The following is a 54,876-nucleotide window of genomic DNA, read 5'->3' as shown; positions in this document are numbered from 1 at the left end:
GTTGGTCGCGATCACCCAACCGAGCTCGCGCAAGTCCCGCACACGGCGATCAATTTGCGCGACATCAGGAAAAGCCGCCCTCAACTGGTCCTTGGTGTAGACATTCCCCTCGCCTACCTGAGTAGCAAGCCACAGGGCAGCGCGGACCATGCTCCCCATCTTCTTGTCGGTCCAGTCGGGCAGCTCAGATTCCGCCACGGAGTCACACCTCCTTCTGTCGCTCCACTGGAAGTAAACCACATCCGGCAGCGTTCGGCAGGATTCGGCGCAGTCCGGCTCAGTTCAGCGGGCAATTCGGCGCCATTCGGCAACGCGCTGGGGAAACAAGCAGCGGGCCCCGGCTGAATCATCCGGGGCCCGCTACGGGGATGCGTCGTCGCGCTCGGAGCTGCCCGAGTCACCACTCGTCGGTGTCGCCGTACTTTCCTGGGTTCTGGGCTCGGCCCACAGCCTGTGCACACACCTCGGCGAAGGCAGCCTCGACGGCCTCCTTATCCGTGCCTCGCACCTGGGCCTCGACCTCCTGGCCCGAACCGGGGCGGCGGGCTGTGCGCCAGGCCGAGGCGCGGTCGGTGTAACGGTCGGTCTCGAAGTCCCAGGCCGGCACCGACCACTGCTCCGGGGCCTCGGTCGCCGCGCGTTCCCCGCCAGGAAGGAACAGGGCTCGGGCGTGGAAGACCACGGCCCGCTCCGGTACACGGTCGCGGATCGCGCTCGCACCGCCCGGGCCGCTGTTCCCAGCGCCAGCGGTCCCATTCCTCGATCTCGGCAGAGTGGTCGGGCCAGTCCTCGCTCCACCGTGCGACGACCTCGTCGGCGTGGTCGCGGTGGAGGAAGGGAACACGCCGCTCGCCGAAGCGGGCGACGTGGACCACCAGCTCGGCGGGGACGGGGCTCTGGCCTGCCTCCGGCGCAGCGCTACGCGCAGGCTGGTCCGTGCCCCACAGGAGGCCGCCGACCTTGGCGGCGGTGTCCTTGAGGACGCGGCTGGTCAGGTGCTGGTAGCGGCGGCGCATCCGGGCGGACTTGCCAGGTTCCCAGCCCATGATGGAGTCGACGACCGCGTCGGAGACGCCGAGGATGAGCAGGACCGTCGCCGCGGTGTGGCGGGCGTCGTGGAGGCGGGCGTCGCGGACGCCGGCGGCCTTCAGGAGCTCCTTCCACTTGTGGTAGTCGGTGTTCGGGTTCAGGGGCTCGCCGGTGGGCGAGGTGAACACGTACCCCCTCTCCGTCCACAGGTCGCGGGCCCTGGCTCGCTCGCGGGCCTGGTCCTCCTTGTGCTGGCACAGGAGTTGGAGCAGCTCTTCGGGTACACCGATAGGCCGCTGGCCGGCGCGGGACTTGGCGTTCTTCGTCTCGCGCCGAGTGTTGATCTTCTGGGGGCAGAAGCCGGGCTTGCGTCCGCAGCGGTCGCCGCAGCCGTGCTTGTAGCGGGGCCGCAGCCGACCACGGCGTACGCGGATGACTCCGAGCTCGAAGTCGACGTCGTCCCACTGCATGCCAAGTAACCTCGCCCTGGCGCAGGCCGAGGGCGAGCGCGATGACCCAGCGGGCGGTGTTGCGGTGCTTGGCGGCCTCGGCGAGGAGGCACTGGACCTCTTCGACCGTGTACGGCTCGACCTCCTCCTCTTCGACCTTGGGGGCCTTGGCGATGGAGGCCGGGTTCGCGATCAGGTGCTGGCGGCGCACGGCTTCGTGGTGGGCAGCCAGATGCCCCTCATCGAGCAGATGTGTCGCGAAGCGTACGGTCCGCTGCGGCAGGAGGTCCTGCGTGTGGGGGCACGGTACGCGGAGTTCCTCGGCTGGCTTCACCAGGACACCGGTCGCACCGACGACGCCATGCGCTGGACCAGGCTGGCGATGGAGTATGCCCAAGAGCTGGGCGATCCGATGGTGATCGCGTACATGCTCCAACGCCGCAGCAACATCGCCACGGAGGCGGGCCACGCCGGCCACGGCGCCGGCCTCGCTCTCGCTGCCCTCCGGTACGTCTCCGAGCTCTCGCCTCGCGTCCACGCCGTCGTGCTCCGGCAGCTCGCGAACAGCAAGGCGAGCCTCGGAGAGGCCGTCGAATCCGAGCGGGCCATCGAGCAGGCCCTCGCCGCGGCAGACAGAGGTGACGATGACGACCTGGCCTTCTACTGCACGGTCTCGTACATCGAGATGGAGGCCGCCAACTGCCAGGTACGCCTGGAGCGCCCCGCGCAAGCCGTCGTGACCTACGAGAAGAGCCTGCGGCACTGGCCTGCCGTACAGGAGCGAGACCGAGGGCTGTGTCTTGCCCGGCTCGCCACGGCCAACGCCATCCTGGAGGACGTGGAAGGCGCGCACCGGGCCGCCGAACAAGCCCTCGGCATCGCCCACCGGACGGGCTCCACGCGGATCCTCGGCGAGTTGTACCGGCTTCAACCGTGCCTTGCGCGCTGGCGCAGACTGGTGGAAGTTTCAGAACTCAACAGGGAGTTAGACCTGACCAAGCAGGTCACCCCCTAGTCGACCGAGGGAGAGCCGTGAACTTGCTGCCGACCGCCACGAGCACCGATGTCCAGGAGCTGCAGCCCCGCGTCGCCGTGCTCCCAGTCGGTTCCTTCGAGCAGCACGGCACGTACCTCCCATTGATCACCGACACGGCGATCGCATGCGTCATCGCCCAGGAGATCGCCGACGCCTACCCTGTCCACCTTCTCCCTCCCCTCACCGTCTCGTGCAGCCACGAGCACTCAGCGTTCCCCGGCACCGTCAGCATCAGCGCCAGGACCCTGTACGCCGTGATCGATGACATCCGTGCATCCCTCGCCCGCTCCGGCATCGACAAGCTGGTGATCGTCAACGGCCACGGAGGGAACTACGTCCTGTCGAACGTGGTCCAGGAAGCCAACGTCGACGGCCCGGCGGTCTCCCTCTTCCCTCTCGGCCCCGACTGGGACCGTGCCCGCGAGTACGGCGGCCTGGAGTCCGACAGGCACGCGGACATGCACGCGGACATGCACGCCGGCGAGATCGAGACGTCGATCCTGCTCCACGCCGCTCCCGAGCTCGTCCGCGAAGGCTACGCCGACGCGGACCACGACAGCGGGCAGCGGCCCTTCCTCCTGGTCCAGGGAATGGCCGAGTACACACAGTCTGGGGTGATCGGCTTCCCCTCGCTGGCCACCGCTGAGAAAGGGAAGGCCGTCCTGGAAAGCCTGCGATCGAGCTTCTCAGCACACTTCGATTTGCTCCGCCGACTGAGCTGACCCGGGAGGCACGGGCACGCCCCGGCAGCGTGGCCGCAACCACGGGAGCGCCGGGCCGGCCCGTCCCTCCTGGAGACGCTCGGACAGCAGAATGCGGGAACATCACCATTCTGGTTGTAGGCGCTCGGCGGGACCGGTACGACGGTCACCATGTATCGATGGTCGCCGCTCAACGATCGACAGCTGGCCTTGCTCACTCGTATCGGAGAGGGAAAGGAACCCGTCACCTCGGCGGGCCCGGAACTCGCCCACACCGCCCGTGCTCTCAAGGGCCGGGGCCTCATCACCATGCCCAGGCATGGTGGGAAGTGGCAGGCGGAGATCACCGATGACGGTCGCTTCTACCTGGAACACGGCCACCACCCGGACCGGCCTGAACCGACCCCGCGCAAGCAACGACCGGCAGCCGCCGAGCCGAAGCCGGAAGCTGCGGTATCTCCCCGTCGGCGGGCGACGCCCCCGCCCGAGGCGAAGCCGGCGCCCCCTGCGAAGCCGCCTCGCCAGTCACCGGCGGAAGTCGGCGCGGCCTTGATCGCGGAGGTGCAGAAGGCCGGCCGCTTCCTTCGGATCCCCGATCCAAATGCCGAAGAACGGGCACGCTATCGCCGGGCGTTCGACGCCGCGCGGCAGTGTGCCCCGGACGGCTTCCACCTGAAGTACAGCGGTCGGGCAAAGGGAGACTTCTTCCTCGGACTGCTGCGGGTGACGGGCGAGGACGACACCGAGTGGAACCGGATCCGCCTGGCACGCAGCCGCGTGATCACCGACGTCGAGGACGTGATCGCTGCGGTCACGGCGGACCACAGCGCCTTCGAGATCTCGGACGAGGTACTCCCACGGGTGCTTACCCTCCTTCGACTCCTCGCCGAGCAGGCTCTGGCACGGCACGGCGACATCGCGGTGTCGAAGAAGCGCAGGCAGGTAAGGCCGCTGCTCACAGTCCACGGCAGGACGTACGAGATCAGCTTCAAGGAACGGCAGAAGCAGGTCCGGTACGTGCCCACGCAGCCGGGCCGGCGGACGTACGAATGGCAGCGGGTCACCCCGGCCCACCGGCTCGAACCGTCCGGCGAGCTGGATCTGCAGGTGGCCCAGCAATCGGGGTACAGCTACGGCTACCGCTACGGCTGGACGAAGGATGGTCCGACACCGCCAAGAAGCCGTTGGAGGACCAGATCGACGCCGTCCTCCGAGCGCTGAAGGCCCGCGCGGAGGAAGAGGAGCAGGCCCGGCTGGCGCGGGAGGCGGAACAACAGCGTCAGCGTGAGGAGCGGGAGCGGCAGGAGGAGGAACGCCGCCTGCGAGAGGCCCAGGAAGAAGAGGAGCACCGCCGGCGGAAGGCAGAGAAGAAGGAGCGCACGCGGCGGGAGTGGGAAGCGGCGGTCAGCGTCGCGACGATCAAGGCAGTGGACGCCGTACGGGTCGACCGGTTCGGCACCGCCCTGGCGCAGTGGCGGACCGCAGGGGAGATGCGGGCCTTCTGCGCCGCGCTCGACGAGGCCGCCTCCACCTCGAACGACGCCCACGAAGCCGAGCGGCTTCGCGAGTGGTCAGCGTGGGGGAAGGCGGAGGCTGACCGGCTCGACCCGACCGTGGCCGGCAGGACCCTGTCCGAGATCGTGGCAGAACCGCAGCGGGCCGCTGAGCTTGCCCGGCTACGAGAACAGGTCGGACACATCGCCGCCATCGCGGAGCAAGCTCTCCGAGGCCGGGATCCTCACTCACCCGACCGGCTCCGATCCTCTCGCAGTGACCACCGGCAGCCGGGACAGGATGGTCTCAGTTCTGGTCTCATTCGCCTCCGTCCGGGGCTGTCCGGACAGGGCCACACCCAACGCTCCGCCGCATGTCAGGACGCGTACGGTCCCCGCTGGACGGGCGTACGAACATTTGGAAAGCGTGTTGGGGGCAACCCCTCACGAGTTCGAATCTCGTATCCTCCGCAGCCGCCTGAACAGGCGAAACGAGAAGCCGAGCCGCAATCTGCGGCTCGGCTTCTCGTCACGCTCTGGTTGCATTTCCGGTTGCGTTCATATGCACCTAATTCGGGTGTTTCGGGTAACTGGGTAGCCCCACTCCCGCCGCCTCGCGGATGCCGGCGCCCACCAACGGGGAGTCCTGCCCCGTACGGCATCTGCGGATCACAGGGGTACGACATCCTTGAAACCCCGCAGCGGGTCTCCCCGCTGCCATGGTCCTGATCCCGCGAGGTGTCCCGGCATGAAGTCCCGATCGACGCTGGCGACTTGGCTGGACGGCCTTGACGGCTGTCTCCTGGCACGCGTGCTCGAGACGCGGAGAGACGCCGCGTCCCCTCCGGAGCCGCGATCGGTGGGGGAACTGGCCGACCGTCTTCAGCGCCCGGGATCGGTGGCGCTTGCCCTGCCGCAGCTCGCCCTGCCTCATCTCCAGGTCGCCGAAGCGCTGGCGGCGCTGGGTGCGCCCACGTCGCGCGATGCCCTGGCGGGGCTGCTGGAAGCGGCGGACGGTGAAGCCGCCCGCGAGCTGGACGCCGCACTGGAGGCTCTCGCCGATCATGCTTTGGTCTGGCCTGACGGCGCAGGGAAGCTCCGCATGGCCGGAGCGTTGCGCCAGGCGTGGGACGCACCACTGGGCCTGGATGCCCCGCTGGAGGAACTGCTCACGGGCACGACCTCCGACGAGCTACGCGGCATGCTGGCGGCGCTGGGCGTCAGCGTCAAACCGCCGGGCAGTAAGGCGCAGCGGCTGGCCGCGCTCGTGGAACACCACAGCGACCCGGAGCGCATCCTCTCCGCGGTCGCCAAGGCCCCTGCGGCGACCCGGAAGCTGCTGGAAGGCCGAGCGGGGGCTGGGCCCGCGAGGCCCGCGCGGTTCATCATGTTCGGGAGTCCGGGCCCCGATCTCGAACCGGGCGCTCGATGGGCACTGGAGCGGGGACTCCTGGTCCAGGACCGCCACCGCTTCGGCCCGGCCCGTATGCCCGCCGAGGTGGCACTCGCGCTGCGCGGGCCCGGCTGGCACGCCCCGTTCCAAGCCGTCCCGCCTTCCGTGGGATTGGCGCCCGTCACTCCGAGGGAGGTCGACCGCGAGGCGTCGGCCGTCGCCTCGACGTTCGCCGCCGGTGCTGCCTCGGTCCTGTCTGCCTGCTCGGCAACCGCGCCGGCCCGGCTGAAGTCCGGCGGGATCGGTGCGCGTGAACTGGCACGGATCGGCAAGGCCGCCCAGGCCGACGACACCGTCGTACGCCTCACCCTGGAGACCGCGTACGCCGCCGGGCTGCTGGCCCGGGACTGCGATCGAGTGGCCCCCACCGAGGCATACGACGCCTGGGCGGCACAGGAACCCCCGGAGCAGTTCGCCGCACTGCTCCAGGCATGGTGGAACCTGCCGCTCACCCCCACCCAGGCCCGCGACGAGGACAACAAGGCTCTCCCGGCACTCGGCGGCGCACCGCCCTGCAACGGCTGCGTGCAGGCCCGCCACGGTCTGCTGGCCTCAGCCGCGCGGCTCCCGACAGGGCAGGGCGTGCGGGTCGCGTCGGATCTGGGGCCGCTGGTCGCCTGGCACCGCCCCCTCGCCGACTCGTCGTCTGACGGAACGCCGTTCGCCACCGTGATCCAGGAGGCCGAACTCCTCGGCGTACTCGCACGCGGTGCTCTGTCCGCCTTCGGCATCCACCTGTGGACCGGCGACGCGGAGAGGCTGGGCATCGAATGCCGTCGGCTGCTGCCCTCGGCCGCCGCGACGGCCCGGATCGGCGCCGACCTCACCGCCGTCGTCACCGGCACCCCGTCCGCGCGGCTGGCCTCGCTCCTGGACTCCGTCGCCGACCGGGAGACCAACGGCACGGCATCGGTGTGGCGGTTCAGCCCCGGCAGCGTCCGCCGGGCCCTGGACGCCGGCCGTACCCCCGAGGACATCACGGCCGACCTAGCCGCCGTCGCCGCCGGGCCGCTGCCACAGCCGCTGTCGTACCTGATCACCGACACCGCACGAAGCCACGGGCGCGTGCGCATCGCCCCCGCCGCCTGCGTCCTCCACGGCGACGAGCCCGCGCTCCTGGCCGAACTCGCCGCCCACCGCAAGCTCGCCAAGCTTGGGCTGCGCCAGTTGGCTCCGACGGTGCTGATCAGCCGCAGCCCGCTCGACGCGACCCTCGCCGCTCTTCGGGCCGAGGGATACGCCCCCGTCGCCGAGACCAACGAGGGAACGGTGCGCATCGAGAAGACCCGGCCTCGGCGGGCCACGGCTGCCGTTCCGGCTCCGCGCGGCTCCAGGGCGAGGGGCGGCGGCCGGACCGCTGCCCCGAGCATGGCTAATGGATCCGCCGCCTTCGACCCGAGCGCGTTGGCGACCCGGCTGCTGGCCGCCCCGGCAACGGCTCCCGAACCAGCACCGTTCGAGGGCGGAGTGCCCTTCGCCACAGACACCGAGGAGATCGTCGCAGGGTGGGCGAAGCGCCTGCCGTACACCGACGTCCGCCAGCTCGCCCACGCCATCGACACAGGTCAGGCCATCACCGTTGAGTACGTCGCCGCCTCCGGCAACCGCACGGTGCGCACCCTCAGCCGCCTCGAACTCGACCCGCCCTACCTCGAAGCCTGGTGCCACCTGCGAGAAGACGAACGCGTCTTCACCCTCTCCCGCATCCACGGCGTCATGCCGACGTGAATCCATGACATCGATGAACCATGAGAGATATAGTTGTTTCCACAGTTGATATATGAGAGGTGCACATGAGCCGGACAGTGATTGACCTCGATGACGAGCTGGTGGCAGACGTAGCCAAAGCCCTGGGCACCAGTACCAAGAAGGAAACGGTCAACACAGCCTTGCGCGAGGTACTGGAGAACAGGCGGCGGGCGCTGGCCCTGACCCGCCTGCGCGCCGCGGCCGACGAAGGCGCGTTCGATCTGACGCTCTTCGAGGACAAGCGGAACTACCGACGGTGAATGCCGCGCTCTACCTGATCGACACCAGCGCCCTCGCCCGATTCATGCGGGGCGACGCGGAGCAGTACGGCTGGGACCAGGCAGCAGCAGCCGGCCTGATCGCCACGTGCCCCATCACGGAGCTGGAGTTCTTCTACAGCGCCCGATCGGCCGCCGACCGGGCACGCGGCATCGAGGACATACGGCTGATCTTCGGCTGGGTCCCGGTCGACGACCGCGCCTACGACCGCGCCTGGCAGGTCCAGGAAGCCCTCACCAAACAGGGCAAGCACCGCAGCGCCGGTGCGGTGGATCTCGTCGTCGCCGCGACCGCCGAGTTGCAGGGACTGACACTCCTGCACTGCGACCACGACTTCGAGTGCATCGCCGCAGTAACCGGTCAACCCCTCCAGTGGTACGGCCCCGAGGGGCGTAAGTAGTCGAACGGTGGTTGCAGTTCTGGTTGCATTCGCCCCCGTCCGGGGCCGTCCGCCAGGTAGCGCCCCAGTCACTCCACCCGAAGTCAGGACAAGTACGACCCCAGCCGGACACCCATACGAACATTTGGAAAGCGTGTTGGGGGCAACCCCTCACGAGTTCGAATCTCGTATCCTCCGCCAGCGCCCAGCAGGGCGTACGAAGGTCCCGACCGCTCAGCGGTCGGGACCTTCGTCGTTCATCGTCCCCCGACGCGAGCCAGGCGTCGTACGCCTCGATGCGGGTGACCAGCTCGGCCGGTTCGCCGCCGAGGGGCATCTGGCGTGCCCAGGCGAGGATCGGGCGGCGGCTGCATGTCGGTGGTTCCCTCCGCTCGTTCAGGACATGGATGACGGGCCGGTGCGGGGCCCGCTCCGCCGGGGAGGGCCTACAGGTCGAGCTGGTACTCGTGGGCCGTGTGCGTCGGCAGGTAACCGAGTGCGTCGTTGACGCGCCGCATGTACGGGTTGTTGTCGGCGGTGTCGGTCAGCAGACCGCCGAGGCGGGGGTGGCGTTCGCGGGCCTGGAGGATCGAGGCGGCCTTCATCCGGCGGGCGAGACCGCGGCCGCGGTGCTCGGGCAACACCGCCGTGCCGTAGTGCTGGGCGTCGCCCCTCCCGCTGCCGGGGACCACGAGTTCGGTGAAGCCGGCGATGGAGCCGTCCGAGCGGTCGATGACCGCCACGGTGTGGAGGATGTCCCCGCGTGCGGCGACGGCCGAGGCCGCTGCCTTCACCCGGTCCAGGTCCCAGACCACCGTGCCGTAGTCGACGGCGCCCATCGGCATGTCGTCCATGGCGCGGCGCGATGCCACGAAGGTGTCGGCGAGCTCGTCGGGCACCGTCCCCTCCCACGCGGCCAGCCGGTAGCCGGTCTGCGGCTGCTCCGCGACGGCGGTGAGCGCGGCGAGGTCCACGTCGGCCAGCGGCAGCCGGGCGTAGGTCAGGGCCAGCACTCCGCGGAATCCGGTGGCGACGAGGAAGCCGGCACCGGGAGAGCCGGCTTCGGCCTGGGAGATGACGGCACGTCGACCGTCCTGGCGGGCGGCGGCGACGGCCGCGTCGAGCAGGAGGGAGCCCACCCGCCGGCGCCGTTCGGCCGGGTGGACCTGAACGTCCAGTTCGGCGAGGTGGCGTTGCCCGTCCTTGGTGAACAGGCGCAGGAAGGCGGACCCGACGGGGTGGCCGTCAGGGTCGGCGGCCAGCCAGGCCAGGCGGCGGCCGGCGGGGGTCTCCTCAGGGTCGGTCAGGGCGGTGATGCGCACGGACAAGCTGTCTCCGTTACGGGAAGGATGTGCGGGAAGGAAGGACGTGCGGGAGGGACGTGCGGGGGGTGGGATTCGTCTTGGGCGCGGCCGCTACCGGGCCCAGGGCAGGATGCGGGTGCCCTCGGTGCCGGGCACGGAGGCCACGCCGTCCGAGCGCATCGCGACGTGGGCCTCGGCCGCCTGCGGGGCGTGGACCTGGCGGAGCACGTCCGGCGGGAGGACGAAGGTCTGCCCGGCCGTGATCTTCTCGGTGCGGCCGTCGCAGGTGACCTGGAGGACGCCGGCGGTGACCGTCCAGACCTGTTCGCGGCTGATGACGTGCTCGGGGCCGGTCTGACCGGCCTCCATCGCGACGGTCCAGGTGCTGAGTTCCGTGCTGCCGCGGCTGGGGGCGGCCAGGCCGGTCATGCGGGCGTTCGGGGACTCGGTGACGTTCTCGGCGGCGGGGGTGATCACGATCAGGGCGGGTTCCTCACTCCGGGTGGGCTCGTCGGGGGTGGCCGGGGCGGCCGGGGCGGCCCATTCGACGAGCTGGACGACGATTCCGTTCGGGTCGGTCAGCTGGAACAGCCGCTCGCCCCAGGGCTCCTCGCGCAGCGGCATGGTGATCGGGGCGCCCGCCTCGCGCAGGCGCCGCTCCTCGGCCTCGATGCCGGTGACGGTGAGCGCGAGGATCAGCCCCGTGGCCTGCTGGTCGCGCTGCTCGGGCGGGAGCACCTCGGTGCCGCGGCGCAGCAGCACCACATCGGCGGCGGCGTCGTCGCGGGTCAGCGACGCGAAGCCGTCGGCGGCCATGGCGACCTGGTAGCCGAGGTGGGTGCGGAAGAAGTCGAGGGAGGCGTCTACGTCGGCGACGGTGAGGGACAGGGTGGAGGTGGTGACGCGCAAGGCGGCTCCTGGCTGGTTCGGGTGGTGAACGGTGTACGGGGACCTGCGCGAGTGCGGTGCTAGTCGGAGGCCTTCGCGTAGGTGAGGACGAGGTTCCCGCGCTCGAACACGCGGGTGTCGGTGAGCGTGAACGTGCGCGGCGAGAAGTCGGCGCGGAAGAGCGGGATGCCCGAGCCGGCCACGATCGGGTACTGCTTGACGATCAGCTCGTCGATCTCGGGCAGGAGCTGGCCTGCCAGGTCGGCGCCGCCGCAGAGCCAGATGCCGAGCCCGTCCTCTTCCTTGAGCCGGCGGACCAGCTTCACCGGGTCCTCCGCCGTGATCTCGACGGCCGGGTCCGGGCTGGTGGTGAGCGAGCGGGAGAGAACGATCTGCCGCAGGTGGGCGTACGGGCTGGTGAGGCCGGCGGAGAGCCCCGGGGCGTAGGTGCCGCGGCCCATGAGCACGGTGTCGAAGCGGGTGTTGGGCGCGTCCGGGATGCCGAGGGCGGCGCGGCCCGGGGTCGGGAGGGTTTCCGCGTACTCGGCGATCAGGTGCGGCAGGTAGTCCTCGGTGACGTACGGCATGAAGAAGTCGAAGTCGCCGTCGGGGGCGGCGATGAAGCCGTCGATGGTGGTGCCGATGAAGTAGGTGAGCTTGCGCATCCCAGTCCGTTCGTCGGGGCTAATTTTGCAACGGACGTAACTTTACGCAGGCCCGTGATCGAACGTCAAGCATAATTTTGCGACGGGGGTAAGATTGCTCCATGACTACCGAGATCGGGCTCCGCGAGTCCAAGAAGCAGGAGACCAGGCAGCTGATCTCCGACTGCGCCACCAGGCTCTTCATCGAGCACGGCTTCGAGCAGACGACCATCGCCGAGATCGCCGCCGCGGCCCGCGTGGCCAAGAAGACGGTCACCAACTACTTCCCGCGCAAGGAGGACCTGGCCCTCGATCACCACGAGGCGTTCACCCAGGGCCTGGCCCAGGCCGTCGCCGAGCGCGAGCCCGGCGAAGAACCGCTCACCGCCCTGGGGCGGACGTTCCGCGCCGCCCTGCTGGAACACAGCCCCGTCGTCGGCTTCACCGGCCCCGCGTTCGCCCGCATGGTCACCGACAGCCCCACCCTCAGCGCCCGGCTGCGTGAACTGCACGATCAGCGAGAGGAGGCCCTCGCCGCGGCGCTGACCGCCGTCGCCCCGGATCCCGCCCCCGCCATCGCACCCCGGGCCGCCGCCGCCTTGATCGCCGCGGCAGACCGTCTGCTGTTCCGGCGCATCCAGGAACTCACCCTGGCCGGCCGCTCCGACGACGAGATCGAGGCCGCGCTGATTCCGGAGGCCGACCACCTCCGCACCCTCCTCGCCGCCGCCCTCGGCAACCACCCCACCGCCGCCCTCGGCAACCACCCCACCGCCGCGGCCTCGTGACCTTGCCGCACGTCCGGGCTCGCGCGACGGCGAAGACCAGCCGTGAGTCAGGCCGCGAGGACCTTGATGCTGTGGGCGAGGACCTCGAGGCCGCTGATGTACGACTTCACGGTGCCCGCGCCGAGGCCGAGGCGCTTGCTGATCCGTTGGTTGGTGAGGCCCTGGCCGAGCAGGACGACCGGGACCCGGGGCACCCCGGCGCATGCGCCTCGCCGCCCTTCGGCGCGGGCGTGTCTACGCGGGGCTGCTCGCCGTACTCGCGGCGGCGCTCACCTTCGTCGTACGCCACTCCCTCACCGCCACCCCCTCTCGGCGTACTGCTCCCCTGCTGTTCGTCGTCTCCGGTGCCCCGCGCCGCCAGGAGCGCTGAAGCCTTCGGACGGGCGGTCCGATCACACCGGGCAGGGCCGGTACTCCAGGCTCAGTTCGCGGTCGACGGCGTAGCTGGTGCGCATGGAGGCGTCGGTGACCTTCTCCCAGGAGCCGTACTTCGCGTACAGCTGGTCGGCCGTCGGGCCGAGCGGGTTGCCGTACTTCGCGATGTTGCGCTCCTCCAGGACCCGGACCTCCTCCGGCGTCATGCCGGCCCGGGTGATCTCCTTGGCCTGGTTGCGCATGTCGACGAGCTCGCGGGCGATCTCCTCCTCGGTGGCGCCCGCCGCGCGCATGTCGGCCTCCGTGCGGTGCATGTCCTCCAGGAGCTGGTGGTACCGGATGCGGGTGCGCTGGGCGTCGACCTTCTGGTCCATCGGCATCACGCGGATCCGGCACACGACCGGGTCGGTGCTGGGGCACGGGTCGTCGGCGGCGACGGGCGGGGCGAGCGGGGCCGTGATGATCGAACCGCAGGCCTCGGCCGCGCCCGCCGTGGCCGCGGCCCCGGTGGTGAGCAGGGCGACGGCGGTGACGAACGGTACGAGGACACGGCGCGGCAGAGTCGAGGAGAGGCGCATGGGCGCATCCTCGGCAGCCGCGCCGTGCCCGTTCACGCAGGCGCACCGCCGGGGCGCGGTGATCACACCGGTGATCACCCCGGCGAGTGACGACCGCTCGGGACGGAAACGGAACTCCGCTCAGTCGACGGGCCTCAGCCCGTGAGCTCGCGCTGGAACTCGTACGCCTCGTGCGTCGGCAGGTAGCCGAGGGCGTCGTTGACGCGGCGCATGTACGGGTTGTTGTCGGCCGTGTCCGTGACGAGGCCGCCGAGCTGCGGCTGCCGCTCGCGGGCACGCACGATCGACGCGGCCTTCATCCAGCGGGCAAGGCCGTGGCCGCGGTGCTCGGAGAGGACGGCGGTGCCGTAGTGCACCCCGTCGCCCACTCCGCCGGCGGGAGTCACGAGCTCGGTGAACCCGACCACCGAACCGTCCGCCTCCGCCACCGCCGCGACCGTGTGCAGCACCTCGCCGCGGCCCTCGACCGCGCCGGCCGCCGCCCGTACCCGCTCCAGGTCCCACACCACCGTGCCGTAGTCGATCGTCCCCATCGGCATGTCGTCCATCGCCCGCCGCGAGGCGACATAGCTCGCCGCCAGCGCATCCGGCACCATGCCCTCCCACTCCACGAGCCGATAGCCGGCCGGCGCCTTCGCGACCTCTGCGGCAAGCGCCGGGACATCGGCCTCGGCCAGGGGCAGCCGGGCGTACGTCAGCGTCATCGCGACGCGGAAGCCGCGGGCCGCGAGGAATGCGGCGCCCGGCGTCCCGGCCTCCGCCTGCGCGACAAGACTGCGCCGCCCGTCCTCCCGCGCCGCCGCCACCGCCGCGTCGAGCAGCGCCGTGGCGACGCCCTGCCGCCGCTCGGCCGGATGGATCCGCGCGTCGAACTCGGCGAGGTGCCGCTGCCCCTCCCTGGCGAAGAGCCGCAGGAACGCGGACCCGGCGGGCTCCCCTTCGGGCCCGTCGGCGAGCCAGGCGAGGCGGCGGCCGATGGAGTTCGGCTCGGGGTCGGCGAGGGCGGTGAGGCGTATGGACAAGTCAGCTCCGTAATGGTTGGGAGAGGGGGTGGGGTTGGGGGGTGGGGTTGGGGTTGGGGTTGGGGTTGGGGTTGGGGGGTGGGGTTGGGGTTGGGGGGTGGGGTTCGGGGGTGGGGTTCGGGGGTGGGGTTCGGGGTGGCGTCAGTCCTCGAAGTTGTCGCTGGCCAGGCGCAGCGCGAGCTCCTGGAGGATCGGCTCCGTAGCCGGTACGGCACCGGAGGCGTCATGCGCGTCGGCGACGGCCTCGAAGGCCAGGATGAACCCGTTGACGAGCGCGCTCAGCGGCTCGGACAACTGGGCCAGGACCGACAGCCCGACCTCCTCGGCACTCGCGTCGGCCGGCACCGCGAACTGCCCGGGAATGACCTCGCCCAACAGATCCGAGACCAGGCTCTCGTCGACGCCGCCACGGAGCGCTGTCAGTGCTGCGATGGCCTTGAGTTTGATCTCGTTCTCGGTCACGCGAGGAGCCTAGGAGCAACCCCGGGGCGGGACGGCGGAATTCGCGCGACACGCGCGCGGTACGCGGGGACGCCGGTGGTGTTGACGATCCGTTCGTCGGTTCACCAGATGGTGGGAAGGAAACGATCCCGCATTTCACTACGGCGAGTAGTCACCTCAATACTCATCGCGACAAGATCTCCTTGGTGCGTCGAGTGGAGGACACATGCGCAAGTGGGTGTCGGTGGCGATCGCCGCCGGGCTGTTCCTGGGCGGGGTGGGCGGGGCGGTGGCGGATTCATGGCACACCATTCCGAACGTGCACACCGACGGAGTCGAGTTCAAGGGTGGCTCCTACGTCTTCGAGCCGAAGAGCCGGAACCACGGCGGCTTCCACTTCAGGGGAAGCCTCAGGGACGTCTCGCCGAACGACGGCCACAACGTCTACGTCGAGGTGAAGGTCGAGGCCTACGACTGGAACCGGTTCAAGGGAACGCAGAAGAAGTACGTCGACCTTGACAAGGTCGTCTGGGACGGGGCAGCGCAGTTCACCTCGCAGGCCCGCCTTCGCGTGTGCCGCGACCGCGGCTCGCTGCGGCCCGACAACTGCGTTCCCACCTTCCACTACCTCCGACAGGGGAACGGCGAGTCGTGAGTGACCTTCTCCGCGCCGAGGGCGTGGATCTCTTCTACGGGGACCACCGGGCCGTCAGCGGCGTCGACTTCGCCTTACGGCGCGGAGAAGTGGCCGCCGTCATGGGGAGCAGCGGGTCCGGGAAGTCCTCGTTGCTGTACTGCCTGGCCGGGGTGCTGGCCCCGGGTGGGGGGCGGGTGGTGTTCGAGGGGGTGGACCTCGCCGGGCTGGGGGACGAGGAGCTGAGCGTGCTGCGGCGTGAGCGGTTCGGGTTCGTCTTCCAGTACGGGGAGTTGCTGCCGGAGCTGACCGTCGAGGAGAACGCCGCCCTGCCGCTGCGTCTCGCCGGGCAGCGCAAGGCTCCCGCGCACGCGGCGGCCGGGGAGGTCCTTGGGCGGCTCGGGATGACCGGACTGTTGCAGCGCAGGACCTCGCAGTTGTCCGGCGGGCAGAGCCAGCGGGTCGCCGTCGCGCGGGCGCTCGTGCACCGGCCGGCCGTCGTGTTCGCCGACGAGCCGACCGGCGCGCTCGACAGCGCCAACGCCACCGCCGTACTGGACGAGTTCCTGCGGCTCGCCCGCGACCAGGACACCGCCGTGGTGATCGTGACCCACGACCGTGACGTCGCCGCCCGCGCCGACGTCACGTACACGATGGTCGACGGCGTCCTGAGCCCCTGCGGCCCGGCGGTGACCGCGTGAACTCCTTCCTCCTCGGCCTGCGCCTGCTGTGGCGCGGCGGGAACCGGGCCCGCGCCCGGTTCCTCCTCATGACCGGCGGGTGCGCGCTCGGCGTGGCCTGTCTGGCCGCCGTCCTCACCATCCCGACGATCCTCGCCGCCAACGAGGCCCGGGACGCGGCCCGCAGCCTGCGGTTCGTCGACCCCTTGGCGGAGCCGAGGCAGGTCTCCACCGTCGCCGCCGCGGAACTCGAGGACGCTTACGGCTCCGAGCCGATGCACCGGGTCTTCGTCGCCCGCACGGCACCAGGCGCAGCCCCCGTGCCCGTACCCGTACCGCCCGGCCTCGACCGGCTGCCCGCCGCCGGCGAGACCGTCGTCTCACCCCGCCTCAAGCGGCTCCTCGCCGAACGGCCCGCCCTCGCCGGACTCGTACCCGGCCGGATCACCGGCGTCATCGGCCCCACCGGACTCGCCGGGCAGGACGACCTCTACGCGTACATCGGCCGCGCCCGCGCCCAACTGCCCGCTGACGCCCACCCCCTGGTCTCGTTCGGCAAGGCGTACCCCGACCACGAAGTCGTCGAGCCGTCCACCCTCGACATCCTGCGCTTCACCCTCTCCTGCATCGTCCTGCTCCCCCTCGCCGTCTTCCTCTCCGTCTGCGCCCGGCTCTCCGCCGAGACCCGGGCCCGCCGGCTCGCCGCGCTCCGTCTCGTCGGGCTGAGCGTGAAGGACACCCTGCGGGTCAACGCCGACGAGACCGTCGCGGCCGCCCTCCTCGGGGCGGTCCTCGGGATCGTCGGCTACCTCGGCTTCAACGAGGTCCTGGCACGGATCGGGCTGCCGGGGCTGCACTGGTTCCCGGCCGACGGTCGGCCCGAGGCGACGACGCTCGCCATCTGTCTCGTACTGTGCCCGGCGCTCGCCTGGTTCGTGGGCCGGCGGTCCGCGCGCGAGGCGGCGCTCCGACCGCTCAACGTCCGCCGTACCGCGCAGCGCAAGCCGCCACGGAAGTACGGAACGCTTCTCCTGCTTCCCGGCCTCGGCGTCATCGGCGGCTACTGCGTCCTCAGCATCATCGGCCGCGACCCGAGCGGCGGCACCGCCTCCAGCCTGCTGATCCCGGGAGCCGTACTCCTGACCGGCGCCGGTCTCGTGCTCGGACTCGCGCCCGTCACCGCCTGGCTCGCCCGGCAGCTCGCCGGCCGTGTGCAGTCGCTGCCGCTCGCCCTCGCGATGCGGCGCGCCGAGGTCGAACCGGGCAGCGCGCTGCGGGTCGTCACGGGGCTGGTGCTGCTGGTGTACGCGACCTCGCTGACGCAGGGCGTGCTGGTGGAACTGGACCAGGTGAGCCGGCGCACCGCGCCCGTACAGGAGTACCAGCTGTCGACCGACGAGCTGAGCGCGCAGCAACGCAGCCGACTGGCGCACGTGGCCGATCTGCGCGGCCATGCGCTCACCGTGCATTCGTGGGAACCGGAGGACGGTGAGATTCGGCCCGAGATCACCGTCATGGTGGCCACCTGCGCCCAACTCGCTGCTCTCGTCAGCTCGTCCAGCGGGTGCATGGACGGGAAGATGCTGCGCATTACGGATCCCGACCTCCTCCCCGACGCCGACGCGGCCCCGGGGCGCACCTATCCCTTCCGGTTCGGCGAGGGACGTGGCCTCGACATCACGGTGCCGAAGGACGCGACGATGGTGCGCGTCTACCAGCCGTCGGTGGTCGTCGGCGCCGACGTGCTCGTACCACCCTCGTTCTTCGCGCCGTACGGCACGGTCGACGGCACCCTCAGTCTCGCCACCTCCTCCGACCCCACCACCGTCCGCGCCACCCTCGACGCCATCGGCGCCATCGCCCCCACCGCGCACGTCGAGCCGGTCGGCATCGTCGTGACCGCGCTCCACCAGCTCACCGTCATCCGAAGCCTGCTCGTGTCCGGGATGGTGCTCGGGCTGGTCGTCGGGGTGGCGGCCTTCGTCGTGTCCGTGGCCGATCGGGCGATGGAGCGGCGGGGGCAGGTGGCCGCGCTGGCGTTGCTGGGGGCGCGGGGCGGGACGCTGCGGGTGGCGCAGTGTGCGCAGGTGGTGCTGCCGCTCGGGGTGGGGCTGGGGGCGGCGGTCGTGACCGGGTGGCTGGCCGAGTCGAGCTATCTGATCACCGGGGGCGGGGCCGTGCACTGGGACTGGGAGGGGCTGCCGTTGCTTGTGGGGTTCGCGGTCGGGGTCCTGGTGGTGGGCGGGGTGGCCACGCTTCCCGTCGTACGGCGGCATGTCGACCCGGAGCACATCCGCCGGGACTGACCAAGTCGAACGACCGGGAGAACGAGCGAGAGAACGAGCGGGAAAAAGATCGCGGGGCGCGCCGATGAGTTTTCGGCGCGCCCCGCGTCTACCTCCTGAAAGCCCCGACAAAGCCCTGGCCCCGCAGCCGTCAGCACACCGCGCCGGCGCCCCGACGAGAAGAGGTCACCTCGTGTCCACTGCCTCCGCCACCCCCGCTCCCACCCCCACTCCCACTCCCGCTCCTGCTCCCGCCGTCAAGGGTCCCGCCAGCTACTTCCCCTCCATCGAGAAGAAGTACGGGCGACCGATCGCCGAGTGGCTGGAGATCGTCGACGGGTCCCCGCTCGTCAAGCACATGGAGCTCGTCGGCTGGCTCAAGAGCGAGTACGGGCTCGGGCACGGCCACGCCAACGCCCTCGTCGCGCACGTCCTCGCCGGCCGGAACCGCTAGTTCAGCCACGGCCACAGCCACAGGCTCCGCAGCGGCAGCGGCAGCGGCAGCGGCAGCGGCAGCGGCAGCCGCACGCTCCGTCACCCGTGCCTTCAGGACCAGCGTCGCCGCCGAGGCCATCAGGCCCGCGCCCAGGGCGGTCCACCAGAGGGTGGCCGGGCCCAGGCCGGTGTAGAGGGTGACGCCCAGGGTGAGGGAGCCGAAGCGGGCGACGCCCCAGGTCCAGCTGAAGGCACCCTGGTAACGGCCTCGGGCGTGGGCCGGGGCCAGGTTGGCGACGATCGCGGCGCCGATGCCGGCGACGACCACCTCGCCGAGCGACCAGACGACGACCGAGACGGCGAAGCCGGCCGTCCCGTCGGCGAGTCCGGTGAGAGCCACGCCGACCGCCACGAGAACGCTGCCCGCCACGTACACCGGGAGTTGCGGCAGCCGGGCGAGTCGCGCGGTGGTGAAGGGCTGGAGCCCGACGACCAGGATCGCGTTGAGGGCCGCCATCGTGCCGTACACCGCGGGTGAGAGACCGTTGTCGCGGATGGCGAGCGGCAGGGCGACCTCGGTGAGGGAGTAGACGAAGAGCTGGACGCCGAAGAGCGGCAGGAGGAGGACGGCGAGGCGGTCGCGCAGGACGATGCCGTAGCCGAGGCCGTCGCCGGCGGGCCGGGGCCCGCGGGGCGGTTCGGTCAGGCGGGCGGCGCCCACCGCCGCGTACAGCAGCATCGAACCGGCGTCGACGGCGAACAGCAGCCAGTAGCCCTGCGCCGCGAGGAAGCCGCCGAGGACGCCCGCGACCGCCGTGCCGATGTTGACGCCCCAGCCGAAGAGGGCATACGCGCGCTGCCGGCGTTCCGGGTCGACGGCGTCGGCCATCAGCGCGTACGCCGCCGGGGACACCGCCATGCCGGTGGCGCTGATCAGCAGCGCCGCGGCCGCCATCGTCCACACTCCGGGCGCCAGGAACAGCGCGCCCTGCGCCACGGCCGAGCCGAGCAGGCCGATCAGCATCGTGGGGCGGCGTCCGATGCGGTCGGCGAGGACGCCGCCGACGGCCGGGCCGATCAGGTTGCCGGCGCCGAGCGCGCCGAGGACGTACGTGGTGTCGGTGCCGGTGACCCCGCGCGAGGCGAGGAAGAAGACGAGGAACGGGGTGACGAGGTAACCGAGCCGGTTGATCACCGTGCCGGCGAACAGCGTCCAGACGACGGACGGGAGGTTCCCGAAGGACGACGACGAGGAAGAGACGGAGGCGGATGCGGAGACGGAGACGGACTTCGCAGGAGCGGGAGTTGAGGGTGCGGGCTTGGAGGGCATGGCAGGAGCTTGCGGGCGTGGGCCCGACCCCCTCCAACGATTAAGCTCCAGCCGAATCCATCCAACACAGGGACCCGACATCAGGACCCGACGCCAGGACCCGACGCCGGCATCCGCCATCGGAATCGATCACGGGGGCAGCACGTACGCATGGACTCCGCGCTCAGCTTCTCCGCCGCCGACCTCGCCCAGACCCGGTTCGCCGTGTCCCCCATGTGGGAGGTCGTCACCAGTTTCCGCCTCCTCCGCAACGGCACCCCGTCGCCCCTGCACCGCAGTTGGGCCGACCAGGTACGGCCCCGATTCCGGCAGGCCGGGCTCGACCGCGGGCGACTCGCCGCGCTCGTACCGCCGCACGGCTACCTCGCCGACTTCCTCAACCCCACCCCCTCCGGGCCCTTCCCCACCCTGGAGAGCGAACTCGACGCCATCGGACGCACGCCCGTCGAGCAGATCGCCCGTGACCTGGACACTCTCGGGACGGGGACTCGCACCGCGCGCATCAGCCGCGGCCTCGACCTCGGCCTCGACCTCGACCTCGACCGGCTCCGCGACGAGATCCTCACCTACTGGGAACTCGCCCTCGCCCCCTACTGGGCCCGCATCCGCGGACTCCTCGAAGCCGATGTCTTCCACCGCGCCCGCCAGGTCGCCGAGCACGGCTCGGCGCGCGTTCTCGGCGAGCTCCACGAGACCGTGCGCTGGGACGACGGCACCCTCCGGCTCGTCCGTCGGGCCTGCGCGCTCACCCGCGACCAGGCGGGCTCGGGGCTACTGCTCATCCCGTCCGCGTTCGCGTGGCCGCGCGTACTGACCCGCTCGGTCGCCCCCGACCCGCCCCAACTCGCCTATCCGGCACGGGGCATCGGCAACCTGTGGGAGCCGCGCACCGCCACGACCGCCACCGAGGCCGTCGCCGGCGTCCTCGGGCGGTCCCGCGCGCTGCTGCTCGCCGAGCTCGACACCCCGGCCTCCACCACCCAGCTCGCCGCCGCCTTCGGCCTGTCGGCCGCCGCCGTGTCCCAGCACCTCACCGCCCTCCGCACCGCCGGACTCGTCACCGCGCACCGCAGCGGCCGGTCCGTCCTCTACGCCCGCACCGCCGTCGCCGACGCGCTGCTCTGTCCTCAGTCGGATCCCTGGCCGGACCACCGGCCCGGCGCCCGGCCGGACCCTCGGTCGGACGCCCGGTCGGACGCCCAGTTGGAGCCTCGATGACCACCTCTGCCGTGAACTGGACCGAGCACGTTCTCGTACGGAAGAGCGCACGCGAACCCGACGGCGTACGGCTCTCCGTGCGCGACTGGGGCGGCGACGGGCGGCCCTTCCTGCTGCTCCACGGGCTCGCCGGGCACGCCGGCGAATGGGACGGGCTCGCCCGCCGTCTGCGCGCCGACGGGCACCGCGTCCTCGCCCTCGACCAGCGCGGGCACGGCGCGAGCGAACGGCACCCGGCCGATGTCTCGCGCGCCGCGTACGTCGCCGACGTCCTCGCCGTGCTCGATCACTTCGCGCTCGACGGGACCGTCCTCCTCGGGCAGTCGTACGGCGCCCACGCCGCCCTCCTCACCGCCGGCGGCCCGCTGGCGACGGGCCTCGCCGCGGTCGTCCTCGTCGAGGCCGGTCCCGGAGCGGCCGAACCCGGCGTCCTGGACGAGGTCGGGGGCTGGCTGCGGGCCTGGCCGGTGCCGTTCCCGGACCGGGCGGCGGCCGTCGCCCACCTCGGCGGCGGACCCGTAGGGGAAGGCTGGGCCGACGGCCTGGAGGAGCGAGAGGACGGCCTCTGGCCCCGATTCGACCCCGAGATCATGGTGGCCTCCCTCGCCGAGAACACCCGCCCCACCGGCCGTGCCTGGTGGGAGGAATGGGCGGCGATCCGCGTCCCGGTCCTCGCCGTGCTCGGCGAGAAGGGGATCATCAGAACGGAGGAGTACGACGGGATGGCGCGGCTCCAGCCGGACCGCCTGCACGGAGTCTGCCTCCCCGGCACCGGCCACGACCTGCACCTGGAACGCCCCGAACTGCTCCACCAGCTCGTGACCGGGTTCCTCGCCGAACTCGCCGAACTTGCCGACCTCACCGAACTCACCGAACACACCGGACACACCCAGCTCGTCGAGCTCGCCGAACGCACCGGCCCCGCCGAACTCCCTTGCCTTGGAGCGGACTCCAACACCTAGGGTGCGGCGCATGCGCTATCGGGTACTCGGCGGAACCGGGATCGAAGTCAGCACGTACTGCCTCGGCACGATGATGTTCGGGGCCATCGGAAATCGCGATCACGCGGATTGCGAACGGATCATCCACAGCGCCCTCGACCGGGGCATCAACTTCGTCGACACCGCCGACATGTACTCGGCGGGCGAGGCCGAGGAGATCGTCGGCAAGGCGCTGCGCGACCCGCGGCGCCGCGACGACACCGTCCTCGCCACGAAGGTGTACTTCCCGGTCGGCGGCGAGGGACCCAACCGGGGTGGCACGTCCCGGCGTTGGATCGTGCAGGCGGTGGAGAACAGCCTGCGGCGGCTCGGCACCGACCGGATCGACCTCTATCAGGTGCACCGGCCCGACGAACGCACCGACATCGAGGAGACCCTCGACGTGCTCGGCGATCTCGTCACCCAGGGGAAGATCCGGACCTTCGGCTGCTCCACCTTCCCCGCGGAACGGATCGTCGAGGCGCACGCCGTCGCCGAGCGGCGCGGCCTGCGCCGCTTCCGCACCGAGCAGCCGCCGTACTCACTGCTCGCGCGCGGGATCGAGACCTCCGTGCTGCCGGTCGCGCAACGGTACGGGATGGGCGTGCTGACCTGGTCGCCGCTGGCGTCCGGCTTCCTCACCGGCAAGTACCGCAAGGGCCGGCCGATGGACCTCGGCTCCGGGCGCCCCACGATCCATCCGCAGCGCTTCGACCCGGAGCTGCCGGTCACGGCCGCCAAGCTCGACGCCGTCGAGGAGTTCACGGCGCTCGCCGAGGAGATCGGCTGCACGCTGCCCGAACTCGCCATCGCCTTCGCGGCCGCGCACCCGGCGGTCACCTCCGTCATTCTCGGGCCGCGCACCCAGGAGCAGTTGGACGGGCTGCTCAAGGGTGCCTCGCTGGTGCTCAGCGACGAGACCCTGGACCGGATCGACGCCATCGTGCCGCCCGGCACCGACGTCTACCCGGCGGACGGCGTATGGCAGCCGCGCGCCCTCACCGACCCGACGGCCCGACGGCGCCCGGCCGGCGAACGCGCCGCCGCCGACTAGGGCCCGTCCGGTGCGGATCAGGATCGGACACGACCTAGGACCGGGGCGTCAATCCACAGGCGCGAACTGCTCCGTGCCGACCACACCGAGCAGCGCGAGCCGCTCCCCCATGTCCGTGCCGGGCGGCGGGGTGTATATGACGAGCCGCTGCTCGCCCTCGGGGGCGAGCAGCACCTGGCAGTCCAGGTCCAGCAGGCCGACCACCGGGTGCAGCACCCGCATCCGGCTGAGGCGGCGGACCGCCACCTCGTGCCGCGGCCACAGTTCCGCGAACTCCTCGCTCGCCGCGCGCAGCCGCTCCACGAGCCGGGTCACGGCCTGGTCGCCGCCCCGCCGGCCGTAGGCGGCGCGCAGGTCGGCGACGTGCAGGCGGCTGTAGTGCTCGTGCTGCTCGGGCGGGTACGCGGTGCGCGCGTCCGGGTCCGTGAACCAGCGCCACACCACGTTGCGGCCGTGCTCCGAGACCGTGCACACGCCGCCGAGCAGTGCCCGGGCCATCAGGTTCTGGGCGAGGACGTCCCCGAGGTCGTTGAGTATCTGCGCGGGCGTGCCAATCAGCTGGTCGAGCAGATGCAGCAGGGCGGGGGCCACGTGGTCGCCGGCGGCGGGCCCGGCAGGCGGGCGGTGGCCGGCGAGCAGGTGGAGATGGTCGCGCTCGTCGGTGCTCAGACGGAGCGCGCGGGCGAGCGCGGCGAGCATCTGCGGCGAGGGCTGCGGACCGCGGGCCTGCTCCAGGCGGATGTAGTAGTCCGCGGACATGCCCGCGAGGTGGGCGACCTCCTCGCGGCGCAGACCGGGCGTGCGGCGCCGCGGCCCGGCGGGCAGGCCCGCGTCCTGCGGGCGCACCCGCTCACGGGAACGGCGCAGGAAGTCGGCGAGTTCGCGGCGGTCGATCGTCATGCCGGTCATCCTGCCCAAGGCCGAGAACCTCATCCAGGGACTGTCGATCCCAGGGTCGAGAGGTCTCTCCCGGACCTCTTCCGGCGGCGGCAGAGTCATCGGTGTCAGCCACGACGGCCGACGACAGCTGACGGCAGCTGACGACAGCCAGCGACGCACCGAGGAGCCGACCATGACCATGACCACTGCCGCCACGACGGCAACCACGACGGCAACCGCAACCGCCCCCACCACCGCACCCGGCACCACCGAGCACACGCCCGTCACGGCCCGGACCGTCACCATCGGCGGCGCCCGCGTCCACTACGACATCGCCGGCACCGGATCCCCCGACGCGTTGCCTGACGGATTCCCTGACGGATCCCCTGACGGTTCTCCTGACGGTTCTCCTGACGAATCTCCCACCGAACCCCCTCTTCTCCTCGTGCACGGCACCGGTTCCGGCGGCGCCGTCATCAACTGGGGGCAGACCGCACCCCGGTTCACCGACTCCCGCACGGTCATCACGCCCGACCTCTCCGGCGCCGACCGGACCGTCGACGACGGCGCGCCGCTCACCGTCGAAGCGCTCGCCGCGCAGGTCGTCGCCGTGATCGAGGACGCCGGGCTCGGGCCCGTGGACCTGCTGGGCTTCTCGATGGGCGCCCCGGTCTCGGCGGCGGTCGCCGCGCTGCGGCCCGAACTGGTAAGGCGGCTGATCCTGGTCGCCGGCTGGGAACACACCGAGGGCGACGAGTACCTGCGGAACAACTTCACGCTCTGGCAGCGGCTCGGCGAGAACGACCCGGCGGCCTTCGGCCGGTTCGTGACGATGACCGGCTTCAGCCGGGGCTTCCTCAACGGCATCGGCCGCGAGGGGGTCGAGGCGCTGATCCCCAACATGCCGCCGACGCCCGGCACCCTGCGCCATGTCGCCGTCGACCTGGCCGTGGACATACGAGCGCTGCTGCCCCGGATCGCGGCGCCGACCCTCGTCATCGGCGCCACGCAGGACGCGACCGTGCCGGTGGAGCACAGCCGGCGGCTGGCGGCGGCGATCGACGGCAGCAGGTACGCGGAGATCGACGCCGGGCACGTGGCCTTCTTCGAGAAGGAGGACGAGTTCGTGGCGACGGTGGCGGATTTCCTCGCCGGTCGCGCCGCATGAGGTCATCCTGTGCCCATGGGTGAGACGACGAGGAGAACGATCGGTGCGGAGGAGCGCCGGACGCGGCTCGCGGTGCGGCACCGGCTGGCCGGGGCGGCCCGGGCGGGGACGGCGGAGGAGGTCGCCGGTTCGCTGGTGGCGCTGCACGCGACGGACCCGGCGACGGTGTTCCTGGCGGTGGGCGCAAGGCTCGCGGCCGGGCACGGCGGGGGCCCGGACCCGGTGGCGGAGGTGGAGCGGGCGCTGTACGGGGAGCGGACACTGACTCGGATGCACGGCATGCGTCACACCGTCTTCGTCGTGCCGTCCTCGCTCGCGGCCGTCGTCCACTCCTCCACCGCCGACGCCGCCTCGGTCCGCGAACGCACCACGCTCGTCAAGCACTTGGCCGCAGGCAGCGCCTACGACGCGGCCTGGCTCGCCGAGACCGAGCGGCAGGTCCTGGCCGAGCTGGCGGCGCGCGGCGAGGCGACGGGCACGGAACTCGGCGCGGCCGTACCGCGCTTGCGGGCGCAGTACGTGTACGGGGTGGGCACCAACCAGGAGGGGCCGCAGTCGGTCGCGAGCCGGGTGCTGCGGGTGCTCGGGATGGAGGGAAGGATCGTCCGGGGCCGGCCGCAGGGCGGCTGGACGTCGAGCCGCTTCCGCTGGGCGCCGGCCCCGCCGTACGCCGAGATCGCGCCGGGCGAGGCGCAGACGGAGCTCGTACGGCACTGGCTGGCCGCGTACGGTCCGGCGACCGAGGCGGACCTGAAGTGGTGGACGGGCTGGAAGGTCACGGACGTACGGCGGGCACTGACCGCTCTCGGAGCGGAACGCGTCGCGCTGGACGAGGGCGCCGGAACCGGAACCGGTACCGGCTTCGTCCTGCCGGGCGACCTCGGTCCCGTGACGCCGCCGGACGAGCCGTGGGCGGCGCTGCTGCCGGCGCTCGATCCGACGGCGATGGGCTGGCAGTCCCGCGACTGGTACCTGGACCCGGCGCACCGCGCCGCGCTCTTCGACCGGAGCGGGAACATCGGCCCGACGGTCTGGTGGAACGGGCGGATCGTGGGCGGCTGGGCCCAGCGCGCCGACGGCGAGATCGTGTGGCGGCTGCTCACGGACGCGGACACGAACACGAACACGGACCTGGGGAAGGATGCCGTACGAGCGGTGGAAGCCGAGGCGGCACGGCTGGCGGCCTGGGTCGGCGAGGTCCGGATCACGCCCCGCTTCCGTACCCCTCTCGAAAGGGAACTGGCCTCCGCATGACCGAGACCGAGACCACCACCGACACCGCGACCCACACCGACACTCACACTCACACCCACACCGACCCCACCTCCCACACCGACCTCCTCCTCATATCCGCACAGCGCACCTCCACCGCGCTCCTCCTCACCGAGGCCGCCCGGCGGCGCGGTATGGCGACCCGGGTGCTCGACCGGCGTCGGCCGGCGGACGCCGTCGTGCGCCCGGGCGAGGCCGTGCACTGGCACGGCGGGCCGCGGCTCGCCGACGAGGTCGCCCCGGCGCTCGGGCTCGGGCTGCTGGAGCCGTCGGACGGCTGGCTGGCGGAACTTCCGGAGGAGTTCACGCGGCGCCGGATCACGTTGGAGCTGTTCTCCTCCGTCTACCGGGAGGTGTTCCAGCCGGTGTTCCTGAAGCCGCCGTCGGACAAGTCCTTCGCTCCGGGGGTGTACTGCGACGACCCCGACCGCAGCCTGTCCGACCTCGCGCGCACCGTGCCGCCGCACACGCCGGTCCTCGTCTCGGAGCCGGTGACGTTCACGGCCGAGTACCGCCTGTTCGTTCTCGACGCGCGGGTCGTGACGGGCAGCCGTTACGCCGTGTACGGGCGCCTCGACCCGGGCCCGCTCACGCCGGACGCGCGGCGCTTCGGGGAGGAGCTGCTGGCGGCGGTGGGCGAGACGTTGCCGAGCGGGGTGGTCGTGGACGTGGGCACCGTGGAGGCCGGGCATCAGGGCGCCGGCGGGTGGGCGGTGGTGGAGGCGAACATGGCGTGGTTCGCCCAGTGCTATGCGGCGGATCCGGACGCCGTGCTCGATGTCGTCCTGCGGGCGGCGGGGCCGCGCGGGCGGGTGGCGGAGCGGGACCGCTCGTTCCTCCGGGTGACATCGCGAACGGCATCGGGCTGAGTGGCGTACGGGTGTCGAGAAACGCGGCCCGGCTCCGACGTCCCCTGTGAAAGAACCACAGCACATCCCTCCGGACGAGGAGAACGTCATGAAGTACCTGGTGATGGTGCAGGGCTCGCAGGCCGACTACGACGCGATGAACGGGAAGGCCTCGCCGCAGAGCCCGGCGTGGAGCGAGCAGGAGCTGCGGGCGATGTTCGCCTACATGAACTCGATCAACGACGACCTGGCGGAGAGCGGCGAGTGGGTCGACGGGCAGGGGCTCGTCGAGCCGGCCAGGACCCGGTTCGTGACCGCCGACGCCGAGGGGCGGCCGGTCGTGACCGACGGGCCGTACGGGGAGACGAAGGAGGTGCTCGCGGGCTACTGGGTCGTGGACTGCGCGAGCCTGGAGCGGGTCACGGAGATCGCGGCGCGGGTGGCGCAGTGTCCGCAGCCGGCCGGGGCGCCGGAGTACCCGGTGGTGATCCGGCCCATCGACGAGGCGGGCGGCAGCGACATCGGCGCGGGCGCGGTGTGACGCCCGGCCCTGCCGAGTCCCGCGAGTCCGTCGGGTCCGGCGAGTCCGCCCCGTCGGCCCAGCCCCAGCCCGTCGAGGACCTGTTGCGGCTGCACGCGCCGCAGGTCCTCGGCGCGCTCGTACGCCGGTACGGGCACTTCGACACCGCCGAGGACGCGGTGCAGGAGGCGCTGCTCGCGGCGGCCGCGCAGTGGCCCGAGGACGGGGTGCCGGGCAATCCGCGCGGGTGGCTGATCCGAGTCGCGGCGCGCCGGCTGACGGACGCGCTGCGTGCGGAGGAGGCGCGGGCCCGGCGGGAGAAGACGGCGCTGCGGCTCGCGCCGCGCGAGGTGCGGGCGGCGCCGGCGGACGACGACACGCTGACGCTGCTGTTCCTGTGCTGCGACCCGGTGCTGCCGCCGGCCGGGCGGATCGCGCTGACGCTGCGAGCGGTGGGCGGTCTGACGACGGCGGAGATCGCCCGCGCCTTCCTCGTGCCGGAAGCGACGGTGGCGCAGCGGATCAGCCGGGCGAAGGCGAAGCTGCGAGCGGCGGGGGCGGACCATCCGTTCCATCCGCCCGGTCCGGCGGACCGGGACGCGCGGCTCGCGTCCGTGCTCCAGGTCCTCTACCTGATCTTCAACGAGGGCTACACCGCCACCTCCGGCCCCGCCCTGCACCGCGCCGGCCTGGCCCGGGAGGCGATCCGGCTGACCAGGGCGGCCCGCCGGCTGCTGCCGCGCGACGGCGCGGTGACCGGGCTGCTCGCCCTGATGCTGCTCACGGAGGCACGCAGCGCGGCCCGCACCGGGCCGGACGGCGAGCTGGTCCCGCTGGACGAGCAGGACCGTACGCGCTGGGACCGGGCGGCGATCGCCGAGGGCACCGCGCTGGTCGAGGAGGCCCTGGCGGAGGGCCCGCCGGGCCCGTACCAGCTCCAGGCCGCGATCGCCGCCCTCCACGACGAGGCCCCGGGCCCGGACACCACGGACTGGCCGCAGATCCTCGCCCTCTACGACGTCCTCCTGACGAAGGCCCCGGACCCGATGGCGGAGCTGGGCCGGGTGGTCGCCCTCGCGATGGTCGAGGGCCCGGAGGCGGGCCTGACCGCCCTGGGGGCCCTGGAACCCCGCTTCCCCGAGTCCCACCGCCTCCCCGCCGTCCGCGCCCACCTCCTCGAACGCACCGGCGCCCACCGCGCCGCCGCCGACGCCTACCGCGCCGCCGCCCGCACCACCCAGAGCCTCCCGGAACGCCGCTACCTCCAGACCCGCGCGGCCCGCCTCGATCCGTGACGCCCATCCGCCACCGAACCGACCCGTCTCACCCCTGCCGGAGCTGCGCCAGGGTCGTGTCCAGGTCCACGGCGCAGCTGGTGGTGCGGTTGTGGGGGAGCTTGGCGAGGAGGGCGGCCATGCCGCAGGTGTTGGTGAGGGCCGAGAAGACCAGGCCGCCCGCGATCGCCGCCGAGAGGAGCTGGAAGGCGGGGTGGATCAGGAGGCCGAGGAGGAGACCCAGGAGGACCAGGGTGCCGGCGGTGAGGCGGACCTGACGGTCCATGGCCCAGGGGGTACGGGTCGGGGCGCCGCCGGCCGGGTGGGCGAGGGCGTGGCCGCGGGCGGCCCAGCCGGAGGTGCCGCCGGTCAGGTTGATGACCGGGATGCCGTGGGCGGCGAGGCGGTCGCAGGCGGTACGGGAGCGGTTGCCCGACTGGCAGACGATGACGAGCTCGCGGCGGGCCGCGGCCTCCTTGAGGGCGGGGACGGCCCGGTCGAGCCGGTCGAGCGGCACGTTCAGGGCGCCGGGCACATGGCCGCCCGCGTACTCGCCGGGGGTGCGGACGTCGACGACGGTCAGCTCGGCGAGCCGGGCGTGGGTCTGGTCGGCGTCGAGGGAGGCGGAAGAGGGAGAGGGAGAGGGAGAGGCGGTGGGGGTGGGGGTGGGCATGGCAGGTGTCATCCTTGGTTTTCGACGGGACCCCGTGGTGGGGAGTAAATTACCCCCTGGGGTATCTGCTGAGGAGTGGTTGTGGAACTGGATCTCGCGGGCGCCGAACTGAAGGCCGTGCTGAACCGGCTGCGCCGGGCGCAGGGACAGATCTCCGGAGTGATCCGGATGATCGAGGAAGGCCGCGACTGCGAGGAGGTCGTGACCCAGCTGGCGGCCGCGTCCCGGGCGCTCGACCGGGCCGGGTTCGCGATCATCGCGACCGGACTCCAGCAGTGCCTGACGGACATGGAGAAGGGGCGCAGGGACGGCGAGGACCCCGAGCAGATGCGGGCCCGCCTGGAGAAGCTCTTCCTCTCCCTGGCCTGAACCGAAGAACCCGACCCGAAGGGCCTGACCCGGCCCGATCCGGCCCGGCCCGACGAACCCCCGGCCCGGCCCGGACCGAAGAGCCTGACCGGGCCCGGCCCGAAGAGCCTGACCCGGTCCGACGGACCTGGCCCTACACCGCCAGGTCCACCAGCATCAGGGCCGCGACCAGCAGCAGCACCGCCCCGAAGACCCGGCGCAGCGTGTCCGCCGGGATGCGGGAGGCGAGCCGCCGGCCGTCCCAGGCCGCCAGGACCGCCGCGCCCGTGAACGGGGCGACGACCGCCCAGTCCACCGGCACCGAGCCGCCCGCGCGGGCCAGCAGCGCGACCAGCGCGTTGACCGCGACGACCAGCAGGCTGGTCCCGACCGCCGGACGCATCCGCAGGCCGACGACCTGCACCAGCGCCGGTACGGTCAGGAAGCCGCCGCCCACGCCGAGCACCCCGGTGACGGCGCCGAGCCCGGCGCCCGCACCCGCGACGGCCGGGCCCGAGCGGCGTACGGCCGGTTCCTCGGCCGGGGCCCGGCGGACCATCCGTACCGCCGCGAGCCCCGCCACCGCGGCGAAACCGAGGGTGAGCAGCCCGTCCGGCAGCCGCGCGGACAGCAGGCCGCCCAGCGCCGCCGGCACCAGGCCGGCCGCGGCGAACAGCGCTCCCGTACGCCAGCGGACCTGGCCGTCGCGGGCGTGCACGTACAGCGCGGTGGCGGCCGTGCCGAGCACGATCAGCAGGCTCGCGGTCGCCGCGGCGGCCGGACTGAAGCCGAGCAGATAGATCAGGGCCGGTACGGCGAGGACGCTTCCGCCGCCGCCCAGCGCCCCGAGCGCGAGCCCGACGACGGCCCCGGCGGCCAGCGCCGCCAGAGCGGTCAACATCGTTCGGCGACGGAGCGGCTGACGACCGGAGGGTCGATCACGAACACGCCGTACTCCTTCCAGGACCGTCCAGACCGTCCAGAACTTCCAGACCGTCCAGAACTTCCAGCACCCCAGGACACTTACCCCCTGGGGTATACAGGCGACCATAACAGAAGTACCCCCAGGGGTATCCACCAGTCCAACGGGTCGCACGCTAAGCGGACACCTATCCGCTTCATCGCCGCGCCAGGTATGCTCGAAGTCAAGGACGGACGCGAGGGGGACGCGCAGGCACAGCACGCAGGGAGCGGCGGATGACCATGACGAGACTGCAGCCCGAGGACGCCGGTGCCGGGCCCACCCGCGCTCCCACCCCCGCTCCCGCCACTGCCGCCCCCGCCGCCCGCGCCGGCGCACACCCGTCCCCGGCGCAGCCCACGTCCCTGCTCAACCTGCTGCCGAGCATCGGCGGGCCCGCGCCCGAGCGGGCCGACGCCGCCCGCAACCGGCGCAAGATCCTCGACGCCGCCGCCCGGATCGTCGCCGAGCAGGGCCCCGAGGCCGTCACCATGAACCAGGTCGCCCACGCCAGCGGCATCGGCGTCGGCACCGTCTACCGGCGCTTCGGGGACGTCTCCCAGCTCCTGTGGGCACTGCTCGACGACCGCGAGCGGCAGTTCCAGGAGGCGTATCTGAGCGGCCCGCCGCCGCTCGGCCCCGGCGCACCCGCCGCCGAACGCCTCGACGCCTTCCTCGACGCCCTGGTCGACCGCGTGGTCGAACAGCGCGCGATCCTGCTCGCCGCCCAGAGCGCCGCCCCCGTCGCCCGCTACACCAGCGGCGCCTACCTCGCGATGCACACCCACGTCGCCCTGCTGGTGTCCCAGGCCCGCCCCGACACCAACGCCGCCCTCCTCGCGCACCTCCTCCTCGCGCCCTTCTCGCCGAGCCTGATGCACCATCTGTCCGAGGAGCAGCGACTCTCGACCGCCGAACTGAAGGCGGGAGTACGGCAGTTGCTCAGCTTCCGGGAGCACGCGGAGCACACCCCCTCCACTCCCCCGTCCAGCCCCTGAAACACACTGGACCGCGGCCCGCCGCCACCCCCACGATCTGAGCCATGAACGCCTACCTCGTCCTCCACGGCTTCCAGAACCACCGTCCGCCCGGCCACTGGCAGCACTGGCTGGCCGGCGCGCTGGCCGAGCGCGGGCACGAGGTGCGCTATCCGCAGCTGCCCGAGCCCGACGCGCCCCGCCTCGCGGACTGGCTGACGGCCCTTGAGGAGCACGGGAAGCGGCCCGCCGGAATCCAGGCCGAGGGCAAGGGCGAGGGCAAGGGCAAGGGCGAGTTCGTCGTGCTCGCGCACAGCCTCGGCGTCCTGCTGTGGCTGCGCGCCGTCGCCGCCGGCCGGGCGCCCGAGGCCGACCGGGTGCTGCTCGTCGCACCGCCGTCGCCGCAGGTCACCGCCTCGATCCCGGAGATCGCCGAGTTCGCGGACGGCCTCGACCTCGACGCCGTACGCACCCTCCTGACGGCATCGGGGACACCGACCCGGCTCGTGTACGGGGACGGCGACCCGTACTGCGCCGAGGGCGCCGACCTCCCCTACGGGATTCCGCTCGGGCTCGACCTCGACCACGTACCGGGCGGCGGGCACCTCAATCCCGACCACGGGTACGGCGCGTGGCCGGATGTCCTCGCCTGGTGCGAAAACCCGGCGGTGCGGCTCGGGGGCACCCGGTAGCGTCGGCCGGATGGCCACCGCACCGGAATCCACCCCCGCACCGGAATACGCCCGCGCACCGGAATCCACTCCCGCACCGGAATCCGCCCCCGCACCGGAATCCACTCCCACGCCCGAACCCCGCCCCCTCTTCCCCGAGCTCGCGCCGTACGACTCCGGCCTGCTCGACGTCGGCGACGGCAACCGCGTCTTCTGGTCCGTCGCCGGCAACCCCGCCGGGAAGCCCGCGCTGGTCGTGCACGGCGGCCCCGGCTCCGGCTCCTCGCCGAACGCGCGCCGGGTCTTCGACCCGGCCGTCTACCGGATCGTGCAGTTCGACCAGCGCGGCTGCGGCCGCTCCACCCCGCACGCGAGCGATCCGGCCGCCGACCTCGCCACGAACACCACCGCCCACCTGGTCGCCGACATGGAGCGGCTGCGCGAGCACCTCGGTATCGACCGCTGGCTGCTCTACGGCGGCTCCTGGGGCTCGACCCTGATCCTGGCCTACGCCGAGGCCCACCCGGCCCGGGTCGGCGAGATCGTCCTCGCGAGCGTGACCACCACCCGCCGCTCCGAGACCGCCTGGCTGTACGGCGGGGTCGGCCGCTACTTCCCCGAGGCCCACGACCGCTTCCGGGCCGCCGTCGGCGCGCCCGACGGCACCGCGACCCCCGACCTCCTCGCCGCCTACGCGGCCCGGATGAGCGACCCCGACCCCGCCGTACGGGAGCGGGCGGCGAACGACTGGTGCACCTGGGAGGACGCCGTCCTGTCCATGGAGGGCCAGGGCACCCCGTACGCCGACCGGCCCGACGCCGCCCGGCTCGCCATGGTCCGGATCTGCGCGCACTATTTCTCGCAGGGCGCCTTCCTGGAGGAGGGCGCGCTGATCCGCGACGCGCACCGGCTCGCCGGCATCCCCGGGGTCCTCGTGCACGGCCGGCTCGACATGGGCGGGCCGCTGATCACCGCGTGGGAGCTGGTCAAGGGATGGCCGGACGCCGAGCTGTACGTGGTGGAGAGCGCCGGGCACCTGGGCGGCGCCGAGACGCGCGAACGGGTGATGACCGCCCTCGAACGCTTCGCGAAGGACGGGAAGGGTGAGCCGGAAGGGTGAGCCGGAAGGGTGAGCCGACAGGGTGAGCCGACAGGGTGAGCCACCGGGCGGGCGCGGCCGGCCCGCCGGATCATCGAAACATGAGCCCTGTGACTCCCGTGATCCACCTCGCCCAGCAGCCGGACGCCGACGAGCTCCTCGGCCGCTCCCCGCTCGCCGCGCTGGTCGGCATGCTCCTCGACCAGCAGGTGCCGATGGAGTGGGCGTTCTCGGGCCCGTACACGATCGCCACCCGCATGGGCCACGACGACCTGGACGCGCACGAGATCGCCGCCCGGGAGCCGGAGGCCTTCGCCGCCCTGCTCTCCGAGAAACCGGCCGTGCACCGCTACCCCGGGTCCATGGCCAAGCGGATCCAGCAGCTGTGCCGCTTCCTCGTCGACGAGTACGACGGCGACGCGGAGGCCGTCTGGCGTGACGCGGCGAGCGGCAAGGAACTGCTCGCCCGTCTGGAGGCGCTGCCCGGCTTCGGCAGGCAGAAGGCGCAGATCTTCCTGGCGCTGCTCGGCAAGCAGTACGGGGTCGGGCCGAAGGGCTGGCGGGAGGCGGCGGGCCCGTACGGCGAGAAGGACTGCTATCGCTCGGCCGCCGACATCACCGGCCCGGACTCCCTGGCGAAGGTGCGCGCCCACAAGCAGGAGATGAAGGCCGCCGCCAAGGCGGCGAAATCGTCTCCACCCAAAGGGAATTGAGAATTCCCCATGTCAATCCTGTGCTGCCTGACAGGAATTGCGTGCGAGGTGTTCACAGAGTCCCCCGGCGATCGCTAACTTCCCCTCAACCTCGTACGCACCTCGTACGCACCGGGAAGGACTTCTGTGAACGCATCCCAGCGCAGAGCGGCCGCCGTTCTGGCCGTCGCAGCACTCGCCACCCCGCTGATGCTCGCCGCGCCCGCCACCGCCACCCCCGAACCCGGGGCCGCGGAGGCCCGCGACGCCGCCAGGCTCGCGAGGAAGCTGGTCCGCGAGACGTCCGCCCAGGACGCCTACAAGCACCTGCAGAAGTTCCAGGCGATAGCCGACTCGGCCGAAGGCAACCGCGCGGCCGGCACCCTCGGCCACGACGCCTCCGCCGCGTATGTGTACGCGCAGCTCAAGAAGGCCGGCTACGCCGTCACGTACCAGAAGTTCGACTTCGTCTACATCAAGACGCTCGCCGAGAAGGCCGCCGTCGTCTCCCCCGCCGCGCGCGACCTGCCGATCCGGGCGATGTCGTACACGAAGTCGACCCCGGTCGGCGGCATCAAGGCCGACCTGGCAGCCGCCCCGGTCGACGCGGACGGCACCAACGGCTGCGAGCCGGGCGACTTCGCCGCCGGCGCGTTCACCGGCAAGATCGCCCTGATCAAGCGCGGCGGCTGCACCTTCGCCGTCAAGCAGCAGAACGCCGCCGCGGCCGGCGCCGTCGGCGCGATCGTCTACAACAACGTCGAGGGCGTCCTCTCCGGCACCCTCGGCGACGTCGCCTCCGGCAGGATCCCGACCGGCGGCATCACCCAGGCGGAGGGCGAGAAGCTCGCCGCCGACCTCGCCAAGGGCCCGGTGAACCTCTCCTTCGAGATCCGCCAGTTCCAGGAGGAGCGGTCCACCAACAACGTCATCGCGGAGACCAAGGGCGGCAACGCCGCCAACACCGTGATGCTCGGCGCCCACCTCGACTCCGTCACCGCCGGCCCCGGCATCAACGACAACGGCTCCGGCTCCGCCGGCCTCCTCCAGACCGCCCTGGAACTCGCCAAGGCCCAGGGCAAGGACAAGGACAAGGTCCGCAACAAGGTGCGCTTCGCCTGGTGGTCCGCCGAGGAGGTCGGCCTGCTCGGCTCCGACCACTACGTCACCAACCTGAGCGCCCTCGGCAGGAAGGAGATCAAGCTCTACCTCAACTTCGACATGATCGCCTCGCCGAACTACGGACTCTTCGTCTACGACGGCGACAACTCCGACGGCGTCGGCGCGGGCGCCGGCCCCGAGGGCTCCGCCCAGCTGGAGCGCGACATCACGAACTTCATGGACAGGAACGGCACCCCGCACGAGGGCACCGACTTCACCGGCCGCTCCGACTACGGGCCGTTCATCGAGGCCGGCATCCCCTCCGGCGGCACCTTCACCGGCGCCGAGGGCGTCAAGACCGCGGGCCAGGCCGAGAAGTTCGGCGGCGAGGCGGGGGTCGCGTACGACGTGAACTACCACGCCGCGGGCGACGACATCACGAACATCGACATGACCGCCTTCGACATCAACATCGACGTCATCGCCAACGCCGTGGGCACCTACGCCCACGACATCAGCTCCCTCAAGAAGCCCGTCGTCTCCGTTCCGACGACCGGTGACGCGGGCAGCGGCGGCGGTCTGCACGGCGACCACGACGAGGTCACGGAGTAGTCGACGTCAGCGCCTGCGTCGCGCGGTACCGAAGATCGAGCGGCTGATCTCCCGGCCCAGCTGGGTGCCGACCGACCGCGCGAGTGACTTGAACAGGCCACTCCCGACCACCTGTTGAGCGAGCGAGGGCTCCTCCTTCTGCCGCGGAGCCCTCGCGGTCTCCTTCTCCGCCGCGGCCTGCTCCGCCGCCCGCAGCGCCTCCGCCTCCGCCGCCTGCTGCTCGGCCGTCAGCTTCTCGTACGCCGACTCGCGGTCCACGGCCTCCGCGTACCGCCCGTACAGCGGCGAGCCCTTCACCGCCGCCTCAAGCTCGGGCGCCGGGACCGGCCCCATCAGCGACTGCGGGGCGCGCAGCCGGGTCGCCGCCACCGGGGTCGGGGCACCCTTCTCGCTGAGCACGGTGATCACCGCCTCGCCCGTACCGAGCCCGGTGAGCACCTCCTCCAGGTCGTACGCCGAGTTCGGGAAGGTCCGTACGGTCGCCTTCAGCGCCTTGGCGTCGTCCGGGGTGAAGGCGCGCAGCGCGTGCTGCACCCGGTTGCCGAGCTGCGCGAGGACGTCACCCGGCACGTCCTTCGGGGTCTGCGTCACGAAGAACACCCCGACGCCCTTGGAACGGATCAGCCGCACGGTCTGCGTGATCGACTCCAGGAACGCCTTCGACGCCCCGTTGAACAGCAGGTGCGCCTCGTCGAAGAAGAAGACCAGCTTGGGCTTGTCGAGGTCGCCGACCTCCGGCAGGTCCCCGTACAGATCGGCGAGCAGCCACATCAGGAAGGTCGAGAACAGCTGCGGCTTGTCCTGTACGGCGGGCAGTTCGAGTACGGAGACGATGCCGCGCCCGTCCTCCGGAGCCGTGCGCAGGAACTCGCTCGTGTCGAACTCCGGCTCCCCGAAGAACGCGCCCGCGCCCTGCTGCTCGAAGGCGGTGATCGCGCGCAGGATCACCCCGGCGGTCACCGTCGACAGACCGCCGATCCCCTTCAGTTCCGCCTTGCCGGTGTCGGAGACCAGGAAGGCGACGACCGCCCGCAGGTCCTTGAGGTCGACCAGCTCCAGGCCCTTGCCGTCGGCGTAGTGGAAGATCAGCCCGAGGGACTGCTCCTGGGTCTGGTTGAGCTGGAGCACCTTCGACAGGAGCAGGGGTCCGAAGCTGGTCACGGTGGCCCGGATCGGGATGCCGGTGCTGGTGCCGGTGCCAGTGCCGGTGCCGGGGACAGAGCCGGTGCCGGGGACAGAGCCAGAGCCGGAGCCGGTGCCGGGGCCGCCGAGGGCGTAGAACTCGCAGGGGAAGCCGGTCGCCTGCCACTCCTGGCCGACCTGCCCCGCCCGCTCGCGCACCTTCTCGCCGTCCGCGCCGGGCGCGGCGATCCCGGAGACGTCGCCCTTGATGTCGGCGAGGAAGACGGGCACGCCGTTCGCGGACAGCTGCTCGGCGATCAGCTGGAGCGTCTTGGTCTTGCCGGTGCCGGTCGCGCCGGCCACCAGACCGTGCCGGTTGAGCATCGGGAGCGGGATGCGGACCTGAGCGTCCGGATGACACGTACCGTCCCAGAGCAGCGCGCCCAGATCGAGGGCGGGGCCGTCGAAGGCGTACCCGGCGGCGATGTCCGCCCAGGGCTGCTCACGCTCGCTCATCTTGTGCCCCTTCGTCCCGGTTTGCCCCAGCATCGCACCGGGTCCGCGTGGCTGCGCCGGGAGCCGCTTGCCCGGTAGGCTTTCCGTGTGATCTTCAAGCGCATCGGAAACGGCCGGCCGTATCCCGACCACGGCCGGGAAAGCACCCGGCAGTGGGCGGACGTGGCACCGCGCCCGGTCCGCCTCGACCAGCTGGTGACCACCAAGGGCCAGCTGGACCTGGAGACGCTGCTCGCCGAGGACTCGACGTTCTACGGCGACCTCTTCGCGCATGTCGTGAAGTGGCGGGGCGATCTCTACCTGGAGGACGGACTGCACCGCGCGGTCCGGGCCGCGCTCCAGCAGCGGCAGGTCCTGCACGCGCGCGTGCTCGAAATGGACTGAGCCGCGCCCGCCTCGCACCTTCGGACGGCCTCGGACGGCCTCGGGCGGCCTCCGGACCGCCTCGGACGGCCCTTTCCGGGTGATCCTTTCGGGGCCTCTTCGCGCCCATCCGGACGCGATCACATGATCATCCAGTAGGCATCCTCCACGGGCGGCATTACGCTGCGTTCATGAGCATGCTCACTCCCCCCGGAATGGGCGGAAAGTACCGCATCACGGGGGATGTCTACCCCCGCATGCGCCGCCCCCACCGCCGGCGCAGGATCATCCTCGGGGCCGCGGCCGCCGTGGTCGTGCTCGGCGCGGCCGGCTGGGGGACGCTGCAGCTCGTCGACGTCTTCTCCGGCGGCGACGAGAAGACCACCACCACCGCCGCCGGCAAACAGGCCGACTGCAAGGCCGCGCCCAAGCCCACGCCGAGCGCGCAGACCGCCGGCGCCCCGCTGCCCAAGCCCGCCCAGATCACGGTCAACGTCTACAACGCGACCCCGCGCGCCGGGCTCGCCAAGTCGACCGCGGACGAGCTGAAGAAGCGCGGCTTCGTCATCGGCAAGGTGGGCAACGCGCCGGTCGCCTACGACAAGAAGGTCCCCGGCTCCGGGCTGCTGCTCGGCTCCCCCGGAGCCGCCAAGGGCGCCTTCTCCGTGGTCGGCACACAGCTGAAGGGCGCCACGACGAAGGTCGACGCCCGCACCACGGCGGACGTCGACCTGATCATCGGCACGGCCTTCAAGACGCTCGACCCGAAGGCGGCGGCGGACGCGGCGCTCGTGGCGCTCAACAAGCCGAAGCCGGTGCCGGGCCGCTGCTGAGAGCCCTTACGGGTACGGACCCGGGTCCGGGAACTACTCGGCGGAGCCGTACATGCGGTCACCCGCGTCGCCGAGGCCCGGCACGATGTAGCCGTGCTCGTTGAGCCGCTCGTCGACCGAGGCGGTCACGACGGTCACCGGCGTGCCCGCCAGCTCGCGCTCCATGACCTCGACGCCCTCCGGGGCGGCGAGCAGCACGACCGCCGTCACGTCGTCGGCGCCGCGCTTGATCAGCTCCTGGATGGCCGCGACGAGCGTGCCGCCGGTCGCGAGCATCGGGTCGAGGACGTACACCTGGCGGCCGGACAGGTCCTCCGGCATCCGCGTCGCGTACGTCGACGCCTCCAGCGTCTCCTCGTTGCGGATCATGCCCAGGAAGCCGACCTCGGCGGTGGGCAGCAGCCGCACCATGCCGTCGAGCATGCCCAGACCGGCCCGCAGGATCGGGACCACCAGCGGCCGCGGGTACGACAGCTTCACGCCGGTCGTCGGCGTCACAGGGGTCTCGATGTCGACCTGCTCGGTCCGCACGTCCCTGGTCGCCTCGTAGGCGAGCAGGGTGACCAACTCGTCGGCGAGCCGGCGGAAGGTGGCGGAGTCCGTGCGCTTGTCGCGCAGGGTGGTGAGCTTGTGGGCGACCAGCGGGTGATCGACGACGTGGAGACGCATGCCCCAACAGTAGCCGGGACCCGGCCGAGGACTGGCGTCAACCCGTGCGGGAGGGGGAAGGTGGGGGCTACAGGGACCCGTGTCACGCGGTGGTGGGTGGTGTGTCCATGCCCGACAGACGAGACGGACCAGCCGGACGAGCCGGACGAGCCGGACGAGCCGGGCCGGACGGACGAGCCGGACCGGATGAACCGGACAGGCCGGAGACGGACGCGGAGCGCCGCAGGCGCCGCGCGCAGTTCCTGCGCGAGCTGAACGAGGCGAAGGCGCTGCGCGACCGCGTGCAGCCGCGGCGCGCCCGGGCGGCGCGCATGCGGCAGGCGATGCGGATGCGCACCTTCCGGTGGTGAGAGCCCTGACCGAGCCGCAACCGGGCCGTCCGTACACCCAGGTGGTGGCCGTACGGCGACGGCGCGGTGGCCCCCGGGCGGCGATCACCGTGCGCCCCCTCCGTGCGCCGGGGTCGCACGCCCGCCCGATCCGGGCGTCGTTCAGACTGATGCACGACGCAAGAGCCGAAGACCTCTCCTGACGGCGAGGTTTCTGTCACGATGCCGATTGGGCGGGGCATCAGGAGCGCGCCGCCGGATCATCACACCTCTGATCAGTGGGAGAGTCAGGTGTACTTCGCCGCACTGCTCGCGCGCACCGAAGACGGGTGGGAAGCGAGCGATATCGAGCTCGACAACGTGGAGACGCTGGCGGACCTGGCCGATCTGGCCCGTGAGTCCGCCGCCGACGACGGGGAAACGGTGATCGTCTTCATCGAGCAGGAGGACGCGTGGTTCGGCGTCGTCCGCGTCGACGGCGAGGACGACCCCCGGGTCTTCGTCTCGAACGCGGCCGCCGCGGCCCGCTCCTCCTACGGGGAGATCCTCACCTCGGAACTCCTCGGCGACGACGACCGGGACGGCGCGCTCGACGAACTCACCGACCTGGACGGCACCGAGGACGGCGAGCCGGAGCACGAGGACGAGGACGACGACGCGGCGGCCACCGCCGGCATCGCCCCGGCCGGGCCGCTCGGCGAGGGCCTGATCCTGGCCGACCTCGGCATGACCGAGCGCGACCTGATCGACCTGACCGAGGACGCCCTCGGCGAGATCGCCGACGCCATCGGCGCCTCGGACATCCTGGAGGCCGTGCGCTAGTGGCGTTCGCAGTACAAGGCCCCGGCGCAGGCCCCGGCGTGGACGCGGGCGCGGGCGCGGATCCCGGCGGGGACTCGGATCGCGTGAAGGCCTCGGATCCCGTACGGGACTCGGATCCTGTACGGGGCCCGGATCCCGTACGGGACCCCTGGCGGGAGCCCATGCGGCTCGCCCTCGCCGAGGGCGAGCTGGCCGCGGCGGCCGGTGACGTGCCGGTCGGCGCGGTCGTGCTGTCCCCGGACGGTACGGTCCTCGCCCGCGGCCACAACGAGCGCGAGGCCATCGGCGACCCGACCGCCCACGCCGAGATCCTCGCCCTGCGGCGGGCCGCTGCGGCGACCGGCGAGTGGCGGCTGACCGGCTGCACGCTCGTGGTGACCCTGGAGCCCTGCGTGATGTGCGCGGGCGCGCTCGTCCAGGCGCGGGTCGAACGGGTGGTCTTCGGCGCCTTCGACGAGAAGGCCGGCGCCACCGGCTCCCTCTGGGACCTGGTCCGCGACCGACGTCTCAACCACCGCCCCGAGGTGATCCAGGGCGTCCTGGAGACGGAGTGCTCGGACCGCCTGACCCGCTTCTTCCGGGACCGCTGACCTGGCCGTGGGCACCGCCCCTGGCCTGCTGCGGGATACGGATTTCAGTCCACGGCGCCTTTGGGCTAAGCTCTCTCTCGGTAGCGTGTCCGAGCGGCCGAAGGAGCTCGCCTCGAAAGCGAGTGTGGGGAAACTCACCGAGGGTTCAAATCCCTCCGCTACCGCCAGAAAACCTCCCCGAATCGCGGAAACGCGGTTCGGGGAGGTTTTTTCATTCCTCCTCAGCCTTCCTCGCGGCAGGGCGGGTCGTAGGGCAAACCCGGGACGTACTGGGCCCATTGGGCCGGAGTGAGGACGTCGGTGCCCGCGCAGATCCAACGGGCCGCCGCCTGCGGGTCCGTGGACCAGAGGCGTACGGGCAGGCCCGGCCCGCCCGCGGCGAGGGTGCGGCCGTCGGGGGCGAAGGCGAGGGCGGTGACGCGGCCGACGCCGCCGGACAGGGGGCGGCTGAGGGCCGTGGCGTTCGCCGGGTCGGCGAAGCGGACCGTCCCGTCGGCGTCCCCCACCGCGAGGACGTCGCCGCCCGGGCCGAAGGCCAGGGACTCCACGTCACCGCCGCCGGTGACGGAGCCACGGGCGACCGGCCGCGCCGGGTCGGCGAGCTCCCAGGTGGTGAGGGTGGCATGGTCGGCCTTGGCGAGCGCCCGCCCGTCCGGGGAGAGCGCCAGGACCTGCGGGGCCGGCATGCCGGGGACGATGCCGGGCACCCGGACGACCGGGGACGGTCCCGAGCCGCCCGTCCACAGCGAGAAGTCGCCGTCGTCGTGCCCGACACCGATGACCCGCGCGCCGGAGCTGACGGCCAGTGACTCGGCCCCGCCGTCACCCGTCTTCAGCGGCCGGTCGGGCGCCGGAGGCCCTTCCGGCCCTTCGAGGTCCCACACCACCACCTCGTCCTCTCCCTCTACGACGGCGGTACCCCCGTCCGGGCTGATCGCGGGCGCCCGCCCGTCGCCGTCGGCCGCGCGTTCGGCGAGCCGCCGTGGCCGGCCGGGGTCGGTGACGTCCCAGCGGGAGACCCGGCGGTCGTCTCCGTCCCACGAGCCCACGGTGAGGCTGCGCCCGTCCGGCCCGAAGGCCAGGGCGGCCACCGTTCCCGTACCGGCGGACAGGGTGCCGACGACCCGGGCACGGCGGTCCGGACCGGCGAGGCTCCACAGGCGGACCGTGCCGTCGCCGCCGCCGGTGGCGAGGCGCCGCCCGCCCGGGGCGTAGGAGAGCGTGCGGGTGTCGTACGCGGCGGGCGGGAGAGCCGCGTCCGGCAGGCGCCAGAGCATGACGGGTCCGGTCTCCGTACCGGCGGCCAGGGTGCGCCCGTCCGGCGTGAACGTCAGTCCACGGACGGAGGACGGCGGCACGGGCAGGGACGGGCGGCCCTTGACGTCCGCGGGGTCGGCGAAGTTCCACAGGCGTACGGTCCGGGCGTTGTCGGCGACGACGAGCGTCTGCCCGTCCGGGCTGAAGGCCAGCGAGGTCACGTCCCGCCCGACGGTCGGCAGGTAGTAGCGCATCCGCCGGGGACGGGCGGGGTCCGCGAGGTCCCACACCCACACCTGGTTGCCGTTGGAGAGTGCGAGATAGCGCCCGTCCGGCCGGTACGCCGTCCGGTGGTACTCGTCCCGCGCGTTCGGCGGTACGAGGGCGGCGGGCGCGCGGTCCGGGTGGGCCAGGTCCCAGATCCGTACGGTGGAGTCGCCGCTGGTCCCCGCGAGGGTGCGGCCGTCCGGGCCGAAGGCCCTGGGGGCGCCGTTCAGGGAGAGGGTCGAGCGGGGCAGCAGCACTGCGCGGGCCGGATCGGTCACGTTCCACGCGAGCATGCGGCCCTGGGGGCCGCTGCCGAAGAGCGTGCGGCCGTCGCGGGCGAAGGCGAGCGTGCCTCCGCCGCGGCCGGCGGCGCCGCGCGGCAGCTCGACGGGGACGGGCCGGGCAGGGTCGGTGACGTTCCACAGCTTGGCCGGGAAGAAGCGGGAAGTGGCAGTCAGGAGCCGACCGTCCGGACTGAAGCCGACCTCACCCCCGAGACCGGCTTCGAGCGGCTTCCCGAGCTCGCTGGGCGACCGGGTCGGATCGGCGACGTCCCACAGTCTGATCAGGCCGCCGACGTCCACCGCGGCGAACACCCGGCCGTCCGGCCGGTACGCCGTGCCGGTCACCATGCGCCGGAAGCCCGGCACCTGGCGCGGCAGCACCGCGTTGGCATCCACGTACAGGTTCATCGTCGTCGCCGCGCGCGGCGCCAGCCGGTGCGCCACCAGGTCGAGCCGGGCCGCGAGCGCCGGGTCCGCCGTGCGGAGACCGTCGGCCTGGGCGGTGATGCGGGCGGCGAGGGCCGCGCGCTGCTCGGTCTCGGCCGTACCGCTCTGGCGGACGGCGAGGACGGCGGCCGTCCCGGCGACGAGCACGAGGGCGACCAGGACCGCGACGATCCGGCGCCGGATCCGTACGGAACGCTTCCGCAGCCGCACGGAGGCGTTCAGGAAGTCCCGGCGCAGCAGGTCGTCCTCGGCCGGGTCCGGCGGCTCGGGGGCCGCCTCCAGAGCCCGGTCGAGCGGCTTGCCCCGGTAGAGCGCGTCGGGCTCGCGGCCTGCGCCCTGCCAGGCGCGGGCGGCGGCGTCGAGGTCCTGGAGGAGCAGGTTGCGGGGCCTGTCGTCGTTGATCCAGGCGTGCAGGGTGGGCCAGGCGGTGAGCAGCGCCTCGTGGGTGAGCGAGACCGTCTCGCGCTCCTGCACCAGGAGTCGGCGCGCGGTGAACGCGGCGAGCACCGCCTCGGCCGTCTCGCGGTCGGGCACCCCGGCGAGCAACTGGTCGCGGCGGATCCGGCGGCGCCCGTCGGCGAGGACGCCGTCGCCGTCCTCGCCGATGGCGACGAGGCCGAGAAAGAGCCGCCGGGCGATGCCCTGGGCGGCCTCGCCGAGCCCCTCGTACACCTGGTCGGCGCTGTTGCCGAGGGCGTGCGCGACCCCGCCGGTGCCGGTGTAGCCGGCGACGGTGAGCAGCCGGCCCTGCCGGTTCTGCCAGGTGGCGCGCAGGGCGTGCGCGAGCAGCGGGAGCGCGCCGGGCTCGACGAGGCCGCGGCGGGCGCCGAAGTCGGAGACGAGGAGGTCGACCAGGCCGGGTTCGAGCCGGAGACCGGCCGCGCGGGCGGGCAGGCGGATCGCGTCGAGGAGTTCCTCGCGGGACAGCGGGCCGAGGAGGAGCTGTCCGTTCTGGACGGCGGCACGCAGCCAGGGCAGTTCGGCGCAGTGGGCGTAGAAGTCGGCGCGCAGGGCGAGCACGACGAGGGCGAGCGGGGCGGTTTCGCCCGGGTCGGGGCCGGGATCGGCGAGGCGGGAGAGGAGGTCGGTGAAGGCCTGCCGTTCGGCGGCGTCGGTGCAGAGGGTGAACAGTTCCTCGGCCTGGTCGACGACGAGCAGGACGCGGCGGTCGGGGCCGATCTTCCTCCGTAACGCCTCGGACAACGCACCGAAGCCGACGTCCGGATCCGGGTCCGGATCCGGGGAATCGTCGAGGCCCGCGAGTTCGAGGAGGGGCGGTCAGTTCCCGTACGGGGCGGGCCGTGGGGGTGAGCAGCAGCCGGGGCCAGTGGCGCGCGCCGGGCACGGGGACCCGGGCGTGGTCGAGGTCCTGCCACAGTCCGGCCTGGAGCAGCGAGGTCTTGCCGGCGCCGGAGGGGGCGACGACGACCAGCGGGGTGCGGGCTGCGTGGCATTCGGCGAGTCGCTCGCAGAGTTCGGTACGGAGCCGGGTCCGGCCGAAGTAGTGCTCGGCCCGGTCGGCGGTGAAGGCGGCGAGGCCGGGATAGGGGCAGTCGTCGGTGACCGGGCCGTCGGTGAGGTGCGTCTCGGAGCCGTCGGGCTCCTGGACGTAGAGGTGGAAGTCGCCCTCGGCGACGTACATGTCGCGCCCGGAGGCGTACGCGCGGGCGGGCTCCTCGCCCTCGTACCCGTACCCGTACTGGTCCTCGTACCCCGCCTCGTCGTACCCGGCTGACTCGTCGTGCCCGGCTGACTCGGCGGACCTGTCGTACCGGTCGGACGGGTCGGACCGGTCGGACCGGTCGTCCTCAGGAGTGCTCGTCACACATCCGCAGCGTAGCCATGTGCATGCCACACATGAAGGGGTTCGGCCGGGGGGAGCGGCATCGGGGGGACAAGCCGCTCCCCCCGATGAGGACCGATCCCACAGGTCCGGCACCGCAGTCAGGGGGAAAGCTCGCGGCGCGGACCCCGCAGTGAGGGCCGGTCCCACAGCCCCGCGGATTCCTGCCAGATCCGCCGGGCTCGACATCCATCCTGCGCGTCCGCCACCCTTCCGGAGGTCGGCGAAAGACCCCGATCCGCGGGCCCTTGGTCCATGAAGGCCGAGCCAAAGGTCGCGCAAACAGGGCTCGGCTAGACTCGGCGACCGCTCAGGGGCGGCTCAAGGGGAGGGCAGACGGATGGCGCAGGCGAAGAAGATCGCGCTCTATGCGGTCGTGGTCTTTGTGCTGTACACGATCATCACGTCACCCGCCCGGGCGGCGGACCTCGTCCAGGTAGGGTTCGAGGGAATATCGAGCGCCGCTCAAGGAGTCGGTCAGTTCATGACCGAGCTCGTGAATTAGGAGACGACAGTGATCCGCCATCTGGTCCTCTTCAAGCTCAACGACGGCGTGCAGCGGGACGAGCCGCGTGTCGTCGCCGGCGTCGAGGCCTTCCGCGCCCTCGGGGCGCAGATCCCGGAGCTGAAGTTCTGGGAGTGCGACTGGAACATCACCGACCGGCCGATCGCGTACGACTTCGCCATCAACTCCGCCGTCGCCGACCGCGACGCCCTGCAGCGCTACCTGGACCACCCCGCACACCAGGCGGGCGTGGGCATGTGGCGCGAGTTCTCCACGTGGGTCATCGCCGACTACGAGATCGAGGGCTGACCTCCTCGCTCCCGCTTCGGCCCCCATTCGGGCCCCTCGCCGACACCGGCGGGGGGCCCGGATGCTTACCCCGCACACCCACCCTCAACACGTCGTTATGCGGTGCTTGCACACAGTGGACATGTCTTGTGATGCTATGACCGCTTTTGACGGATGAGTCGACCGAAGTTGACGTGAAGGGGTGGCGTGAACGTGCCGGCCAGTGCAGCGCCTCAAGTCCCGCCCCAGCCCCAGAACGAGGCCGGGTCCGTAGGGGCCTCCGGGATGTCCGGGGCCTCCGGGACGTCCCGGCCCACCGGCTCCATCGCCGGGCCGGCGGAACCCCCGCGCCCCCGCCCCCAGAGCACCCGCGGCGCCGACACCCGCGCCCTCACCCAGGTGCTCTTCGGGGAGCTCAAGAACCTGGAGCCGGGCAGCGCCGAGCACCACCGGGTGCGCGGGGCGCTGATCGAGGCCAACCTCCCCCTCGTGCGCTACGCCGCCGCCCGCTTCCGCAGCCGCAACGAGCCGATGGAGGACGTGGTCCAGGTCGGCACCATCGGCCTGATCAACGCCATCGACCGCTTCGACCCGGACCGCGGCGTCCAGTTCCCGACCTTCGCGATGCCGACCGTGGTCGGCGAGATCAAGCGCTACTTCCGGGACAACGTGCGCACCGTCCACGTCCCGCGCCGGCTCCACGAGTTGTGGGTCCAGGTCAACGGCGCCACCGAGGACCTCACCACGGCCCACGGCCGCTCCCCCACCACCGCCGAGATCGCCGAGCGGCTGAAGATCGGCGAGGACGAGGTGCTCGCCTGCATCGAGGCCGGCCGCTCCTACCACGCCACCTCCCTGGAGGCGGCCCAGGAGGGCGACGGGCTGCCCGGCCTGCTCGACCGGCTCGGTTACGAGGACCCCGCGCTCGCCGGGGTCGAGCACCGCGACCTCGTACGGCATCTGCTCGTCCAGCTCCCCGAGCGCGAGCAGCGGATCCTGATGCTGCGCTACTACAGCAACTTGACCCAGTCTCAGATCAGCCAGGAGCTCGGCGTCTCACAGATGCACGTGTCAAGGCTCCTCGCCCGGAGCTTCGCCCGATTGAGATCCGCAAATCGGATCGAGGCGTAACCGGAACGGGTAGACCGTTTCAGGGCGGTTTCCCACCCTCCCAAATGCCGCACACCCCTTGTTTCCTGCGGATATTCACCGACTCCATGTCGACAAGTCACTACAGCGCGTTGCCGACATGTGACATTCTGCTGGAACCGCGTTTGGCGCAGCCCCGCCTCCGGTATTCAGGTGGAGGCTGCGTTCCTCAGATGGTCGTGGCCGACACGACCGTCCGCGACCTCAAAGGGGGTGGCATGTCCGCAGAACAGGGCAGCTCGAAGGTGCTCACGCTCACGCCCACGCCCATGCCCACGCAGACGACGGCACCGACCGCCGCCGACCGCTCGACGGCGGAGGACACGACGCCCGCGCTCGCGGCGGCCGAGGCCACGACGGACGTGACCACTCCCGACACAACTCCCGTCGCGGAGGCCGCCGTCACGCAGCCCACCGTCACCCCGGGGACCCTCGACACCCGCACCCTCTCCCGCTCCCTGTTCCTGCGGCTGCGCGCCCTGGACGAGGAGGGCGCCGCCGCGGACAGCCCCGAGCGGACCTACGTCCGCGACACCCTCATCGAGCTCAACCTCCCCCTCGTGCGCTACGCGGCGGCCCGCTTCCGCTCCCGCAACGAGCCGATGGAGGACATCGTCCAGGTCGGCACCATCGGCCTGATCAAGGCGATCGACCGCTTCGACTGCGAACGCGGCGTGGAATTCCCGACGTTCGCGATGCCGACCGTGGTCGGCGAGATCAAGCGCTTCTTCCGCGACACCTCGTGGTCGGTGCGCGTGCCGCGCCGGCTCCAGGAGCTGCGGCTCGCCCTCACCAAGGCCAGCGACGAGCTCTCGCAGAAGCTCGACCGCTCCCCCACCGTGCCCGAACTCGCCGCCGTGCTCGGGGTGTCGGAGGAGGACGTGGTCGACGGCCTCGCCGTCGGCAACGCGTACACCGCCTCCTCGCTCGACTCCCCGTCCCCGGAGGACGACGGCGGCGAGGGCTCCCTCGCCGACCGCCTGGGCTACGAGGACACGGCCCTGGAGGGCGTCGAGTACCGCGAGTCGCTCAAGCCGCTGCTCGCCAAACTCCCGCCCCGGGAGCGGCAGATCATCATGCTGCGCTTCTTCGCCAACATGACGCAGTCGCAGATCGGCGAGGAGGTCGGCATCTCGCAGATGCACGTCTCCCGGCTGCTGACGCGGACGCTGGCGCAGCTGCGCGAGGGCCTGATCGCGGACTGATCGCGGACTGATCGCGGACCGAAGTTCCGCGTTTCCCTTCCTCACTGACATGGCATCAGACACACTGCCGCCATGTGGCGACGGAAGCGACGGCCGGGACTCATGGTGGTCACGCTGGTCGCGCTCTGCCTCGGCGGGGCGCTGACCGCGTGCGGCGGCAGCGACGACGGCGAGGGGTACGCGGCGGTCGGCGCCGGCCAGACCGGCCCCAAGGGCGCCGTACAGCCGTCGGGCGCCGTGACGCTCGTCCCCCTGGACCCGAAGGCCACCGGCCCGGAACTCACCTCCAGCACCTCCCGCCCGTCGCCGGGACCACCGGCTTCCGATACGGGCACAGGAAGCCGTACGGGCACGGTGCCGGGCGGTACGGCCACGGCGCCGCCCCCGGTCAGCGGCGCGCCCGCCCCGCCCCGTACCCCGGGAAGCCCGGCGACGACGCCCGCGACACCCGCGAAGCCGCCGGCATCCGCTCCTCCGGCACCCGCACCGACAAGCACGGCGCCGCCCACGAAGCCCCCGGCGCCGGCTCCGACTCCGGAGCCCGCCCTCCTCACGCTCTCCGCGCCCGTGCTCACCGACACGGACAGGCGCTGGTGCGAGAACGTCACCGTCGGCTTCCGCAACACCGGTGGCACGGCCGCCCGTTCGGGCACGGTGACCTTCGCGACACATGTCATCGGCGCCCTCGGGATCGACTGGGCGACCCTCTCGTCGAGTCAGCCGCTCCCCGCGCCGATCCAGGCCGGGACGACCCGTACCCAGACCTACACGGTCTGCGTGGACTCCTGGCGGGTGCCGCTCGGCATGCACGTGGACACGCAGAAGGTCACGGCCTCCTGGCGGTGAGCGCCTGAAGGAGTTGCCCGGCGAACTCCTCGGGGTGCGTCACGCACCCCAGGTGTCCGCCGGTGAAGTCCACGATCTCCGCCCCCGTCAGCTCCGCGAGCCGCCGCGTCGGCCAGGCCAGCGGGACCTGGTCCGCCGACTCCCGGCCGACGCCCAGGACCAGCTTTCCGGCGGCGGCGCGCAGCCCCTCGATGTCGGGTGCGGAGGAGGAGAAGGGGCAGAGGACATGCTCCAGGAAGACGGGCATGTTGGCGCCCATGCGGGCGGCCATCGGCCGGATGCCGGCCGGCAGTTCGGCGGTGCCCGCTTCCTGCTCACCCTCCGGCTTCCGTCCGTCCGGCGACTCCGCGAACCGGGCCATGGCCGCTCCGAGCCCCTTCGTACGGAGCAGGTCGCGCACCTCCGCGTAGTGGGCGCGGTACGGGGCGGGGTCGGCGAGCAGCTCCACGAGCGGCGGCTCGTGCGCGACCAGCCGCCGCACCCGGTCGGGCCGGGCGGCGAGCAGCGCGAGGCCCACGATGGCGCCGGAGCTGCTGCCGAAGACGTACGCGGGCTGGTCGGGTGTGACGGCGTCCAGGACGGCGAGCGCGTCCGCGCCCCACTCCTCGACCCGCTGGTCGGTGCGGGGCGTGTCGAGCGGCCCGTCGAGCGGGCTGCGGGACAGTCCGCGCTGGTCGTAGGAGACGACCGTGTGCCCGGCGTCCGCGAGGAGGTCCGCCATCCCCTCGAACATCCCGGCGTCGCCGGCCCCGCCGGGGATGAGGAGGAGGACGGGGCCGGTGCCGCGCGTCTCGTAGCGGAGGGTGGCTCCGGGCACCTTCACATGGCCGATGTCGTTCACTTCCGGCTCCCCCAGTTCTCGAGTGTGGTGTGCAGCGCGTCGAGCGAGCGCGCCCAGGACGCGACGACTGGCCGGGTGTGCTGGAAGCCGCCGCTCAGCTCGATGTGGATGAACCCGTGGAAGGTGGCGCGGAGCAGCCGCCCGGCGTCGGTGAGGTCGGGCTCGGCGAGCCCGTAGCCGCGCAGCATCCCGTACGTCAGCTCGACCGCGCGCTGGAAGACGGCGGTGTCCTGCACCTCGTGGAGCTCGATCCGCTGCTGGGTGGCCGCATAGCGGCCGGGGTGGGCGAGCGCGTAGTCGCGGTAGGCGTCCGCGAAGGCGACGAGCGCGTCCCGCCCCGAGCGTCCGGCCACGGCGGCGCCGATGGCCTCGTTCATCTCGCGCGAGGCGAGGAGGGCGAGCCGGACGCGCAGGTCGCGGAGGTTCTTGATGTGCGAGTAGAGGCTCGCGTCCTTGACGCCGAAGCGCCGGGCGAGGGCGGAGACGGTGACCTTCTCGATCCCCCCGGCCTCGTCGGCCAGTTCGGCGGCGGCGCGGACGAGGAGGTCGGGGGTGATTCCGGCTCGGACCATGGCTCGCGGGTCTTCCTTCCTAGGATCTCTAGGAAGGAAGCTAGCACTCCTAGGGAAGCGGGGGCGCGGGAATTTCCCGCCGGGGCAGCGGGTGCACATCGGCCTGATGCCGGCGGAGGAGGACGTTCGCGTCGGTCTCCGCGCTCCAGTCGAACCGCTCCCGGGCGGCGGCCCGGGAGGCCGCGAGCTCGTCGCACTCGGCGCAGCTCGGTACGGGCGCGGGCGGGCGCATCAGCTCGTACGCGGCGCTCGCCCGCTCGTTCACGGCCCGCACCCCGGCGCCGATCCGCTCGTCCCGAGTGGCCGGCCGCACCTTCTCCGGATCGGCCTGCCACTCCCGCCCGCCCCCGATCGGCCGCAACATCGCGTACGGCCCGGCCGCCCCCCGGTACTCCCCGACCTTCCGCGCCACCACGTCGTACAGGAAGTCCCCACGCTCCGGCCCCTCGTACGCACCGCCGCCGCCCGTGCACCCTGCCATGTCGCCTTTCCTCCCAGGACTCACTCGATCACCCGATCGGGCGATTACTCTGTGTGCTCCCAGCGTTGCTCAATGGAGAGGGCGGCCACAACGCTGATCGCGTGGCAAGGGCTGCTGTCACGAGGGGGGAGTTCGGGTGATCGAGCGGGGCGGGAAGGCGGGCGTGGAGCCCGCGACGACGGCGGAGATGTTCGGCGAACTGCTCAGGCACTACAGGGAGTCAGCGGGCCTGACGCAAGAGGCGCTGGCGCGGCAGGTGCCGTGCGACCGGTCGCAGGTGGCGAAGGTGGAAGCGGCGAAGCGGGTGCCGACGGACACGTTCGCGAAGGCGTGCGACAGGATTCTGGGGACGGGGCAGAGGTTATTCCGTCTGTGGGAGCGGATCGACTGGTACCCGGAGGTGCAGCACCCGGACTGGTTCGGGCGGCGGGCGGAGATGGACGCGAAGGCGGTGGCCTTGCACGAGTACCAAGTCGCGGTGATGCCAGGCCTGCTCCAGGCCCCGGAATACGCGCACGCCCTGTTCGCTCGTGCCATCAGCGGCGAGGAATTGGAAGAGCGCGTACGTGCCAGGTTGAGCCGTCAACAGCGATTCCTGTCGGAGGACGGCCCGCTGTACACCGTCGTGCTGGATGAGAGCTGCCTGCGGACCGCGATCGGTGGCGCCGACGTCATGCGCGTCCAGTGCGCCCACCTCCTGCACGTCGGCAGGCTCCCCAACGTCTTCATCCAGGTGGCACCAGTCCACGACGCGGAACTGCACCGTCCCAACACCTCGATGTCGCTGATCAGGCTGCCCGACGGGCACGAATGGATCTACTCGGAATCTCTCGACAGCGGCCACTTCAGCGATGATCCAGCCGCCTTGGCGCGGCACGCCCGGACCTATCATGGGCTGAGGGCCGACGCTCTGTCCGCCCGCGAATCCGCCACGCTGATCAGCGACTTGATGGAAGGGTACGGGCATCATGGAACGGCACGATCTGAGCGCGGCGATCTGGATCAAGAGCAGCTACAGCGGGGACAACGGCGGAAACTGCATCGAAGTCGCCCCCGGATTCCCCGGCCTCGTCCCCGTACGTGACAGCAAGACGCCCAACGGCCCGGTGCTCGTGCTCTCCGCCCCGGCCTGGGCGACGTTCGTCGATTCCGTCCGCAGCTGAGAGGACACCGCCATGGTGACGTGGATCAAGAGCAGCTACAGCGGTAACAACGGAGGCGACTGCGTCGAGGTCGCCTCGGGCCTGACCGGCCTCGTCCCCGTACGTGACAGCAAGGCCCCGGAGGGCCCCGCTGTCGTCTTCGACCGCGCCGCGTGGGAGACGTTCGTCCACAGCCTGTGAATCGTCACGCCGCCAGCGCCAGGACGGCGACCGCCGGGGCCATGTACATCAGCGGGAAGGCGATGTGCCCGTACGCGCGGGCACGGAGGACGGTGATGACCGCGCCCGCGAAGTACAGGACGAGTCCGATCGCGGCGGCGATCCCGATCACCGGGATCGCGTAGCCGACGAGGAGACCCACGGCGCCGGCCAGCTTGGCGGCGCCGAGCAGGTTCCAGGTGGAGCGCGGGACGCCGTACTCGGCAAGCGGTTCGACGACGAACTTCGCCCGGAAGAAGATCGCGGCCCCGGAGAACCCGGCCATGAAGGCGGCGACGGCGGTCACGACGGTGGCGGTGGTGGACATCTCAGGCTCCTCGCTCGTGCGGCACCGGGCGTTTCCCGCGCTCGCACTGCACTGACACCGCTCGGGCGGTACGTGTGACCGCACGGGGAAGTTTTTTCTAGAGCCGTTTCTGGGGGCGCGGCTTGAGGCGCTCGGGGCCGAGGCCCCGGTGAGCTTCTGGTGTGGCCGCCCTCTCTCCGAGTGTGGCCCCCTCCACCACCGCCTCAAGGGCGCTCCCTTCGGTCGCGTCGCTCCGCGATGGCCTGCGGCCACCCTTGACCCGGTGTCTCCGGGAGCCTTTACACACTCGGAGGGCGGCCGGGGGCCCGGCCACGCGGAAAGCCCCGGGTAGCCCGTCCCGCCGTAGGCGGATGGCGGACCGGTGGCGGGTGAGCCCGGGTATCGCTCCGCCGAGAGAGTCCCCTCCCGTTGGGCGGGTGGGGGCTCGGGTCGTGGCCGAGGCTGGACAGTCCGCCCCCGCCGGTTCGGGGTGCGCGGGCGTGGAATGGGGTGCCCATTCCGAGTTCAGCGGCCGACGGCGATCCCCCAGCCGGGGCACACGCCCCGCTGGTCACGACCGGTGGGCGATGCAAACCCCGCTCGCGCGAGGCCTCGGGGTGGCGTGGCCGCCTCTGGAGTCACACAGGCCTCATCCGTACCACCTGCGGCCGGGATTGGGGACTTTGCACCGCCCGGCAGAGGCAGGCGAGAGCCGCGGGCGTGCAATCCCCGCTCACGCGGGCCCTTTGCCGCCACAGACCGCCACTGGAGTCACAGGAGTTCGCCCTCGCCCCATCCCTGCTGCGGATCGCCGACTTCGTTCCACCCGGCGGGTCTCCGGCAGTGCGAGGACGTGATCCTGCTCGGCCGCCCCCGGCCATCGGGCTCGGCGTCACAGCCGCCCATGTGGGCTACTCAGTCCTCATCCTCACCGGAGACGCCTACCCCACCCGCCAGCGGGGCGAATTGCTGGACAAGGACAACGGTGCCGGACACGTGAGTCACAGGGACCACCAGCAATACAGCCGCCGGCCGGAGGCATGAGCTCTCTGAGCCAGGGCTCTGACAGCAGCTGTCCGGAGTGCGGGCGTTTGCCGGCCTCCTCATAGCTGCAGCCGGTCAGGACGGCTTCGAGCTGAGCGATCGCGACGACCGGATCGATGTTCTTGAGGAAGACCACATCGAGTTCCGTCATGTCGCGGATTCTGGCATCCACTGCTGACAGTCCCTGGCTGGCACCGCCAGAGCACGCCAGGGCCAAGATTCAGAGTCACAGGAGTCCCCCATGTCTCTTCCGAGGGCGTGGATCTCGGACTTTGCGTTGTCCGGGAGGCGCCTGCACGGCTGCTGGGCGTGCAAAGTCGGGAATCGCGGTGGGGGATGGGAATTGGATCGCCTCACCAGTCACACGAGTCCCACTCGTCCCAACTCGGCTGCGGGTTGCGGACTTTGCATGCTGCGGTGACCAGCGGGGCATGAGTCCCGGCCGGACGGCGGCCGACAGTCGCCGGGCCGAGCCCGGCCGCCCCATTTCACGCCCGCGCACCCCCAACGACGGACACGGCCCCACCCACCCCGAGAACAAGCCGAGCCCCCACCCACCGACCCGAAGGCTCCCTCCTCCGGAGCGATACCCGGGCTCACCCACCACCGGCCCGCC

General features: G+C 72.1%; 57 protein-coding genes, 1 tRNA gene and 4 pseudogenes (1 of these 62 only partly in view). 40 read left to right on the top strand and 22 right to left on the bottom strand.

The window, feature by feature from the left end; all coding sequences use genetic code 11:
* Together AB0M18_RS27065 and AB0M18_RS27060 are read right to left on the bottom strand one after the other, a co-directional pair.
* Positions 1-198, bottom strand: partial view of a hypothetical protein gene (locus AB0M18_RS27065; RefSeq protein ID WP_365762392.1) — the 5' portion only. The gene continues 420 nt to the left of window position 1, outside the view; only the first 198 of its 618 coding nucleotides appear in the window; the start codon lies at positions 196-198; the stop codon falls past the left edge of the window.
* 199 nt (positions 199-397) lie between these two features.
* A pseudogene (locus tag AB0M18_RS27060) lies at positions 398-1,698 on the bottom strand (tyrosine-type recombinase/integrase); the annotation flags it as partial.
* A gap of 141 nt (positions 1,699-1,839) precedes the next feature.
* Here AB0M18_RS27060 and AB0M18_RS27055 point away from each other — a divergent pair.
* The 6 genes from AB0M18_RS27055 to AB0M18_RS27030 all read left to right on the top strand — a co-directional run bounded on the left by AB0M18_RS27055 (position 1,840) and on the right by AB0M18_RS27030 (position 8,589).
* Complete coding sequence (locus AB0M18_RS27055) at positions 1,840-2,493, top strand: hypothetical protein (RefSeq protein ID WP_365762390.1); 654 nt, start codon at positions 1,840-1,842, stop codon at positions 2,491-2,493.
* A gap of 17 nt (positions 2,494-2,510) precedes the next feature.
* On the top strand, positions 2,511-3,236 hold the full coding sequence (locus tag AB0M18_RS27050; RefSeq protein WP_365762388.1) for a creatininase family protein: 726 nt from the start codon (positions 2,511-2,513) through the stop codon (positions 3,234-3,236).
* Positions 3,237-3,386: 150 nt separating this feature from the next.
* A complete protein-coding gene (locus AB0M18_RS27045) occupies positions 3,387-4,436 on the top strand; it encodes a hypothetical protein (protein WP_365762386.1) in 1,050 nt (349 codons plus the stop codon).
* Positions 4,437-5,456: 1,020 nt separating this feature from the next.
* Entirely contained in the window at positions 5,457-7,889 is a 2,433-nt protein-coding gene (locus AB0M18_RS27040) for a helicase C-terminal domain-containing protein (protein ID WP_365762384.1), read from the top strand.
* A 65-nt stretch (positions 7,890-7,954) separates the two neighbouring features.
* On the top strand, positions 7,955-8,170 hold the full coding sequence (locus AB0M18_RS27035; RefSeq protein WP_079428878.1) for a type II toxin-antitoxin system VapB family antitoxin: 216 nt from the start codon (positions 7,955-7,957) through the stop codon (positions 8,168-8,170).
* Positions 8,167-8,589 (top strand): PIN domain nuclease, encoded by a 423-nt coding sequence (locus AB0M18_RS27030; RefSeq protein WP_137994422.1) that lies wholly within the window; start codon positions 8,167-8,169, stop codon positions 8,587-8,589. Before AB0M18_RS27035 ends, AB0M18_RS27030 begins: the two co-directional genes overlap by 4 nt.
* A gap of 247 nt (positions 8,590-8,836) precedes the next feature.
* Here AB0M18_RS27030 and AB0M18_RS27025 read toward each other — a convergent pair.
* The 4 genes and pseudogenes from AB0M18_RS27025 to AB0M18_RS27010 form a co-directional block, all read right to left on the bottom strand.
* Positions 8,837-8,938: pseudogene (locus tag AB0M18_RS27025) on the bottom strand (haloalkane dehalogenase); the annotation flags it as partial.
* 76 nt (positions 8,939-9,014) lie between these two features.
* Positions 9,015-9,896, bottom strand: coding sequence for a GNAT family N-acetyltransferase (locus AB0M18_RS27020; RefSeq protein ID WP_365762381.1), 882 nt, complete (start codon positions 9,894-9,896; stop codon positions 9,015-9,017).
* Positions 9,897-9,983: 87 nt separating this feature from the next.
* Positions 9,984-10,781, bottom strand: a complete 798-nt coding sequence (locus tag AB0M18_RS27015) for a VOC family protein (RefSeq protein WP_365762379.1) — start codon at positions 10,779-10,781, stop codon at positions 9,984-9,986.
* Between the two features lie 59 nt (positions 10,782-10,840).
* Positions 10,841-11,425, bottom strand: coding sequence for a dihydrofolate reductase family protein (locus AB0M18_RS27010; protein WP_365762377.1), 585 nt, complete (start codon positions 11,423-11,425; stop codon positions 10,841-10,843).
* A gap of 101 nt (positions 11,426-11,526) precedes the next feature.
* On the opposite strand from AB0M18_RS27010, the gene AB0M18_RS27005 reads away from it, so the two are divergent.
* Complete coding sequence (locus AB0M18_RS27005) at positions 11,527-12,192, top strand: TetR family transcriptional regulator (protein WP_365762375.1); 666 nt, start codon at positions 11,527-11,529, stop codon at positions 12,190-12,192.
* A gap of 47 nt (positions 12,193-12,239) precedes the next feature.
* Here AB0M18_RS27005 and AB0M18_RS27000 read toward each other — a convergent pair whose 3' ends face one another.
* A complete protein-coding gene (locus tag AB0M18_RS27000; RefSeq protein WP_365762373.1) occupies positions 12,240-12,386 on the bottom strand; it encodes a hypothetical protein in 147 nt (48 codons plus the stop codon).
* Positions 12,387-12,394: 8 nt separating this feature from the next.
* Here AB0M18_RS27000 and AB0M18_RS26995 point away from each other — a divergent pair, with 8 nt between their 5' ends.
* Positions 12,395-12,562: a hypothetical protein gene (locus AB0M18_RS26995; protein WP_365762371.1), complete on the top strand. Its 168-nt coding sequence runs from the start codon at positions 12,395-12,397 to the stop codon at positions 12,560-12,562.
* A gap of 22 nt (positions 12,563-12,584) precedes the next feature.
* On the opposite strand, the gene AB0M18_RS26990 is transcribed toward AB0M18_RS26995, so the two are convergent.
* From AB0M18_RS26990 to AB0M18_RS26980, 3 genes are all read right to left on the bottom strand, one after another.
* Positions 12,585-13,145, bottom strand: coding sequence for a hypothetical protein (locus AB0M18_RS26990; RefSeq protein ID WP_365762369.1), 561 nt, complete (start codon positions 13,143-13,145; stop codon positions 12,585-12,587).
* A 134-nt stretch (positions 13,146-13,279) separates the two neighbouring features.
* Positions 13,280-14,167 (bottom strand): GNAT family N-acetyltransferase, encoded by an 888-nt coding sequence (locus AB0M18_RS26985; protein WP_365762367.1) that lies wholly within the window; start codon positions 14,165-14,167, stop codon positions 13,280-13,282.
* 141 nt (positions 14,168-14,308) lie between these two features.
* Complete coding sequence (locus AB0M18_RS26980; RefSeq protein ID WP_365762365.1) at positions 14,309-14,629, bottom strand: hypothetical protein; 321 nt, start codon at positions 14,627-14,629, stop codon at positions 14,309-14,311.
* 205 nt (positions 14,630-14,834) lie between these two features.
* Between AB0M18_RS26980 and AB0M18_RS26975 the strand changes: the two genes are divergently transcribed.
* The 4 genes from AB0M18_RS26975 (at position 14,835) to AB0M18_RS26960 (ending at position 18,661) form a co-directional block, all read left to right on the top strand.
* Positions 14,835-15,263 (top strand): hypothetical protein, encoded by a 429-nt coding sequence (locus tag AB0M18_RS26975; protein WP_365762363.1) that lies wholly within the window; start codon positions 14,835-14,837, stop codon positions 15,261-15,263.
* A complete protein-coding gene (locus tag AB0M18_RS26970; protein WP_365762361.1) occupies positions 15,260-15,943 on the top strand; it encodes an ABC transporter ATP-binding protein in 684 nt (227 codons plus the stop codon). Before AB0M18_RS26975 ends, AB0M18_RS26970 begins: the two co-directional genes overlap by 4 nt.
* Positions 15,940-18,228, top strand: coding sequence for an FtsX-like permease family protein (locus tag AB0M18_RS26965; protein ID WP_365762359.1), 2,289 nt, complete (start codon positions 15,940-15,942; stop codon positions 18,226-18,228). The genes AB0M18_RS26970 and AB0M18_RS26965 overlap by 4 nt, the downstream gene beginning before the upstream one ends.
* A 172-nt stretch (positions 18,229-18,400) precedes the next feature.
* Complete coding sequence (locus AB0M18_RS26960; RefSeq protein WP_365762491.1) at positions 18,401-18,661, top strand: DUF4287 domain-containing protein; 261 nt, start codon at positions 18,401-18,403, stop codon at positions 18,659-18,661.
* Between the two features lie 63 nt (positions 18,662-18,724).
* Here the strand turns inward: AB0M18_RS26960 and AB0M18_RS26955 are convergent.
* Positions 18,725-19,972 (bottom strand): annotated as a pseudogene (locus AB0M18_RS26955) (MFS transporter); the annotation flags it as partial.
* Positions 19,973-20,122: 150 nt separating this feature from the next.
* On the opposite strand from AB0M18_RS26955, the gene AB0M18_RS26950 reads away from it, so the two are divergent.
* The 3 genes from AB0M18_RS26950 to AB0M18_RS26940 are packed head-to-tail and all read left to right on the top strand — an operon-like array spanning position 20,123 to position 23,224.
* Positions 20,123-21,190, top strand: coding sequence for a DUF5937 family protein (locus AB0M18_RS26950; protein WP_365762358.1), 1,068 nt, complete (start codon positions 20,123-20,125; stop codon positions 21,188-21,190).
* On the top strand, positions 21,187-22,152 hold the full coding sequence (locus AB0M18_RS26945; protein ID WP_365762356.1) for an alpha/beta hydrolase: 966 nt from the start codon (positions 21,187-21,189) through the stop codon (positions 22,150-22,152). The genes AB0M18_RS26950 and AB0M18_RS26945 overlap by 4 nt, the downstream gene beginning before the upstream one ends.
* Before the next feature lie 10 nt (positions 22,153-22,162).
* On the top strand, positions 22,163-23,224 hold the full coding sequence (locus AB0M18_RS26940) for an aldo/keto reductase (RefSeq protein WP_365762353.1): 1,062 nt from the start codon (positions 22,163-22,165) through the stop codon (positions 23,222-23,224).
* 48 nt (positions 23,225-23,272) lie between these two features.
* Here the strand turns inward: AB0M18_RS26940 and AB0M18_RS26935 are convergent, their stop codons facing one another.
* Complete coding sequence (locus AB0M18_RS26935; protein ID WP_365762489.1) at positions 23,273-24,133, bottom strand: helix-turn-helix transcriptional regulator; 861 nt, start codon at positions 24,131-24,133, stop codon at positions 23,273-23,275.
* Between the two features lie 163 nt (positions 24,134-24,296).
* On the opposite strand from AB0M18_RS26935, the gene AB0M18_RS26930 reads away from it, so the two are divergent.
* From AB0M18_RS26930 to AB0M18_RS26910, 5 genes are all read left to right on the top strand, one after another.
* The gene (locus AB0M18_RS26930) at positions 24,297-25,271 is read left to right on the top strand and encodes an alpha/beta hydrolase (protein ID WP_365762351.1); all 975 of its coding nucleotides are present in this window, start codon (positions 24,297-24,299) and stop codon (positions 25,269-25,271) included.
* Between the two features lie 15 nt (positions 25,272-25,286).
* Positions 25,287-26,525: a winged helix DNA-binding domain-containing protein gene (locus tag AB0M18_RS26925; RefSeq protein WP_365762349.1), complete on the top strand. Its 1,239-nt coding sequence runs from the start codon at positions 25,287-25,289 to the stop codon at positions 26,523-26,525.
* Positions 26,522-27,412: an ATP-grasp domain-containing protein gene (locus AB0M18_RS26920; protein WP_365762347.1), complete on the top strand. Its 891-nt coding sequence runs from the start codon at positions 26,522-26,524 to the stop codon at positions 27,410-27,412. Before AB0M18_RS26925 ends, AB0M18_RS26920 begins: the two co-directional genes overlap by 4 nt.
* Before the next feature lie 88 nt (positions 27,413-27,500).
* On the top strand, positions 27,501-27,932 hold the full coding sequence (locus tag AB0M18_RS26915; RefSeq protein WP_365762345.1) for a YciI family protein: 432 nt from the start codon (positions 27,501-27,503) through the stop codon (positions 27,930-27,932).
* 80 nt (positions 27,933-28,012) lie between these two features.
* Entirely contained in the window at positions 28,013-29,206 is a 1,194-nt protein-coding gene (locus tag AB0M18_RS26910; RefSeq protein ID WP_365762487.1) for a sigma-70 family RNA polymerase sigma factor, read from the top strand.
* 28 nt (positions 29,207-29,234) lie between these two features.
* Here the strand turns inward: AB0M18_RS26910 and AB0M18_RS26905 are convergent, their stop codons facing one another.
* On the bottom strand, positions 29,235-29,858 hold the full coding sequence (locus tag AB0M18_RS26905) for a rhodanese-like domain-containing protein (protein WP_365762343.1): 624 nt from the start codon (positions 29,856-29,858) through the stop codon (positions 29,235-29,237).
* Between the two features lie 81 nt (positions 29,859-29,939).
* On the opposite strand from AB0M18_RS26905, the gene AB0M18_RS26900 reads away from it, so the two are divergent.
* Positions 29,940-30,227: a metal-sensitive transcriptional regulator gene (locus AB0M18_RS26900; RefSeq protein WP_365762341.1), complete on the top strand. Its 288-nt coding sequence runs from the start codon at positions 29,940-29,942 to the stop codon at positions 30,225-30,227.
* 133 nt (positions 30,228-30,360) lie between these two features.
* Here AB0M18_RS26900 and AB0M18_RS26895 read toward each other — a convergent pair whose 3' ends face one another.
* The gene (locus AB0M18_RS26895; RefSeq protein ID WP_365762339.1) at positions 30,361-31,107 is read right to left on the bottom strand and encodes a sulfite exporter TauE/SafE family protein; all 747 of its coding nucleotides are present in this window, start codon (positions 31,105-31,107) and stop codon (positions 30,361-30,363) included.
* Positions 31,108-31,403: 296 nt separating this feature from the next.
* On the opposite strand from AB0M18_RS26895, the gene AB0M18_RS26890 reads away from it, so the two are divergent.
* The 5 genes from AB0M18_RS26890 (at position 31,404) to AB0M18_RS26870 (ending at position 36,319) form a co-directional block, all read left to right on the top strand.
* Positions 31,404-32,165 carry a TetR/AcrR family transcriptional regulator gene (locus tag AB0M18_RS26890; protein ID WP_365762337.1) on the top strand — a complete coding sequence of 254 codons (762 nt, stop codon included), beginning with the start codon at positions 31,404-31,406 and terminating at the stop codon, positions 32,163-32,165.
* Positions 32,166-32,209: 44 nt separating this feature from the next.
* Positions 32,210-32,836 (top strand): alpha/beta hydrolase, encoded by a 627-nt coding sequence (locus AB0M18_RS26885; RefSeq protein WP_365762335.1) that lies wholly within the window; start codon positions 32,210-32,212, stop codon positions 32,834-32,836.
* A 10-nt stretch (positions 32,837-32,846) separates the two neighbouring features.
* Positions 32,847-33,935 carry a prolyl aminopeptidase gene (gene pip, locus AB0M18_RS26880; protein WP_365762333.1) on the top strand — a complete coding sequence of 363 codons (1,089 nt, stop codon included), beginning with the start codon at positions 32,847-32,849 and terminating at the stop codon, positions 33,933-33,935.
* 89 nt (positions 33,936-34,024) lie between these two features.
* Positions 34,025-34,627 carry an HhH-GPD-type base excision DNA repair protein gene (locus AB0M18_RS26875; protein ID WP_365762485.1) on the top strand — a complete coding sequence of 201 codons (603 nt, stop codon included), beginning with the start codon at positions 34,025-34,027 and terminating at the stop codon, positions 34,625-34,627.
* Positions 34,628-34,753: 126 nt separating this feature from the next.
* A complete protein-coding gene (locus AB0M18_RS26870) occupies positions 34,754-36,319 on the top strand; it encodes a M28 family metallopeptidase (RefSeq protein ID WP_365762331.1) in 1,566 nt (521 codons plus the stop codon).
* A gap of 6 nt (positions 36,320-36,325) precedes the next feature.
* On the opposite strand, the gene AB0M18_RS26865 is transcribed toward AB0M18_RS26870, so the two are convergent.
* On the bottom strand, positions 36,326-37,957 hold the full coding sequence (locus AB0M18_RS26865) for a helicase HerA-like domain-containing protein (RefSeq protein ID WP_365762329.1): 1,632 nt from the start codon (positions 37,955-37,957) through the stop codon (positions 36,326-36,328).
* 87 nt (positions 37,958-38,044) lie between these two features.
* On the opposite strand from AB0M18_RS26865, the gene AB0M18_RS26860 reads away from it, so the two are divergent.
* Both AB0M18_RS26860 and AB0M18_RS26855 read left to right on the top strand, forming a co-directional pair.
* Positions 38,045-38,341 (top strand): type II toxin-antitoxin system VapB family antitoxin, encoded by a 297-nt coding sequence (locus tag AB0M18_RS26860; protein WP_009067182.1) that lies wholly within the window; start codon positions 38,045-38,047, stop codon positions 38,339-38,341.
* A 170-nt stretch (positions 38,342-38,511) separates the two neighbouring features.
* On the top strand, positions 38,512-39,153 hold the full coding sequence (locus tag AB0M18_RS26855) for a LytR C-terminal domain-containing protein (protein ID WP_365762326.1): 642 nt from the start codon (positions 38,512-38,514) through the stop codon (positions 39,151-39,153).
* A 33-nt stretch (positions 39,154-39,186) separates the two neighbouring features.
* Here AB0M18_RS26855 and upp read toward each other — a convergent pair whose 3' ends face one another.
* Entirely contained in the window at positions 39,187-39,822 is a 636-nt protein-coding gene (gene upp, locus AB0M18_RS26850) for a uracil phosphoribosyltransferase (protein WP_073811943.1), read from the bottom strand.
* A 107-nt stretch (positions 39,823-39,929) separates the two neighbouring features.
* Between upp and AB0M18_RS26845 the strand changes: the two genes are divergently transcribed.
* From AB0M18_RS26845 to AB0M18_RS26830, 4 genes are all read left to right on the top strand, one after another.
* Entirely contained in the window at positions 39,930-40,172 is a 243-nt protein-coding gene (locus tag AB0M18_RS26845) for a hypothetical protein (protein ID WP_365762324.1), read from the top strand.
* Positions 40,173-40,442: 270 nt separating this feature from the next.
* Positions 40,443-40,973 carry a hypothetical protein gene (locus tag AB0M18_RS26840; RefSeq protein ID WP_365762322.1) on the top strand — a complete coding sequence of 177 codons (531 nt, stop codon included), beginning with the start codon at positions 40,443-40,445 and terminating at the stop codon, positions 40,971-40,973.
* A gap of 161 nt (positions 40,974-41,134) precedes the next feature.
* A complete protein-coding gene (gene tadA, locus AB0M18_RS26835; protein WP_365762483.1) occupies positions 41,135-41,563 on the top strand; it encodes a tRNA adenosine(34) deaminase TadA in 429 nt (142 codons plus the stop codon).
* 79 nt (positions 41,564-41,642) lie between these two features.
* Positions 41,643-41,730 (top strand) — tRNA-Ser (locus AB0M18_RS26830).
* Positions 41,731-41,784: 54 nt separating this feature from the next.
* Here the strand turns inward: AB0M18_RS26830 and AB0M18_RS26825 are convergent.
* Together AB0M18_RS26825 and AB0M18_RS26820 are read right to left on the bottom strand one after the other, a co-directional pair.
* Positions 41,785-45,021, bottom strand: coding sequence for a WD40 repeat domain-containing protein (locus AB0M18_RS26825; RefSeq protein WP_365762320.1), 3,237 nt, complete (start codon positions 45,019-45,021; stop codon positions 41,785-41,787).
* Positions 45,022-45,151: 130 nt separating this feature from the next.
* Positions 45,152-45,460 (bottom strand): annotated as a pseudogene (locus AB0M18_RS26820) (hypothetical protein); the annotation flags it as partial.
* 541 nt (positions 45,461-46,001) lie between these two features.
* Here AB0M18_RS26820 and AB0M18_RS26815 point away from each other — a divergent pair.
* The 5 genes from AB0M18_RS26815 (at position 46,002) to AB0M18_RS26795 (ending at position 49,654) form a co-directional block, all read left to right on the top strand.
* Positions 46,002-46,166, top strand: coding sequence for a hypothetical protein (locus AB0M18_RS26815; RefSeq protein WP_164986384.1), 165 nt, complete (start codon positions 46,002-46,004; stop codon positions 46,164-46,166).
* 9 nt (positions 46,167-46,175) lie between these two features.
* Positions 46,176-46,475, top strand: coding sequence for a Dabb family protein (locus tag AB0M18_RS26810; RefSeq protein ID WP_365762318.1), 300 nt, complete (start codon positions 46,176-46,178; stop codon positions 46,473-46,475).
* Between the two features lie 192 nt (positions 46,476-46,667).
* Positions 46,668-47,585 (top strand): RNA polymerase sigma factor SigF, encoded by a 918-nt coding sequence (locus AB0M18_RS26805; protein ID WP_365762316.1) that lies wholly within the window; start codon positions 46,668-46,670, stop codon positions 47,583-47,585.
* A gap of 236 nt (positions 47,586-47,821) precedes the next feature.
* Positions 47,822-48,808 (top strand): RNA polymerase sigma factor SigF, encoded by a 987-nt coding sequence (locus AB0M18_RS26800; RefSeq protein WP_365762314.1) that lies wholly within the window; start codon positions 47,822-47,824, stop codon positions 48,806-48,808.
* A gap of 72 nt (positions 48,809-48,880) precedes the next feature.
* Positions 48,881-49,654 (top strand): hypothetical protein, encoded by a 774-nt coding sequence (locus AB0M18_RS26795; RefSeq protein WP_365762312.1) that lies wholly within the window; start codon positions 48,881-48,883, stop codon positions 49,652-49,654.
* Here AB0M18_RS26795 and AB0M18_RS26790 read toward each other — a convergent pair.
* Genes AB0M18_RS26790 through AB0M18_RS26780 form a run of 3 tightly spaced genes read right to left on the bottom strand, consistent with a single transcriptional unit; the run spans position 49,635 to position 51,548 of the window.
* Positions 49,635-50,495 carry an alpha/beta hydrolase gene (locus tag AB0M18_RS26790; protein ID WP_365762310.1) on the bottom strand — a complete coding sequence of 287 codons (861 nt, stop codon included), beginning with the start codon at positions 50,493-50,495 and terminating at the stop codon, positions 49,635-49,637. The genes AB0M18_RS26795 and AB0M18_RS26790 overlap by 20 nt on opposite strands.
* A complete protein-coding gene (locus AB0M18_RS26785) occupies positions 50,492-51,067 on the bottom strand; it encodes a WHG domain-containing protein (RefSeq protein ID WP_365762308.1) in 576 nt (191 codons plus the stop codon). The genes AB0M18_RS26790 and AB0M18_RS26785 overlap by 4 nt, the downstream gene beginning before the upstream one ends.
* Positions 51,068-51,116: 49 nt before the next feature.
* Positions 51,117-51,548: a hypothetical protein gene (locus AB0M18_RS26780; RefSeq protein WP_365762306.1), complete on the bottom strand. Its 432-nt coding sequence runs from the start codon at positions 51,546-51,548 to the stop codon at positions 51,117-51,119.
* A gap of 187 nt (positions 51,549-51,735) precedes the next feature.
* On the opposite strand from AB0M18_RS26780, the gene AB0M18_RS26775 reads away from it, so the two are divergent.
* Genes AB0M18_RS26775 through AB0M18_RS26765 form a run of 3 tightly spaced genes read left to right on the top strand, consistent with a single transcriptional unit; the run spans position 51,736 to position 52,891 of the window.
* The gene (locus tag AB0M18_RS26775; protein WP_365762481.1) at positions 51,736-52,632 is read left to right on the top strand and encodes a helix-turn-helix transcriptional regulator; all 897 of its coding nucleotides are present in this window, start codon (positions 51,736-51,738) and stop codon (positions 52,630-52,632) included.
* Positions 52,589-52,711, top strand: a complete 123-nt coding sequence (locus AB0M18_RS26770) for a DUF397 domain-containing protein (protein ID WP_365762479.1) — start codon at positions 52,589-52,591, stop codon at positions 52,709-52,711. The genes AB0M18_RS26775 and AB0M18_RS26770 overlap by 44 nt, the downstream gene beginning before the upstream one ends.
* A gap of 12 nt (positions 52,712-52,723) precedes the next feature.
* Entirely contained in the window at positions 52,724-52,891 is a 168-nt protein-coding gene (locus AB0M18_RS26765) for a DUF397 domain-containing protein (RefSeq protein ID WP_365762304.1), read from the top strand.
* A gap of 4 nt (positions 52,892-52,895) precedes the next feature.
* On the opposite strand, the gene AB0M18_RS26760 is transcribed toward AB0M18_RS26765, so the two are convergent.
* A complete protein-coding gene (locus AB0M18_RS26760; RefSeq protein ID WP_365762302.1) occupies positions 52,896-53,237 on the bottom strand; it encodes a DoxX family protein in 342 nt (113 codons plus the stop codon).
* Positions 53,238-54,876: the final 1,639 nt, after the last annotated feature.

This window comes from Streptomyces sp. NPDC051909 (genome assembly GCF_040681095.1).
In the GTDB taxonomy this organism is placed as follows: domain Bacteria; phylum Actinomycetota; class Actinomycetes; order Streptomycetales; family Streptomycetaceae; genus Streptomyces.
Note: the sequence above shows the minus strand (reverse complement) of the source record. Positions and strands in the feature narration are given on the sequence as shown.

Excerpts from the sequence above, each read along its gene's own strand:
- AB0M18_RS27055 (WP_365762390.1), top strand. The coding sequence starts at position 1,840 with ATGCGCTGGACCAGGCTGGCGATGGAGTATGCCCAAGAGCTGGGCGAT.
- AB0M18_RS27045 (WP_365762386.1), top strand. The coding sequence starts at position 3,387 with ATGTATCGATGGTCGCCGCTCAACGATCGACAGCTGGCCTTGCTCACT.
- AB0M18_RS27040 (WP_365762384.1), top strand. The coding sequence starts at position 5,457 with ATGAAGTCCCGATCGACGCTGGCGACTTGGCTGGACGGCCTTGACGGC.
- AB0M18_RS27035 (WP_079428878.1), top strand. The coding sequence starts at position 7,955 with ATGAGCCGGACAGTGATTGACCTCGATGACGAGCTGGTGGCAGACGTA.
- AB0M18_RS27010 (WP_365762377.1), bottom strand. The coding sequence starts at position 11,425 with ATGCGCAAGCTCACCTACTTCATCGGCACCACCATCGACGGCTTCATC.
- AB0M18_RS27005 (WP_365762375.1), top strand. The coding sequence starts at position 11,527 with ATGACTACCGAGATCGGGCTCCGCGAGTCCAAGAAGCAGGAGACCAGG.
- AB0M18_RS26995 (WP_365762371.1), top strand. The coding sequence starts at position 12,395 with ATGCGCCTCGCCGCCCTTCGGCGCGGGCGTGTCTACGCGGGGCTGCTC.
- AB0M18_RS26990 (WP_365762369.1), bottom strand. The coding sequence starts at position 13,145 with ATGCGCCTCTCCTCGACTCTGCCGCGCCGTGTCCTCGTACCGTTCGTC.
- AB0M18_RS26975 (WP_365762363.1), top strand. The coding sequence starts at position 14,835 with ATGCGCAAGTGGGTGTCGGTGGCGATCGCCGCCGGGCTGTTCCTGGGC.
- AB0M18_RS26950 (WP_365762358.1), top strand. The coding sequence starts at position 20,123 with ATGGACTCCGCGCTCAGCTTCTCCGCCGCCGACCTCGCCCAGACCCGG.
- AB0M18_RS26945 (WP_365762356.1), top strand. The coding sequence starts at position 21,187 with ATGACCACCTCTGCCGTGAACTGGACCGAGCACGTTCTCGTACGGAAG.
- AB0M18_RS26940 (WP_365762353.1), top strand. The coding sequence starts at position 22,163 with ATGCGCTATCGGGTACTCGGCGGAACCGGGATCGAAGTCAGCACGTAC.
- AB0M18_RS26935 (WP_365762489.1), bottom strand. The coding sequence starts at position 24,133 with ATGACCGGCATGACGATCGACCGCCGCGAACTCGCCGACTTCCTGCGC.
- AB0M18_RS26930 (WP_365762351.1), top strand. The coding sequence starts at position 24,297 with ATGACCATGACCACTGCCGCCACGACGGCAACCACGACGGCAACCGCA.
- AB0M18_RS26925 (WP_365762349.1), top strand. The coding sequence starts at position 25,287 with ATGGGTGAGACGACGAGGAGAACGATCGGTGCGGAGGAGCGCCGGACG.
- AB0M18_RS26920 (WP_365762347.1), top strand. The coding sequence starts at position 26,522 with ATGACCGAGACCGAGACCACCACCGACACCGCGACCCACACCGACACT.
- AB0M18_RS26915 (WP_365762345.1), top strand. The coding sequence starts at position 27,501 with ATGAAGTACCTGGTGATGGTGCAGGGCTCGCAGGCCGACTACGACGCG.
- AB0M18_RS26905 (WP_365762343.1), bottom strand. The coding sequence starts at position 29,858 with ATGCCCACCCCCACCCCCACCGCCTCTCCCTCTCCCTCTCCCTCTTCC.
- AB0M18_RS26895 (WP_365762339.1), bottom strand. The coding sequence starts at position 31,107 with ATGTTGACCGCTCTGGCGGCGCTGGCCGCCGGGGCCGTCGTCGGGCTC.
- AB0M18_RS26890 (WP_365762337.1), top strand. The coding sequence starts at position 31,404 with ATGACCATGACGAGACTGCAGCCCGAGGACGCCGGTGCCGGGCCCACC.
- AB0M18_RS26885 (WP_365762335.1), top strand. The coding sequence starts at position 32,210 with ATGAACGCCTACCTCGTCCTCCACGGCTTCCAGAACCACCGTCCGCCC.
- pip (WP_365762333.1), top strand. The coding sequence starts at position 32,847 with ATGGCCACCGCACCGGAATCCACCCCCGCACCGGAATACGCCCGCGCA.
- AB0M18_RS26865 (WP_365762329.1), bottom strand. The coding sequence starts at position 37,957 with ATGAGCGAGCGTGAGCAGCCCTGGGCGGACATCGCCGCCGGGTACGCC.
- AB0M18_RS26855 (WP_365762326.1), top strand. The coding sequence starts at position 38,512 with ATGAGCATGCTCACTCCCCCCGGAATGGGCGGAAAGTACCGCATCACG.
- upp (WP_073811943.1), bottom strand. The coding sequence starts at position 39,822 with ATGCGTCTCCACGTCGTCGATCACCCGCTGGTCGCCCACAAGCTCACC.
- AB0M18_RS26845 (WP_365762324.1), top strand. The coding sequence starts at position 39,930 with ATGCCCGACAGACGAGACGGACCAGCCGGACGAGCCGGACGAGCCGGA.
- tadA (WP_365762483.1), top strand. The coding sequence starts at position 41,135 with ATGCGGCTCGCCCTCGCCGAGGGCGAGCTGGCCGCGGCGGCCGGTGAC.
- AB0M18_RS26815 (WP_164986384.1), top strand. The coding sequence starts at position 46,002 with ATGGCGCAGGCGAAGAAGATCGCGCTCTATGCGGTCGTGGTCTTTGTG.
- AB0M18_RS26800 (WP_365762314.1), top strand. The coding sequence starts at position 47,822 with ATGTCCGCAGAACAGGGCAGCTCGAAGGTGCTCACGCTCACGCCCACG.
- AB0M18_RS26795 (WP_365762312.1), top strand. The coding sequence starts at position 48,881 with ATGTGGCGACGGAAGCGACGGCCGGGACTCATGGTGGTCACGCTGGTC.
- AB0M18_RS26785 (WP_365762308.1), bottom strand. The coding sequence starts at position 51,067 with ATGGTCCGAGCCGGAATCACCCCCGACCTCCTCGTCCGCGCCGCCGCC.
- AB0M18_RS26780 (WP_365762306.1), bottom strand. The coding sequence starts at position 51,548 with ATGGCAGGGTGCACGGGCGGCGGCGGTGCGTACGAGGGGCCGGAGCGT.
- AB0M18_RS26775 (WP_365762481.1), top strand. The coding sequence starts at position 51,736 with ATGTTCGGCGAACTGCTCAGGCACTACAGGGAGTCAGCGGGCCTGACG.
- AB0M18_RS26765 (WP_365762304.1), top strand. The coding sequence starts at position 52,724 with ATGGTGACGTGGATCAAGAGCAGCTACAGCGGTAACAACGGAGGCGAC.
- AB0M18_RS26760 (WP_365762302.1), bottom strand. The coding sequence starts at position 53,237 with ATGTCCACCACCGCCACCGTCGTGACCGCCGTCGCCGCCTTCATGGCC.